Origin of the sequence: Demequina sp. (assembly GCF_016278775.1) — a bacterium.
GTDB lineage: Bacteria > Actinomycetota > Actinomycetes > Actinomycetales > Demequinaceae > Demequina.
This window is the reverse complement of record NZ_JADQBF010000036.1, coordinates 1-46074: the sequence shown is the minus strand read 5'-3', so window position 1 is coordinate 46074 and position 46074 is coordinate 1. Positions and strand designations below refer to the sequence as shown.

Annotated in this window: 53 protein-coding genes; 23 read left to right on the top strand and 30 right to left on the bottom strand. The window is 66.1% G+C overall.

Annotation, left to right across the window (positions count from 1 at the left end; translation table 11 throughout):
* From QZZ33_RS05560 to QZZ33_RS05525, 8 genes are all read right to left on the bottom strand, one after another.
* The coding region (locus tag QZZ33_RS05560; RefSeq protein WP_291378763.1) for a transketolase C-terminal domain-containing protein at positions 1 to 788 on the bottom strand (788 nt) is incomplete at its 3' end.
* On the bottom strand, positions 785 to 1756 hold the full coding sequence (locus tag QZZ33_RS05555; protein ID WP_291378762.1) for a transketolase: 972 nt from the start codon (positions 1754 to 1756) through the stop codon (positions 785 to 787). The genes QZZ33_RS05560 and QZZ33_RS05555, both read right to left, overlap by 4 nt.
* A 5-nt stretch (positions 1757 to 1761) precedes the next feature.
* Entirely contained in the window at positions 1762 to 2751 is a 990-nt protein-coding gene (locus QZZ33_RS05550) for a TIM barrel protein (RefSeq protein ID WP_291378761.1), read from the bottom strand.
* A 105-nt stretch (positions 2752 to 2856) separates the two neighbouring features.
* Entirely contained in the window at positions 2857 to 3864 is a 1008-nt protein-coding gene (locus QZZ33_RS05545) for a D-ribose ABC transporter substrate-binding protein (RefSeq protein WP_291378760.1), read from the bottom strand.
* Positions 3865 to 3894: 30 nt separating this feature from the next.
* A complete protein-coding gene (locus QZZ33_RS05540) occupies positions 3895 to 5031 on the bottom strand; it encodes an ABC transporter permease (protein ID WP_291378759.1) in 1137 nt (378 codons plus the stop codon).
* 1 nt (position 5032) lies between these two features.
* The gene (locus QZZ33_RS05535; protein ID WP_291378758.1) at positions 5033 to 6601 is read right to left on the bottom strand and encodes a sugar ABC transporter ATP-binding protein; all 1569 of its coding nucleotides are present in this window, start codon (positions 6599 to 6601) and stop codon (positions 5033 to 5035) included.
* Positions 6598 to 7266, bottom strand: coding sequence for a DUF2291 family protein (locus QZZ33_RS05530; protein ID WP_291378757.1), 669 nt, complete (start codon positions 7264 to 7266; stop codon positions 6598 to 6600). The genes QZZ33_RS05535 and QZZ33_RS05530 overlap by 4 nt, the downstream gene beginning before the upstream one ends.
* Positions 7263 to 8750, bottom strand: a complete 1488-nt coding sequence (locus QZZ33_RS05525; protein ID WP_291378756.1) for an FGGY family carbohydrate kinase — start codon at positions 8748 to 8750, stop codon at positions 7263 to 7265. The genes QZZ33_RS05530 and QZZ33_RS05525 overlap by 4 nt, the downstream gene beginning before the upstream one ends.
* Positions 8751 to 8859: 109 nt before the next feature.
* On the opposite strand from QZZ33_RS05525, the gene QZZ33_RS05520 reads away from it, so the two are divergent.
* The 3 genes from QZZ33_RS05520 (at position 8860) to ribB (ending at position 10944) form a co-directional block, all read left to right on the top strand.
* The gene (locus tag QZZ33_RS05520) at positions 8860 to 9792 is read left to right on the top strand and encodes a ribokinase (protein ID WP_291378755.1); all 933 of its coding nucleotides are present in this window, start codon (positions 8860 to 8862) and stop codon (positions 9790 to 9792) included.
* Positions 9789 to 10181 carry a D-ribose pyranase gene (gene rbsD, locus QZZ33_RS05515; RefSeq protein WP_291378753.1) on the top strand — a complete coding sequence of 131 codons (393 nt, stop codon included), beginning with the start codon at positions 9789 to 9791 and terminating at the stop codon, positions 10179 to 10181. Before QZZ33_RS05520 ends, rbsD begins: the two co-directional genes overlap by 4 nt.
* Before the next feature lie 103 nt (positions 10182 to 10284).
* Entirely contained in the window at positions 10285 to 10944 is a 660-nt protein-coding gene (gene ribB, locus QZZ33_RS05510; RefSeq protein ID WP_291378752.1) for a 3,4-dihydroxy-2-butanone-4-phosphate synthase, read from the top strand.
* On the opposite strand, the gene QZZ33_RS05505 is transcribed toward ribB, so the two are convergent.
* A complete protein-coding gene (locus tag QZZ33_RS05505) occupies positions 10941 to 11942 on the bottom strand; it encodes a magnesium and cobalt transport protein CorA (protein WP_291378750.1) in 1002 nt (333 codons plus the stop codon). The genes ribB and QZZ33_RS05505 overlap by 4 nt on opposite strands.
* Positions 11943 to 12117: 175 nt before the next feature.
* On the opposite strand from QZZ33_RS05505, the gene QZZ33_RS05500 reads away from it, so the two are divergent.
* From QZZ33_RS05500 to QZZ33_RS05475, 6 genes are all read left to right on the top strand, one after another.
* Positions 12118 to 12420 (top strand): PadR family transcriptional regulator, encoded by a 303-nt coding sequence (locus tag QZZ33_RS05500; protein WP_291378748.1) that lies wholly within the window; start codon positions 12118 to 12120, stop codon positions 12418 to 12420.
* Complete coding sequence (locus QZZ33_RS05495) at positions 12417 to 12944, top strand: DUF2812 domain-containing protein (RefSeq protein WP_291378747.1); 528 nt, start codon at positions 12417 to 12419, stop codon at positions 12942 to 12944. The genes QZZ33_RS05500 and QZZ33_RS05495 overlap by 4 nt, the downstream gene beginning before the upstream one ends.
* A gap of 74 nt (positions 12945 to 13018) precedes the next feature.
* On the top strand, positions 13019 to 13684 hold the full coding sequence (locus tag QZZ33_RS05490) for a helix-turn-helix domain-containing protein (RefSeq protein WP_291378745.1): 666 nt from the start codon (positions 13019 to 13021) through the stop codon (positions 13682 to 13684).
* 4 nt (positions 13685 to 13688) lie between these two features.
* Complete coding sequence (locus QZZ33_RS05485) at positions 13689 to 14369, top strand: arsenate reductase ArsC (RefSeq protein WP_291378743.1); 681 nt, start codon at positions 13689 to 13691, stop codon at positions 14367 to 14369.
* A gap of 90 nt (positions 14370 to 14459) precedes the next feature.
* Positions 14460 to 17186, top strand: a complete 2727-nt coding sequence (locus QZZ33_RS05480) for a cation-transporting P-type ATPase (RefSeq protein ID WP_291378742.1) — start codon at positions 14460 to 14462, stop codon at positions 17184 to 17186.
* A 9-nt stretch (positions 17187 to 17195) separates the two neighbouring features.
* Positions 17196 to 18245 (top strand): aminoglycoside phosphotransferase family protein, encoded by a 1050-nt coding sequence (locus QZZ33_RS05475; RefSeq protein ID WP_291378740.1) that lies wholly within the window; start codon positions 17196 to 17198, stop codon positions 18243 to 18245.
* A gap of 6 nt (positions 18246 to 18251) precedes the next feature.
* Here QZZ33_RS05475 and QZZ33_RS05470 read toward each other — a convergent pair whose 3' ends face one another.
* From QZZ33_RS05470 to QZZ33_RS05460, 3 genes are all read right to left on the bottom strand, one after another.
* Positions 18252 to 19328, bottom strand: a complete 1077-nt coding sequence (locus QZZ33_RS05470; protein ID WP_291378738.1) for an Rv2578c family radical SAM protein — start codon at positions 19326 to 19328, stop codon at positions 18252 to 18254.
* 55 nt (positions 19329 to 19383) lie between these two features.
* Positions 19384 to 19626, bottom strand: a complete 243-nt coding sequence (locus QZZ33_RS05465) for a hypothetical protein (RefSeq protein WP_291378737.1) — start codon at positions 19624 to 19626, stop codon at positions 19384 to 19386.
* Positions 19627 to 19702: 76 nt separating this feature from the next.
* Positions 19703 to 20422: a GNAT family N-acetyltransferase gene (locus QZZ33_RS05460; protein ID WP_291378735.1), complete on the bottom strand. Its 720-nt coding sequence runs from the start codon at positions 20420 to 20422 to the stop codon at positions 19703 to 19705.
* Between the two features lie 95 nt (positions 20423 to 20517).
* Between QZZ33_RS05460 and QZZ33_RS05455 the strand changes: the two genes are divergently transcribed.
* Both QZZ33_RS05455 and QZZ33_RS05450 read left to right on the top strand, forming a co-directional pair.
* The gene (locus QZZ33_RS05455; protein WP_291378733.1) at positions 20518 to 20865 is read left to right on the top strand and encodes a metalloregulator ArsR/SmtB family transcription factor; all 348 of its coding nucleotides are present in this window, start codon (positions 20518 to 20520) and stop codon (positions 20863 to 20865) included.
* Positions 20862 to 21776 carry a cation diffusion facilitator family transporter gene (locus QZZ33_RS05450; RefSeq protein WP_291378731.1) on the top strand — a complete coding sequence of 305 codons (915 nt, stop codon included), beginning with the start codon at positions 20862 to 20864 and terminating at the stop codon, positions 21774 to 21776. The genes QZZ33_RS05455 and QZZ33_RS05450 overlap by 4 nt, the downstream gene beginning before the upstream one ends.
* Positions 21777 to 21821: 45 nt before the next feature.
* Here QZZ33_RS05450 and QZZ33_RS05445 read toward each other — a convergent pair whose 3' ends face one another.
* On the bottom strand, positions 21822 to 22352 hold the full coding sequence (locus QZZ33_RS05445; protein WP_291378729.1) for a TetR/AcrR family transcriptional regulator: 531 nt from the start codon (positions 22350 to 22352) through the stop codon (positions 21822 to 21824).
* Positions 22353 to 22565: 213 nt separating this feature from the next.
* Here QZZ33_RS05445 and QZZ33_RS05440 point away from each other — a divergent pair, with 213 nt between their 5' ends.
* The 7 genes from QZZ33_RS05440 to QZZ33_RS05410 all read left to right on the top strand — a co-directional run bounded on the left by QZZ33_RS05440 (position 22566) and on the right by QZZ33_RS05410 (position 28890).
* Positions 22566 to 23264 (top strand): ABC transporter ATP-binding protein, encoded by a 699-nt coding sequence (locus QZZ33_RS05440; protein WP_291378728.1) that lies wholly within the window; start codon positions 22566 to 22568, stop codon positions 23262 to 23264.
* A complete protein-coding gene (locus tag QZZ33_RS05435; RefSeq protein WP_291378727.1) occupies positions 23261 to 25585 on the top strand; it encodes an FtsX-like permease family protein in 2325 nt (774 codons plus the stop codon). The genes QZZ33_RS05440 and QZZ33_RS05435 overlap by 4 nt, the downstream gene beginning before the upstream one ends.
* Positions 25586 to 25715: 130 nt before the next feature.
* A complete protein-coding gene (locus QZZ33_RS05430) occupies positions 25716 to 25922 on the top strand; it encodes a hypothetical protein (RefSeq protein ID WP_291378725.1) in 207 nt (68 codons plus the stop codon).
* 78 nt (positions 25923 to 26000) lie between these two features.
* Positions 26001 to 26612: a sugar O-acetyltransferase gene (locus QZZ33_RS05425; RefSeq protein ID WP_291378723.1), complete on the top strand. Its 612-nt coding sequence runs from the start codon at positions 26001 to 26003 to the stop codon at positions 26610 to 26612.
* Positions 26613 to 26736: 124 nt separating this feature from the next.
* Complete coding sequence (locus QZZ33_RS05420; RefSeq protein ID WP_291378721.1) at positions 26737 to 27399, top strand: hypothetical protein; 663 nt, start codon at positions 26737 to 26739, stop codon at positions 27397 to 27399.
* 58 nt (positions 27400 to 27457) lie between these two features.
* Positions 27458 to 27958 (top strand): sigma-70 family RNA polymerase sigma factor, encoded by a 501-nt coding sequence (locus tag QZZ33_RS05415; RefSeq protein WP_291378719.1) that lies wholly within the window; start codon positions 27458 to 27460, stop codon positions 27956 to 27958.
* The gene (locus QZZ33_RS05410; RefSeq protein WP_291378718.1) at positions 27955 to 28890 is read left to right on the top strand and encodes a hypothetical protein; all 936 of its coding nucleotides are present in this window, start codon (positions 27955 to 27957) and stop codon (positions 28888 to 28890) included. The genes QZZ33_RS05415 and QZZ33_RS05410 overlap by 4 nt, the downstream gene beginning before the upstream one ends.
* Here the strand turns inward: QZZ33_RS05410 and QZZ33_RS05405 are convergent.
* The 10 genes from QZZ33_RS05405 to QZZ33_RS05360 form a co-directional block, all read right to left on the bottom strand.
* Positions 28872 to 29456 carry a DUF5317 domain-containing protein gene (locus QZZ33_RS05405; protein WP_291378716.1) on the bottom strand — a complete coding sequence of 195 codons (585 nt, stop codon included), beginning with the start codon at positions 29454 to 29456 and terminating at the stop codon, positions 28872 to 28874. The two genes, QZZ33_RS05410 and QZZ33_RS05405, sit on opposite strands and share 19 nt — an antisense overlap.
* A gap of 2 nt (positions 29457 to 29458) precedes the next feature.
* Positions 29459 to 31420, bottom strand: a complete 1962-nt coding sequence (locus tag QZZ33_RS05400; RefSeq protein WP_291378714.1) for a bifunctional diguanylate cyclase/phosphodiesterase — start codon at positions 31418 to 31420, stop codon at positions 29459 to 29461.
* 701 nt (positions 31421 to 32121) lie between these two features.
* Positions 32122 to 33726, bottom strand: a complete 1605-nt coding sequence (locus QZZ33_RS05395) for a peptide chain release factor 3 (RefSeq protein WP_291378712.1) — start codon at positions 33724 to 33726, stop codon at positions 32122 to 32124.
* A 160-nt stretch (positions 33727 to 33886) separates the two neighbouring features.
* The gene (locus QZZ33_RS05390) at positions 33887 to 34957 is read right to left on the bottom strand and encodes an alpha/beta hydrolase-fold protein (protein ID WP_291378711.1); all 1071 of its coding nucleotides are present in this window, start codon (positions 34955 to 34957) and stop codon (positions 33887 to 33889) included.
* A gap of 44 nt (positions 34958 to 35001) precedes the next feature.
* Positions 35002 to 35313 (bottom strand): Dabb family protein, encoded by a 312-nt coding sequence (locus QZZ33_RS05385; RefSeq protein WP_291378710.1) that lies wholly within the window; start codon positions 35311 to 35313, stop codon positions 35002 to 35004.
* A 48-nt stretch (positions 35314 to 35361) separates the two neighbouring features.
* Complete coding sequence (locus tag QZZ33_RS05380; protein WP_291378709.1) at positions 35362 to 36081, bottom strand: hypothetical protein; 720 nt, start codon at positions 36079 to 36081, stop codon at positions 35362 to 35364.
* A gap of 215 nt (positions 36082 to 36296) precedes the next feature.
* Positions 36297 to 36452 carry a DUF6131 family protein gene (locus QZZ33_RS05375; RefSeq protein WP_291378708.1) on the bottom strand — a complete coding sequence of 52 codons (156 nt, stop codon included), beginning with the start codon at positions 36450 to 36452 and terminating at the stop codon, positions 36297 to 36299.
* A gap of 114 nt (positions 36453 to 36566) precedes the next feature.
* On the bottom strand, positions 36567 to 36806 hold the full coding sequence (locus QZZ33_RS05370) for a hypothetical protein (protein WP_291378707.1): 240 nt from the start codon (positions 36804 to 36806) through the stop codon (positions 36567 to 36569).
* A gap of 82 nt (positions 36807 to 36888) precedes the next feature.
* Positions 36889 to 37641 carry a GAF and ANTAR domain-containing protein gene (locus tag QZZ33_RS05365; protein ID WP_291378706.1) on the bottom strand — a complete coding sequence of 251 codons (753 nt, stop codon included), beginning with the start codon at positions 37639 to 37641 and terminating at the stop codon, positions 36889 to 36891.
* Between the two features lie 2 nt (positions 37642 to 37643).
* Positions 37644 to 38354, bottom strand: coding sequence for a GAF and ANTAR domain-containing protein (locus QZZ33_RS05360; RefSeq protein ID WP_291378705.1), 711 nt, complete (start codon positions 38352 to 38354; stop codon positions 37644 to 37646).
* Between the two features lie 201 nt (positions 38355 to 38555).
* Here QZZ33_RS05360 and QZZ33_RS05355 point away from each other — a divergent pair, with 201 nt between their 5' ends.
* From QZZ33_RS05355 to QZZ33_RS05340, 4 genes are all read left to right on the top strand, one after another.
* Positions 38556 to 39161, top strand: coding sequence for a hypothetical protein (locus QZZ33_RS05355; protein WP_291378704.1), 606 nt, complete (start codon positions 38556 to 38558; stop codon positions 39159 to 39161).
* Positions 39162 to 39437: 276 nt separating this feature from the next.
* Positions 39438 to 39635 (top strand): hypothetical protein, encoded by a 198-nt coding sequence (locus tag QZZ33_RS05350; protein ID WP_291378703.1) that lies wholly within the window; start codon positions 39438 to 39440, stop codon positions 39633 to 39635.
* A gap of 75 nt (positions 39636 to 39710) precedes the next feature.
* A complete protein-coding gene (locus QZZ33_RS05345) occupies positions 39711 to 40130 on the top strand; it encodes a hypothetical protein (protein ID WP_291378702.1) in 420 nt (139 codons plus the stop codon).
* A complete protein-coding gene (locus QZZ33_RS05340) occupies positions 40127 to 40360 on the top strand; it encodes a hypothetical protein (RefSeq protein WP_291378701.1) in 234 nt (77 codons plus the stop codon). The genes QZZ33_RS05345 and QZZ33_RS05340 overlap by 4 nt, the downstream gene beginning before the upstream one ends.
* Positions 40361 to 40370: 10 nt before the next feature.
* Here the strand turns inward: QZZ33_RS05340 and QZZ33_RS05335 are convergent, their stop codons facing one another.
* The 3 genes from QZZ33_RS05335 to QZZ33_RS05325 all read right to left on the bottom strand — a co-directional run bounded on the left by QZZ33_RS05335 (position 40371) and on the right by QZZ33_RS05325 (position 42693).
* Positions 40371 to 41006 carry a response regulator transcription factor gene (locus tag QZZ33_RS05335; protein ID WP_291378700.1) on the bottom strand — a complete coding sequence of 212 codons (636 nt, stop codon included), beginning with the start codon at positions 41004 to 41006 and terminating at the stop codon, positions 40371 to 40373.
* Complete coding sequence (locus QZZ33_RS05330) at positions 41003 to 42124, bottom strand: ATP-binding protein (protein ID WP_291378699.1); 1122 nt, start codon at positions 42122 to 42124, stop codon at positions 41003 to 41005. Before QZZ33_RS05330 ends, QZZ33_RS05335 begins: the two co-directional genes overlap by 4 nt.
* A gap of 146 nt (positions 42125 to 42270) precedes the next feature.
* Positions 42271 to 42693 carry a polynucleotide kinase gene (locus tag QZZ33_RS05325; protein ID WP_291378698.1) on the bottom strand — a complete coding sequence of 141 codons (423 nt, stop codon included), beginning with the start codon at positions 42691 to 42693 and terminating at the stop codon, positions 42271 to 42273.
* A 111-nt stretch (positions 42694 to 42804) separates the two neighbouring features.
* Here QZZ33_RS05325 and QZZ33_RS05320 point away from each other — a divergent pair, with 111 nt between their 5' ends.
* The gene (locus QZZ33_RS05320) at positions 42805 to 43188 is read left to right on the top strand and encodes a GNAT family N-acetyltransferase (protein WP_291378697.1); all 384 of its coding nucleotides are present in this window, start codon (positions 42805 to 42807) and stop codon (positions 43186 to 43188) included.
* 23 nt (positions 43189 to 43211) lie between these two features.
* On the opposite strand, the gene QZZ33_RS05315 is transcribed toward QZZ33_RS05320, so the two are convergent.
* The 4 genes from QZZ33_RS05315 to QZZ33_RS05300 all read right to left on the bottom strand — a co-directional run.
* Positions 43212 to 44180 (bottom strand): nucleotidyl transferase AbiEii/AbiGii toxin family protein, encoded by a 969-nt coding sequence (locus QZZ33_RS05315; RefSeq protein ID WP_291378696.1) that lies wholly within the window; start codon positions 44178 to 44180, stop codon positions 43212 to 43214.
* Positions 44177 to 44800 (bottom strand): hypothetical protein, encoded by a 624-nt coding sequence (locus QZZ33_RS05310; RefSeq protein WP_291378695.1) that lies wholly within the window; start codon positions 44798 to 44800, stop codon positions 44177 to 44179. Before QZZ33_RS05310 ends, QZZ33_RS05315 begins: the two co-directional genes overlap by 4 nt.
* Before the next feature lie 103 nt (positions 44801 to 44903).
* On the bottom strand, positions 44904 to 45386 hold the full coding sequence (locus tag QZZ33_RS05305; protein WP_291378694.1) for a nucleotidyltransferase family protein: 483 nt from the start codon (positions 45384 to 45386) through the stop codon (positions 44904 to 44906).
* 164 nt (positions 45387 to 45550) lie between these two features.
* A partial coding sequence (locus QZZ33_RS05300) for a hypothetical protein (RefSeq protein WP_291378693.1) occupies positions 45551 to 46074 on the bottom strand: 524 nt, incomplete at its 5' end.

Genomic DNA, 46074 nt, shown 5'->3' with positions numbered 1-46074 from the left:
GCACCTCCGAGTCCCGTGACGAGTGCCTCCTCGACGGTGACTATTCCCTTCGTCTGACGCGCAGCGTCGACGACGGCCTCGACGTCGAGCGGCTTGATGGTCGGCATGGACAGGACGCGCGCGCTGATGCCTTCGCCCGCGAGGACTTCGGCAGCGGCGAGCGTACGGTGCACGGTAGTGCCCGTTCCGATCAGGGTCACGTCATCGCCCTCACGCAGGGTGACCGCCTTGCCGGGGACAAACTGGTAGTCCTCCGGATATACGGCAGGCACTCCCATGCGAGAAACGCGAATGTAGACCGGAATCGAGGCGGACGCTGCCCACCTCACCACCTGGGTCGTCTCCATCGGATCTGCGGGCGCCACAATTGTCATTCCCGGGATCGCGCGCAACCACGTGAAGTCTTCGATCGAATGGTGGGTAGGGCCCAGATCGCCGTAGGCGACGCCGGGCGACTGCCCCACCAGGATCACGGGGTAACGCGAGTACGCGACATCCACCTTGATCTGCTCAAGGGCCCTTGCCACCAGGAAGCAGCCGGCCGCTGAGACGAACGGAATCCTTCCACCGTTGGCAAGGCCAGCACCCACGCCGACCATGTCTTGCTCTGCGATGCCGACGTTGATGGTGCGGCCAGGGAATTGCTCTTGGAAGGCGACCAACTTTGACGATCCCACCGAGTCATTGACCACGGCGACAACGCGCTCGTCTGCCGCGGCCACCTCTGCAAGAGCGGTGGCCCACGCGTCTCGACAGTCGAAGAGCGCGGTCTCGGTTGTTGCGGTCACTGAGCGGTCTCCTTGGAGTTCATGAGGGCATCCAGCTCCTCTAGCGCTTGGGTCACCTGCTCTGGCGTAGGCACCTTGTGGTGCCATGCGACGTTGTCTCGCATGTAGCTGACCGGGTGGCCCTTGTCCGTGTGGGCGATGATGAACGTCGGCTTTCCCGAAGCGGCAGGGGCTGACTCGAACGCATCCAGCAATGCTCCGTGGTCATGCCCGTCGACCTCAAGCACCTCCCAGCCGAAGGCGCGCAACTTGTCTGCCAGGGGTTCGAGGTCGTTGGTATCGGCGACGGCGGCACCCTGCTGAAGCCGGTTGCGGTCCACGAGTGCGACGAGGCGTGACAAGTGTCTCGATCCCGCCGTCATGAGTGCCTCCCAGTTTGACCCCTCTTGCAGCTCGCCATCGCCAAGGAGCACGAACGTGCGGCGATCTGAGCCGTCAAGCTCGCCAGCGATCGCCATTCCGACGGCGATGGGTAGCCCGTGCCCGAGTGGTCCCGTGTTCGCCTCGACAGCCTTGACCTTGTTGCGGGCCGGGTGGCCGTTGAGCATCGACTCCGGCTGCAAGAAGGTGCGCAGGGCCTGCGGCGAGATGAAACCCGCAGCGGCAAGCACTGTGTAGAGCGCATTGGCGGCATGCCCCTTACTCAGGACGAGACGGTCGCGATCTGGATCGCCTGCCTCCACCTGCTCCGGGCTCACATTGAGCACAGCGAGATAGAGAGTCACGAGCGCGTCGGAGATGGAGAACTCTCCTCCGATGTGACCCGCCTTGGCTGCTCCCACGGTCTGAATGCCCCGGCGTCTTACCTCGAGCGATGCTCGCCGAAGCGTCTCCAGGACCTCCTCGCGACTGGCATCGGGTGAGACACGGGAGAACACCTCAATCTCGCGGTCCGGCGCCGCGAGCAGGGTGGTATCCACCGGGTGGACGAGCCCCGCGTTGGCGTCCATCGGAACGACGGAAGCCATCGCCATTAGTCGTCCTTTCGCATGCACGACAACAGCGCGTCCTGGACCAGCATGTTCGCGGTGATCGCATCTTGGCGTGCTTGGGCTTCGCGCAGGGCGTCGATGTCGAGCTCGTCGAGGGCGCGGTTCAGCGCGCGCAAGAACCGAAGCGAGGCGCGCGCCGTCTGCACGGTGTCCTCGCGGAAGGGGAACTGGTCGAGCTGCCAGACGCCCTCCCAATTGTTGATCTTGAGGGTGTAGAAGAACTCGAACACCTCGGTCAGGTGGACCGTGCCGACCATGAGGTCGTCGTCCCAACTGCGGAGGTTGTCGTTGACGTCCATGCCCCACAGCAGATCGTGATCGATCAGCATCTGTGCGGAGTCTGCTGGCGACTCGCCGCCATAGAGCGCGTGGCCAAAGTCGAGCAGGACGCCGATGTTGTCGAGGCCAATTTCTTGAATGCCGAGAATTGACCGAGCGGCGGAGTCCCACAGCATCTTCACGCGCGGCTCACGCGGCTTGTACTCGATCACAAACTTGAGATCTGGGTGCGCGGAGGCAATCTCACGCATGCCGTCCTTGGCAAGTTTCCAGACGTCGTGGTGATTGACCTGGAAGGGGTAGTCCCAGCCGTCTTGACCGGGCCATACCTTGACGTACCTGGCTCCGAGCGTCCGCACGGCCTCGGCGGCCTCGTGAAGGAGGTCGATCGCCTGCGCGCGCACTGCGGGGTCGGGGTTGGTGAACGCGCCCTTGCCAAAGCGGCGCATGTAGATGTCCGGCGTGACGCCGATCGCCTTGAGGTTGGCGGTGTCAAGCGCGGCCTGCACGTCTTCGATGGTCGCGCCGTGGGAGAACGGGAAGTTGAGATCAACAAAGGACAATCCACCCACTTCACCTGCCAAGCGAATCTGCTCGAGCGTCGAAACGGGCTCTGCGTACCCGTCGGTGGCGTAGCGATCAACGTAACTCGCGAAGTTCCACAACCCCGCACCAAAGACTGGATCTGACATTTCTATTCAACTCCGATTCTGTATAACCCCATACTACCGCATGAGTGGAGGCTTGGGGGCGGTGGCCCGAGAGGAATCGCCCTCTCGGACCACCGCAGCGCCGCACTAGCCTTCGAGTGCGAACACCGTGTAGCGATCGACGTTCGATGCGTCGATGAGGATGCAGTCGACCGTCTGCTTCTCAGGCAGATCCGTCGAACCCGTGCGGATGTACTGGTCCGCCTGCTGAACAGCCATCTGCGCGATCTGCACGGCCGGCTGGAGGCCCGTTGCGAGCATCTTGCCGTCCTTGATCGCCTGCGCGGCGTCAGGGCTACCGTCAAAACCGGCAACGATGACTTCGCCGGTCAGGCCAGCAGCGTCGACCGCCGCGACGGCGCCGAGCGCCATCGTGTCGTTACCGGCGATGATGCCCTTGACGTCCGGGTTGGCCTCAAGAAGCGTCTGCATCTTGGTGAAGGCCTCCTGCTGGTCCCAGTTGGCGGTCTCTTGAGCGACCATCTCCATGTCTTCGTACTGGTCGATCACGGCGTGGTATGCGTCGGAACGCACGGCCGCGTTGGTGTCCGTCTCGCGACCCAAGAGCTCGATGTACTGACCCGAACCCTCCATGGCCTCGACGAATGCCTCGCCGACCAGTCCAGCACCTTGCGAGTTGTTGGCCACGATCTGGGCTGTCGCCAGCCCGGTCTCGTTGATCTCGCGGTCGATCAGGAACACGGGGATGCCCGCATCCACTGCCTTCTGGACGGCACCCACGGTGACGTCGGCACCTGCGTTGTCCAAGATGATGGCGACGGCGCCGTTGGAGATGGCGGCGTCAATCAACTCGGACTGCTTGTTCGGGTCGTCGTCGTGAGAGTCGGACTGAGTGGTGTACCCGAGTTCCTCTGCGGCGGCGACGGCTCCATCGGCCTCCGCCTTGAAGAAGACGTTCGAGTGTGACGGGGTGATCACGGCGATAAGGCCGCCGGCCTCTGCAGTGGTCTCGCTTCCCCCGGAGGTCGCCGGCGAATCCGACGCCTCCGTGGACGAGCCACCCGAGCAGGCGCTCAGCGCCATCACCGATACGGCGCCGACAATCACTGCGCCTTTGCGGAAATTGCGTAGCATCTGGTATTCCTCCTGGTTATGTAGGGGTTGTCAAGCCTTGGCGGATGCCTCGGCATGACGGGCATCAAGCTCACGCCTGACGCTTTGTGCAGCTTGGGCAGCAGCCCTCGCCTTCTTGAGGCGCTCCTGGCCTTGATCGAGGATCACCGCGAGAACAATCACGAGTCCCTTGATTACTGTCTGCCAGAAGCTTGAGACTCCAACGAGCACAAGCCCGTCGGAGAGGAAGCCGATCACGAACGCGCCAATCAGCGCGCCCTTCACGGTTCCGCGTCCACCCGAGAGGGACGCACCGCCAATCACGACGGCGGCGATCGCGTTGAGCTCGAACGTCTGCCCCGTCTGAGGGGCGGCGGACGTGAGTTCGGACGCGATGATGAGGCCAGCCATGCCTGCGCACACACCAGAGATGATGTAGACGCGCATCTTCACGGAGGCCACTGGGACGCCTGAGAGCCCGGCGGCTCGTTCGTTGCCGCCGGTCGCGTACAACCAGCGACCGAAGCGGGTCCGCGTCACGAGCAAGGCGATCAGCATGGCAAAGATCACCATGATCCAGATCGCGGTCGGGATCCCGAGCGGCCGCTCCACGCCGATGAACGAGAAACCGGTGTTGCCGAGTTCCGCCTCACCTTGGAGCCGTGGGAACGTCGCACCATCGGAGATGAGCAGCGCCGCACCGCGCGCCATGTACAGCGTTCCGAGCGTCGCAATGAACGGCGCCACATTGAATCTCGTGATCATCCACCCATTGAGCGCACCCACCAGGCCGCCCACGGCAAGCGAGATGATGACCACGACCCATACGGCGGGGTAGGCCGTCGTGTCGAACACCGACAGTTCCCATCCCTGCAACATCACGCCGGCGACGATGCCGGACAGGCCCACGGTGGATCCCACAGACAAGTCGATGCCGCCCGTGACGATGACGAGCAGCATGCCGAGCGCAAGGATGGCGTTGTAGGCGACGTGCTTGGTCATGAGGATCATGTTCGTGGGCGTCAAGAACGCATCCGAGAGCAGCGAGAACACGATCACCAGCACAATGAGCGCGACAAATGCTCGCTGGTCCATCAGGAACTCGCCTGCGGTGCGGTCACCGAGGATTCCCTTGCGAAGTCGATCGGCAAACGTCGGTTCCGCCGCCGCTGTGGCTGTCTGGGCCATCTCACTCCTCATTCTTTGTGGGCGTCGACGAGGTGTCGGCGAGCGCCATCAGCTCTTCTCGGGTGGTCTTGCGAGGGTCAAGTTCTGCGACCACCACGCCGCGCGCCATCACCAGAATTCGGTCGCTTGCGTGGAGGACCTCGCCCGCCTCGCTCGTGGCAAAGAGCACCGTGCATCCGACGCGGGCCTGCTTGGCCATCAGCGAGAAGATGTCGGCCTTCGCTCCCACGTCGATTCCGCGGGTTGGCTCGTCGAGCACAAGCACCCGCGGGTGGGTCAGCAGGGCCTTGCTAATGACGACCTTCTGCTGGTTTCCCCCTGACAGGGAGCCAATCGGGGCATCGAGCCCGGAGGCCTTGACTCGCACTTGCGCGCCGATCTCGGTCACAGCCTCGCGCTCTCGTGCCTTCGAGACGAAGAATCTGCTGACGAAGTCATTGATGGCCGCGAGCGCGGTGTTGGCTCCGACGCTCAGCGACGACACAAGCCCGTCTCGCTGCCGATCCTCAGGGACCAGAATCAGTCCGCGCGCGATGCGCTCAGAGACCGCCATGTTGCTCAGGTCCTCGTCGTCGAGCAGCACCTGGCCGGACAGCACCTTGTTCCGGCCCGCGAGCGCTTCCAGCAGCTCTGTGCGGCCAGCGCCCATCAGGCCAAAGACACCCACCACTTCGCGCTCGTGCAGGTCAAGGCTGACGCCGTTGACCGCGAGCCGGCCGGGGCTGTCGGGATCGGCCACCACCAGGTCGCGGATCGACAGCACGGTGTCGCCAGCATCAAACGCCATCGGCGAATACAGTGCGCCTTCTTCGCGACCCACCATGTTGGTCACGATCCAGGACAGGTCCACGTCCTTCATCGCTGCGCTCGCCACCACGAGGCCGTCCCGTAGCACGATGCCCGTGTCCGCAATCTCCAGGCACTCGTCGAGGTGATGCGAGATGTAGACGATGGCCACTCCTCGCGATGCGAGATCGCGCACGACCCTGAAGAGGATCTGCACCTCGTGGTGAGACAACGCCGATGTGGGCTCGTCCATGATGAGCACCCGCGCCTCTTCGCCCAACGCCTTGGCAATCTCCACCAACTGTTGTTGACCAAGACGCAGGTCTCCGACGAGCGTCTTGGGGTTGAGGGGTTCTTCGAGACGTTCAAGGAAGCGCGCGGCCTCGGTCTCCTGGGCGGAGAAGTCGACCATCCCACCGCGGGTGCGCTCCCTGGCCAGGAAGATGTTGTCCGCGATCGAGAGGTTCTGGCACAGGTTGAGTTCCTGGTGAATGATCGCGACGCCCCGTTCGCGCGCCTCGGAAGAGTCGGAGAAGCTCACGGGCTCTCCGTCGAGGTAGACGGTTCCCGCGCTCGCCTGTTCCACGCCCGACAGGATCTTCATGAGCGTTGACTTTCCAGCACCGTTCTCACCGATCAGGGCGGTCACTTCACCCGCCTTGACGTCGAAGTCGACGCCCCGTAGCGCATGGGTGCCGCCGTACACCTTGGCGACCTGCTCCGCGCGCAGTACCACCTCGCCACGGGTGATCGACTGTGACACCGGCTCTGCGACCGCGGTCATGAGCCCTCCTCTATCGAGACGGGCATGATCGACACGTGGGTGACCTCACCGCCCGTTTCAGAGGACCAGGTGAACGCTCCGACAACGGTGATTTGCTCGCCCATCATCGTGGTGAGATCGAGGTCAGCGAAGACGCCCTCGGCCGCCAAGTTGTTGATTTCGACGGCGACCCGCTGGTACTCCGTCTGATTCACGAAGTCACCAAACGTCAACTCGGTGCCCGCGTCTCGCAAGCCTGGCGCGGAGCCGAGGGGCGGAATGGAGACACCCACCGTGATCCCGCCTGGCATACCGTCGACGTCGAGCCCCACCTCGCCAAACGGGCCCTCCGTGACAACCCCAGTGGCGGCCACGGCATAGCTGAAAGGCTTCCCATCATCTTCGCGTCGTCCGAACTCTTCGCCCGCTGCCTGCGGGTCGGCCAGGATGTCCGCGACGAGTTCCTGGACGGGCCTGGCACGCTCTACGAGCCCTGGCACGATGAACTCTTCATAGTTGAGCTTCGCGTACTCCACCGCAGTGTCTGCGGGCACGTCGCCGTCACCGCTGTCGAACGTGGTGTCCACAAACATCAGGACCACGAGGAACGCCAACGCGGCGGTGAGGACAGCACGAGAAGTACGCCACCACGGCGTCTTGGTGCGTGCGGACATGGGCGACGTCATCCTTGCTCCTTCCAGTCCGAAACGGACTGTCCTCGCGATCGCGCTACCGCGAGTCGCCACTGGTGGCGCGCTTCGCGCCGTCGTTCGTCAGACATCTCAGGCGCAATGGTGCGCGTCGAGTAGCGATTGCTCGAGGCGTGCTCAGCGACACCCTCGGCGTGCATGGCAAGCAGAGCGGCGCCCAGCGCCGATGCCTCTGGCACGTCGGACACCCGCAGAGGCTTGCCCAACAGGTCGGCCTGCAACTGCATGAGTAGCGGTGAGGCCGTCGCTCCCCCGTCGGCGCTCAAGCCCGCAATCTCGGTCACGCCGTCGTTCTCGATCGCCTCAACTACGTCCGCCACCTGGTGGGCGACCGCTTCAAACGCTGCTCGTGCGATCTGCGCACCGGTGGTGGCCCCCGTGAGGCCCGTGAGCACACCGACGGCGTCCCTGTCGAAGTACGGAGCGCCAAGGCCAGAGAAGGCTGGCACCAGGCTCACAGCACTCGCCGTGGTTTCAGAGGCCAAGGCTCCGAGCGCGGCGACGTCTCCTTGCGTCAGAAGTTCCGCCGCCCACGCGAGAGCGGCGCCAGAGGCGAGCACATTGCCCTCCTTGGCATAACTGGGCGACTCGACGAGCCAGGCAAGCGTGGTGGCGATGCCTGTGGCCTCCGTCCCCACGCGCGGGCTGTTGACCATGACGGAGGATCCCGTGCCATAGGTGGCTTTGCCCTCCCCCAGGCGTCCGCGTGAATGAAGGTAGAGGGCCGCGTGCGAGTCCGCCATGACAGACACCACCGGGATTCCCGCGGGAATGGCGCCTTCCCCGCGAGTGACCCCAAAGCCCGCATCGGAGCGAGCGATGGGCGCAAGGCCGCCGACGGGCACGCCGAAGATTTCCGCGAGCTCCCCGTTCCAGTCGAGAGAATCCAGGTCGAACAGCATCGTGCGGGAAGCATTGCCTGCCTCGGCAAGGTACTCGCCTGTCAACCTGCTTACGAGGAAAGTGTCGATCGTGCCAAAGCGCGCGGGTTGAGCAGAATCGACATTGTCAAGTAACCACCGCATCTTGGGCGCGGAGAACATCGCGTCGAGACCGAGTCCCGTGTGCTTGGCCACCTGGGGTGCGTGGGCGGACAAACCCGCACACACTGCGGAGGTGCGCGCGTCTTGCCAACCGAGCACCGGGCCGAGCGCGGCACCCGTCGCTGCGTCCCAGATCGCGACGGACTCGCGCTGGTTGGAAATCGAGATTGCCATGATGGGCACGCCCTGGTGATCCGCCAGGCACTCCGCCACTGCACCGAGCACGGAATTCCAGATGTCATCGGCGTTCTGCTCGACCCATCCTGCAGCGGGGTAAGAGATGTCAACACGGTGAGCACCGGAAGCCACGATCGCGTGCGTCGACGCGTCGACGAGCAAGGCCTTCGTGTTCGTCGTACCCTGATCGAGCGCGAGGACGAACGGCCCTTCCGGTACAGCCACCTTTGCCTCCACCATGAGATCAACGTTGATCAATGCGATTTCAGAATTTTTATTCTATACTGAATGCGTTGTCGATCAATCTAGGCCGCCCTATCGTGGATGTCAACCCAGGCAGGAGTGTTTCGTGAAAGACAGCGTCGTCGTCGTCGGTTCCATCAACGTGGACCAAGTGCTGCAGATCGACCGCCATCCGTCGCCAGGCGAAACGATCGCTGCTGGCGATCCCGCGTACCTCCCTGGAGGCAAAGGCGCGAATCAAGCGGTCGCCGCCGCCCGCCGAGGCGCGGCAGTCTCCCTTGTGGGCGCCGTGGGCCAGGACGACGCCGCTGTCGCGCTCTCCGCGCTCGGCGCGTCGGGAGTCAACCTGGACCACGTGCGGCAACTCCCCGGATCGACGGGGCTCGCGGTCATCATGGTGGCCGCTTCTGGTGAGAACACCGTCACCGTTAGTCCGGGTGCGAATGCCCGCGTCGATGCGCACCTCGTGGACGCCGCGAGAGATGCCATTGGCGCCTCCAAAGTGTGCGTCCTTCAAGGCGAGATTCCGATGGAAGCCACCGATCGTGCCTCATCTATTGCGGCGTCTCACGGTGCGCGCGTGGTGCTCAACGCCGCTCCCAGCGGCGACTTCTCCCCCATGACGCTCCGCGCCGCTGACCCCCTCGTGGTCAATGAGCATGAGGCGGCCGCAGCGCTCGACTTGCTAGGCGGCGATGCTCCGGCCGGAGATGACGACGCCGACATCGTGGCCACTGCGCGCGCCATCACGGCGGCCCTTCTCGACCGCGGAGTGCCGTCGGTGCTGACCACGTTGGGCGCGGCGGGCGTGATCGGTGGGGAGTCGGCGGACGGTCTGTGGCACGAGCCTGCGCGGCGCGTGACCCCCGTTGACACGACAGGTGCTGGCGACGCGTTCATCGGCGCCCTCGCGGCGGAGCTCGCCTCGGGATCGGGTCTGCGCGACGCCGCCAAGGTCGCCAACCGGGTCGCGGCATTTTCTGTTCAACGGCACGGCACACAAGGGTCGTACCCGGATCTGACGGAGGAACTCCCATGAAGCGCACCGGCATCATCAACGCACCGCTATCGGGCGCGCTCGCGCGGCTCGGGCACACCGACACCGTCGTCGTTGCCGACGCCGGGCTTCCTGTGCCCGCCCACGTCCCGGTCGTCGACCTGGCGCTTGTGTACGGTTCGCCTCGGTTCACCGACGTCCTCGATGCGCTGCTAGGCGACATCGTGGTCGAGGCAGCATGGGTCTCACAGCAAGCGGACGATTGGCCCGCTGGCGAGTGGATCGACACGCGCCTGGACGCCCCGGCGGAGCGGATCGACCACGCGGAGTTCAAGCGCAGGGTGAGCGACGCTCGCCTCGTGATCCGCACGGGAGAGGACACGGCCTTCTCCAACGTCATCCTGCAGTGCGGGGTGCCTTTCGCTGTGTAGTTGCGTGCCGCGATGGCGACTGCCGTCGGCGCCGGCACCCGGCCAGATCGATCGCAGCGCTCACATACACTTGTGGCCGCGTTCTTCGACGAGAGGAGTCCCGATGTTCGGGTCCACAGCAGGTGTCGCGCTCGTCAAGGATACGGACACGACGGCAAGCGTTGAGGCTGCCATTGCCGCCATCGCAGCGGGAAGGCCAGTGGTGGTGACCGACCACCCCGAACGCGAGAACGAGGGCGATCTGGTCATCGCGGCAGAGGATGCCACCGCCGCCGTCATCGCCTTCATGATGACTGAGTGTCGGGGGCTCATCTGCGTCCCAGTGACGGCGGCCCGCGCCCAAACCCTCGAACTGCCGCCGATGGTCGTGCGCAATAGTGAAGCACTCCGCACCGCCTTCACGGTGTCAGTTGATGCCGCGCGCGGCGTCACCACAGGAATCTCGGCCACCGACCGCGCCGTTGCCGTGGGGGTGCTCGCGGACCCCGCTTCCGGCCCGGCGGACTTGGTGCGGCCGGGACACCTCTTCCCCCTCATCGCCGCTCCCGGCGGCGTGCTGGAACGGGCGGGCCACACCGAGGCTGCGATTGATTTGGCTGTGCTTGCGGGAAGGCGACCCGCTGGCGTGATCTGTGAAATTGCGGGCGAGGACGGCGAGATGCTCCGCGGCGAGTCGCTTCGAGCTTTCTCCCGCGCCCACGGCTTGGTGCAGATTTCGATCGCGGAGTTGGTCCGCTATCGTCAGGCGGGCGTCACCGCCTAGATCCACCTCGCCTTCTTGAACACGGCAAAGAGCGTGACGCTGAGACCCACCATCAGGCCCAGCGCGAGCGGGTAGCCGTACACCCAGTGGAGTTCCGGCATGTGGGCAAAGTTCATCCCGTAGACGGTGCCCACGAGTGACGGCGCAAACAGGATGGCCGCCCACGCGGAGATCATCTTGGTCTGCTCGTTCTGGGCGAGGCTCGCCTCGGTCTGACGATGCGCAACAAGTGCCAGGTGGGTGCTGAGCGCGTTGTCGAGCAGGGAGCGGAAGTTCTCGATCCGGTCCGCCACTCTGATGACGTGGTCGTGGACGTCGCGGAAGTGGCGCCGCAATTCGATGTCCGCCTCGTCTGACGCCGCGATGGCTCGGAGCTCTTCCAGCATGCCACCGAGCGGCTCGACGGCCCGTTGAAAGCCAATGACCTCCCGGTGCAACGCGTAAATGCGCCGCGACACCGAGGGGGCAACCTGCTCGGCAAAGATCTGGTCTTCGACCTCGTCGATGTCGTTCTCAAGCCCCGCCACAACGGGAGCGTAGGAATCGACCACCTGGTCAAGAAGTGCATACAGCACGGCGTTGGGCCCGTGCGCAAGCAGCGGTTGCTCGTTCTCGAGCCTCACGCGCACGTCGGACAGGTCGGGCTCGTCGGCGAGGCGGATCGACACCACAGCGGCTGGCGTGACGAACAGGTGGATGTCGCCAAAACCCACGGTCTCCGTCGTCTCGTCGTAGTGCGCCGCACGCACCACGAGCGCCAGGTTCTCGCCGTAGCGCTCCAGCTTGGAGCGCTGGTGGCCCTTTCTCGCATCCTCGACCGCGAGGGCGTGGACCCCGAAGGCCTCGGCCACGGTGTCCAGTTCCTCTTCGCTCGGCCGCAACAGCCCCACCCACGCGAAGCCCTTGGAGCGCTTGGCGCGCGCTACCGCCTCTTCCACACTGACGGTCTCGTGTGCACGCGCGCCCTCGACGTAGACAGCGCAATCGACGATGGCCATGACGCTCCTGAAGGTGTCGCTGAGGCGCCTTGCGCCCGTACGGGACCCACCCTAGCGACCGGAGGTGAGCGACTCTGTGATCCGTGCCGGCTCCTGGGCACTCCCACTCGCTGCGCGCTACATCCAGGCACGCTCTATCGTTGCACGCTGTATCGCGGTGTGATATAGTTCAGCTATGGCCGATCTGAAGGAAGAACTCAGCGAAACGATGTACTGCATCCTGCTCTCGCTCCAAGAGGAACGACACGGCTACGGCATCATCCAGCACGTGACCGACTTCACCGCCGGCTACGTCCAGTTGGGCGCCGGCACCGTCTACACGAGCCTCAAAAAGCTCGAGCGGGCTGGGTGGATCGACCGCACTCGCACCGAGGATCGCCGTCACTATTACGTGCTCACCGAGCGCGGAACTCAAGCACTCGACGACCAGACGCGCCGCATCGCACGCCTCCATGCCTACGGAAAGGGCATCGCATGACCACCAAGACCGCCTGGCTCGCGCCGTTCACCCACCCCACTCCCGAGCGACTCGAGGCGTGGTTCGAGCGGGAGGCCGCGGCCGGCTGGCAACCGGACGAGCTCGGCGACATGAGCGCGATTCGCCTGCGCATGCGCAAGACCAAGGCAAGCCAGGTGCGCTACGTCGTGGACCCGCAGCAAAGGGTTGACGAGGACTACATCGCGACCTATCAAGATGCGGGTTGGCAGTACGTGGGCGAGCTCTCGAGCCTGCACGTGTGGCGACGCCGCTACCGGGACGAGCGACCGGAGGCCTTCACCGACAGCGCGAGCCGACGCGCGAGGAACCGTCGCCTCGCATGGGTGACGGGCGCCGTGGGCGCGCTGGCGCTAGTGGGCATGGTGATCCGCGTGGGGCTCGGCGTCGCGGGCATCGGCGCCTCCTCAGAAGACTGGGTGCTCGAGGCGGGGGTGCTCGCACTGATCGGCCTCCCCTTGGTGGCCGTGACGGCGGTGCTCTTGCGGCGCCGAGACGCGGCGTAGGCCCCGCGCCGTCGGGCCCCGGGCCCTGACGCCCGCCCTTGCACCACGCACACCCGCCTGATATTGTCTCAATCATGGTTGAGGTAAATCGCGCCGCGGTGCACGCCGCACTGTCCGAGCCCCATCGGCTCGCCATCGTCGATGCCCTCGCCCTCGAGGACCTCTCCCCCAGCGAGCTCGGCGAACGCACGGGGCAGCCCTCCAACCTGCTCGCCCACCACCTGGGAGTCCTCGCGTCCGCAGACGTCTTGCGCAGGCGTCGCTCCGACGCAGACGGACGACGTTCCTACCTCACGCTTGCGTGGGACAACCCCGTGGTTGCGGCGACCGCGCTCGCGGGACCCGCGCCAGAAGGTCGCCGCGTGGTCTTCGTGTGTTCAGCCAACTCTGCGAGGTCCCAGTTCGCCGCGAGCCTGATGGCCCGGCACGAGATCGCCCATGTGGCATCGGCCGGCACCTCCCCCGCCGCTGAGATTCACCCGCTCGCCATCGCCGAACTGGCGTCTCACGGGCTCGCCCCCCTGTCTCCCACGCCCACGTCGACCGGCGAGGTACTACGCCCCCAAGACATCGTCGTCGCAGTGTGCGACAACGCCTTCGAGTGTCTTGGCCGCGACCGCGTGGACCTGCACTGGTCGATCCCCGACCCGGCAACGGGAACCGCGGCCGAATTTCGCAACGCCTTTGACGACCTCACCCCCCGCGTCGGCCGCCTGGCCGAGGCCCTCACCCACGGATAGGACCATGAGCGACAACCTTCACAGGGAACAGACCCTCACCATCGACCAGACGCTCGCGCTCGAGGTCACAGCGGCCCGGCTGGAGGCCGAGTTCACAGGGGTGTTCGGAAGAGAGACGATTGAACACTTCCTCACCAGCTCGTACGACCAGTTCGCCTCCAAGGCAACCGTGACCACGTTCCTGCCGTTGCTCGCAGAGCGCTTCGCGCGTCAGCGGCTCCAGGCCTTCAGCCGCGTCGAGGGCTTCGTTGCTGACGGGAAGCCAGTGGTGCTCTTCCTGTGCGTGCACAACGCTGGCAAGTCACAGATGGCGCTCGGGATCTTCGACAAGCTCGCTGGCGACAAGGCGGTCGCATGGTCGGGCGGTTCCGAACCCGGCACGTCGCTCAACCGCTACTCCATCGAGGCGATGGCCGAGATCGGCATCGACATCACGCAAGAGTTCCCCAAGCCGTGGACTGACGAGACCCTTGGTGCCGCCGATGTGATCGTCACCATGGGTTGCGGGGACTCGTGCCCCGTCTATCCAGGCAAGCGCTACCTCGACTGGACGTTCGACGCGCCTCCAGGCGACTCGCTGGAGAACGTGCGCCCGGTACGCGACGCGATCGAGGTCAAGGTGCGCGCGCTGCTTGAGGAACTGGGCATCGAGGTAGAAGACCAACTCGGGGCAGTGCGGCCATAACGACGGCACCCGGGCCAGCGCGTCGTACGCACGCCCCGCCCCCGGACCCAGGTCCCCCGCCAGGGGCCATATGCCCGGAGACCATCGAATATGGCACTTGTCACCACCGACCTCGACGTTTCCTTGCAGACCGCCGACGAGGTGGAACAGTTGGCGCGCGCCGACGCCGAGGCAGGCCTCACCTCCCAGGAGGCGGCCGAGCGACTCGCGTCTGACGGCCCCAACTCGCTCACGGCCCGCAAGACCGTGTCGTGGCAGCGCCGCCTGCTCAACCAATTCGCGGATCCGCTCGTCTACCTGCTGATCGCCGCCTTCGCCGTCACCCTCACGGCGTGGCTGGTCGAGGGACGCCACGGGGTGCCATACGACTCCATCGTCATCGCCCTGGTGGTGCTCGCCAACGCCGCCCTCGGCCTGGTGCAGGAACGCCGCTCAGAGTCCGCCGTCGCCGCCCTCCAACGGATGAGCGCCGCCACAGCACTGGTGATGAGAGACGGCCACCCACAGCGGATTCCCGCGTCCAAGGTAGTACTGGGCGACCTCCTCATGCTGGCAGAAGGCGATGCCGTCGCGGCCGACGCCCGCCTGGTGACCTCCGAGTTGAGGGTGGCAGAGGCGGTGCTCACCGGCGAAAGCGTGCCGGTTCAAAAGGGCACGGCCCCGCTGGAGGCACCCGCCGACGTCGGAGACCGCACCTGCATGGTGTTCGCGGGTACTGCCGTGACGCGCGGCACCGGCCGCGCCATCGTCACGTCGACAGGCATGGACACCGAGACCGGGCGCATCGCTCGCATGCTGGGCGAGACGGAGGCCGACCCCACTCCCCTGCAACGCGAGATCTCTCACCTGAGCCGGACGCTCGGCATCGCGGTGCTCGCCATTGCGACCGTCGTGATCGCCACCGTGTGGCTCACGTCAGACGTCACGACGTTCGCACAGGCGGTAGAGGTCCTGCTGCTGGGCGTCGCCCTTGCCGTGGCGGCGGTGCCGGAGGGCCTGCCCGCGATCCTGTCGGTGGTGCTCGCGCTGGGTGTGCGACGCATGGCGGACCACCAGGCGATCGTGCGGGATCTGTCCTCGGTCGAAACCCTGGGTTCCGCGTCGATCATCTGCACCGACAAGACCGGCACCCTCACCCTCAACCGCATGACGCTCGCGGCGGTGGAAACCACCCACAACGCGGCAGACTTCGACGGCACTCCACCCACCGACCCTGCCGCCGCCGCTGAACTCGACGCGCTCATCGCATCGGCCTGCTTGGCGAACGACGCCGTCACCAGCGCCGACCAGGACGACATCAACGGTGACCCCACGGACGTCGCCTTTCTCGAGGCCGAACGGCTCATGGGCCGACGAGAGACCGGCAGCGCCACCGCAAACCGAGTGGCTGCGGTGCCCTTCAGCGCGCAGCGGGCACGGATGTCCGTGGTGACCGAGGACGCCGACGGCGTGCGGACCCTTCACGTCAAGGGCGCACCAGAGGCCGTATTGGGCCTCTGCAGCGGCAAGCTCGAGGGAGAGTCCGTCACGCCGCTCGACGACGACGCACGGCGAGGAGCGCTCGCCGCCACCTCGGCCCTCGCGAGTCGCGGAATGCGCACACTCGCGGTCGCTACGCGTCGCCTGGACGAGGGCGAGGCGGCGGGCGAGGACGCCGAGCACGACCTCACCTACGTGGGAGTGGCCGGCCTGGTCGACCCCTCGCGGCCAGAAGCCCGCGACGCTGTCGCCGACGCTCAAGGCGCCGGAGTGCGCGTCGTCATGATCACGGGCGACCACCCCGTCACCGCGTCGGCCATCGCTCAAGACTTGAGGATTGCCGCCGACGACACCGTGCTCACGGGCGCCCAGGTCGCCGCCATGGCCGAGGACGCCCTGTACGACGCGGTGGTCGATTGCGCCGTGTTCGCGCGCGTGGCTCCCGAACACAAGTTGCGGATCGTCGACGCGCTCCAGGCGCACGGCAACGTGGTCGCCATGACTGGCGATGGCGTGAACGACGCGCCCGCGCTGCGTAGCGCCGACATCGGCGTGGCCATGGGGTTGGGCGGCACCGAGGTGGCGCGCGAGGCGTCGAGCATGATCCTGGCCGACGACAACTTCGCGACCATCGTGACGGCGGTGCGCGAGGGGCGCGGCATCCTCGACAACATCAAGCGGTTCTTGCGCTACCTCCTCGCATCGAACATGGGCGAGGTACTCGCCGTCTTCCTCGGCGTCGTCGGCGCGGGTGTGCTGGGACTGACCGGGCACGGCGAGGTCATCGCGGTGCCGCTGCTGGCCACCCAGATTCTGTGGATCAACCTGCTGACGGACCTGGGGCCCGCGCTCGCGATTGGCGCGGAGCCGTATGCCGACGATCTGATGGCGCGCAAGCCCCGCAAGATGACGGACCGGCTCATCGACGCTCGCATGTGGCGAGGCGTGGCCTTCACCGGCATCGTCATGGCGGTGGTGACGCTCGCGACACTCGACGCCATGCTCCCAGGGGGCATGATCGAGGGTTCCGAGTCCCTCGACACGGCGCGCACCGGCGCGTTCACCGTGCTGGTGCTCTCGCACCTGACCAACGCGTTCAGCGCCCGTTCGGAGACGGTCAGCGTGGTGCGGCACCTGGCGACCAACCGGTGGCTGTGGGGCGCCGTCGCTCTGTCCGCACTGCTCCAGGTGGCCGTGGTGCACGTGCCGCTGCTCAATGAGGCGTTCTCCACGGCACCGCTCAGCCTCAGCCAGTGGGGCATGTGCGTAGCGCTGGCCGCGATCGTGCCGCTGGCCATCGAGGCCCGCAAGTGGGTGCTGCGGCGGATGGACGCGTAGCCTCTGCACATGGTGAGCGACCAACCGACGATGCTGCGTACCCAGAGGCCCCTCAGCGCACCCGAGATCGCGCAGGTGCTCGCGCCACTCGGCACCGTCATCGGACATCGCATCCTGTCCGGTGGGACGTTCAGCGCGGTGCAGGCCGCCGACCTAGACAACGGCACCACCGTGGTGCTCAAGACATCCGTTCCAGAGTCGGTGCTTGCCGACGGCCGCACGCCGCTGCTCACGTATGAGCGCGACATGCTCGCCACCGAGCGCGACATGTTGATGGCGCTCGCGGACGTGGCCGGCGTGCCGAGCCCCCGCGTGATCCTCAGCGACTTCACGCGCTCCGTCGCCAACGTTGACATCCTGGTCACGGAACACGTGTCAGGAGTGCCGTGGGACACCGTCGAGGGGTCGATGTCCGCCAAGGCGAACGCCCATGCCTGGGAGCAAGTGGGTGCGATCATGGCGGCGATCCAGTCCGTCAAGGGCGCGGTGTTCGGATACCCGGCGCAGGGGTTCGCCTTGGGCGCGGCCACGTGGCCCGGCTTTGTCGCGTCACTGATCGATGCCGCGATCCACGATGCCGAACAGTGGGGCGTCGACATCGAGCCCGACCGGCTCATCGATGCGCTCGCGGTGAGCGCCCAGGCCCTGGCAGCCGTGACGGTGCCCACCTTGGTGCACAACGACCTGTGGCCAGGCAACGTGCTGCTCAACCCTGAATCTGGAAGCGTGCACGGCGTCGTCGACTTTGAGAGGGCCTTGTTTGGCGACCCCCTGCAGGACTTCTGCGGGGCGCTGTCGATGACCACCGGGGCCATCGCTGAACCGCTACTGACCGGATACCAGCGTGCCGGTGGCACCGTTCCCCTGGACGCGAAGGCCGCCACCGCGACGGGGCTGGACGAGGCAGCGGATGCGCGTCTCACGCTGTATCGGCTCTGGAGCATGTCGGTGCAATTGACCGAGATCGTGCCGCGCGGCTTTCGCGGCGCCTGGGTGGCTGACCACCGGACCACCATCAATGCCAACCGCAAGGCGCTATTTGCCCAACTGGGCGTGTAATTCCCCTCAGAACAGCGCTGGCTGCGGCTCCGGCATCCTAACCCCCGGTGCCGCCACCCCTGTACGCCACTCGCCGTCGGCGTCGCGCGCCTCCGCCCGAGTGGTCGCGCTCCCCGTGCCCTCATCCGTGGCGGCCTTCGCGAGCCCGTGCGCGTCCATGAGCGGCCTGATGGTCTCCGCGAGGCGCCGCCTGTAGGACTTGGGAGCGTAGGCGCCGTCGCCATACAGGGCGCGGTAACGCGGCACTAGGTCGGGACGATGCCGGTGCAGCCACGCGGCATACCACTCCTTCACGCCGGGCCGCAGGTGCAGGCTGGTGTAGCTCACTTGGGTGGCTCCCGATTGCTTGATGCGCTCGAGCGCCGCGTCTAGGTGATCGGCGCTATCGGTGAGGAACGGCAGGATCGGCATCATGAACACGGCCACGTCAAAGCCAGCCTCCACCGCGGCAGAGACCGTTGCGAGCCGCGCCGCCGTGGTGGGCGTGCCTGGCTCCATGGTCGACTGGAGCTCGTCGTCAAAGATCGCGATCGACATGGCGAGCTGCACCTCGACCGATTGAGCGGCCTCGGCCAGCAGCGGGAGGTCTCGCCTCATCAGGGTGCCCTTGGTGAGAATCGAGAAGGGCGTGCGCGCCTCGGCAAGGGCGTTGATGATGCCCGGCATGAGCCGGTACTTGCCCTCCGCCCGCTGATACGGATCGGTGTTGGTGCCGAGCGCCACGTGCTCGCGGGCCCACGTGGGGCGCGCGAGATCGTGCCTCAACGCCTGGGCCACATTGACCTTGACGATCACCTGTGAGTCGAAGTCGTTGCCAGCGTCCAGTTCGAGGTAGCGATGGCTGGGCCGCGCGAAGCAGTACACGCACGCGTGCGAGCAGCCGCGATACGGGTTGATGGTCCACGCGAACGGCACGGCGCTGCCGGGCCCCACCCGGTTGAGGGCGCTCTTGGCCGCCACCTCGTGAAACGTGACGCCAGCGAATTCCGGGGTCTGAACCGAGCGGATCAGGTTGCTGATTTTCGCGAGTCCAGGGAGCGCGTCGGCAGCGTCAGACTCGAGTTTCTGCCCCTGCCACCGCATGCCTCATTCGAACACGTGTTCGATGCGAGGTCAAGCGCGCCGCGCGAGCGAAACGCTACGGCTTGTGCGAGCCGTCTGCGTCGTCGGCGCCCTCCCCGACGGCTTCGTCGGCCTCGACCGTGCCTGCGTCGTCGGCTGACTCCACCTGCGTCGGCTCCTCTTGCTGGGGCGCGTCACGCCCCGCACGGCCGACGCCGAACAGTTGCCGCCCGAAGTACACGACGGCGAGGGCTGCGGCCAAGAACAGGAAGACGCCTGTGGGCGTGAGGTCGATGGTTCCAAGAATCGGCAGGTCCATGCACCGATTGTGTCATCGTCGACGCGCGGCCGTGTCGCGCCTATGGCCGAGCCGCCTCCCGCCTCCACGCACGCGGCTACTGGTCCTCCGCGGACTCGACGGTCTGCCAGGTGCAGTACTCCGCCATGCCGGCAGAGCGCGCCGTTGCCTGCGACACCGCGTTGGCGTCCCCGCATCGATACAGGGGTTCGTGTTCTTGTGCGTAGACGTGTGCCGCAATGGCGCGCACCACTGCCCGGCCATAGCCCTTGCCCCGCGCCGACGGTGTGGTCAGCACGCCGATGTCGGCCAGTGCGGCCTCCCGCCACGGATAGGCGCTGGCGACGGAGACGAGCTGGTCGCCCTCGAACTGGCCGAACACGGCCCAGTGGTCGAGTTCGACGAAGGCCTCGTCGCGATCGGCCTCCGAGTTGGCGGCGTGGAAAGCGGCGAACGCCTCTGCGTCGTCGTCTGTGAGAGCGCGCAGGCCTGGTGGTAGCGGCTCAGCCTCGACGGCGGCGCGCTCGGCAACCGGGTAGTACCACACGTGCTCGAGCTCCGCTAGGACGATGCCCTCGCGGTCGAGCGCGGCGCGCAGGCCGGACTCGTCGGCGTCGGGGCCAAGCGCCACGGCGGCGGCCGCTGCGGGATGCAGGGCCGCCTCGACGGTGCCGTCTGGCAGCGTGCGGATCACGACGCGGCGGTCGTCGGCGAGGCCGGGGTTGAGGGTGAGGCGGAATCCTGGTCGTTTGGCCAGGGACCGGCCGGCCAAGAAGCCCTGCCAGAAGTCCTCCACGACGGGCGCGAACGTGAGCATCGCCCCAGGTTATCCGCCCGATGCTCGTTGAGGGTCGCGAATGGTCCCAGTTCGAAGTAATATGGGATCATCTGCTCATATATTCAGGAATGGTCATGACGGAACCGCACCTCCACTCCCCCTTGCCGCACGGCATCGACGCCGCGCAGGCCGAGCGCCTATCCGCCCCCTTTGCCTTGCTCTCCGACCCCTCGCGTCTCCGCATCGTCTACGCGCTAGTAGAAGGCGGCCCCATGTGCGTCTCCGACGTGGCGGCCGCTGCCGGTAGCGCGCACTCCGCCACCAGCCACCAACTCGCCAAGCTCAAGGCGGCAGGCGTGGTGCGTTCCGAGCGCAAGGGGCGCGAAATCTGGTACCAGGTCGCCGACGCTCACATTCGTGTGCTGCTCGACGTCGCCGCCGAGCACTACTTGGCCGAACGCGGGGACGGACCCGCCTCGTGAGCGGTCGCGGCTCCCCCCGCTCAGGCGGTTCTCGCCCCGCCGCCTCCCAAGGAGGCAAGCACCGGCGCGCCCTCGCCTGGGTGCTCGCGCTCGTCTTGGCGTTTGTGGGCGTCGAGGTGGTCGCGGGTCTACTCACCCAGTCCCTGACGCTCTTGGCCGACGCCGGGCACATGGCGACCGACGCGCTCGGCGTCGGCATGGCGCTCGCCGCCGTCACGGCCGCGCGCCGCGCGGCCCGCAACCCCAAGCAGACCTTCGGCCACTACCGCTGGGAAGTACTCGCCGCGCTTGCGAACGCCGCGTTGTTGTTGGGCGTCGCCGCGTACGTCGCCATGGAAGGCATCGGCCGCTTGCGCGACCCAGTGGAGGTGGACGCCTGGCCGGTGCTCGTGGTCGCCATCGCGGGCCTCGCCGTCAATGTGGCGAGCTTTCGGCTACTCCACGCCGGGGCCAAGGAGAGTCTCAACGTGCGCGGCGCCTACCTGGAGGTGATGGCCGACGCGGTCGGCTCCGTGGGGGTGATCGTCTCCGCGATCGTCATTCTCACCACCGGCTGGCCGTACACCGATGCCGTGGTGGCGCTCGCGCTTGCCGCCTTCATCGTGCCGCGCGCCATCTCTCTCGGGAGGGAGGCAGTGCGCATGTTGGTGCAGGCCGCGCCCACGTCCCTCGACGTTGAGGCCCTGACGCAGCAGCTAGGGGCACTCCCCTCCGTCACGGACGTCCACGACGTGCACGTGTGGACCCTCACGTCCGGCATGGACGTGGCCAGCGTCCACCTGGTGAGCGAGCAGTCGCAGACGGCCGACGTGGTGCGCGCCGCGCAAGAGGTGTTGCGTGGGCACGGCCTGGCTCACGCGACCGTGCAAGTGGAAGACGATTCAGGGGAGAGGTGCGGCTCCGACTGGTAGCCGTCACCACCAAGCAAAGGCGTGCACTGGCCGTGGCGCCTCGCGTCAGGCGGCGGCCACCAGCGCGGCGAAGGTGTGCGCGGCGCCGTCGGGACCCATCGGGAAACCTGCATCGAGCCACCACCCCACAAACGTCATGAGTGAACCGGCCAGAAACGCTGCGCGCGTCTCGGCGTCCACCGGATGCCGGATTCCAGCCGCCTCGCGTTCCCTGATGGTGTGCAGAGCGCGTTCGGCGAGCATGTCCCGCGCGGCTCGGGTGACCAGGTCGATGCCGCTGGTCCCAAACAGCGCGCGGAACACCGGCTGCTGCTCGGCCACGTGATGGAACAGCCCTCGCACGGGCAGCACTGGCCCCTCGAGCCCCGACTCCTCCTCCAGGAACCTGTCGATGTCCGCAGTGAGCCGCTCCAGCGATGACAACAAGAGGTCGTCCTTGGTATCGAAGTGCGCGTAGAAGGTGGAGCGCCCCACGTTCGCGCGGTCGATGATGTCCTGCACCGTCACCTTGTCGTAGCGCTTGACCTGGATGAGGCCGAACAGTGCTTCCTGGAGCGCGCTCTGCGTCCGCGCCACGCGTCTATCGTGCGCCCGAGCCATCAGCGCCTCCCTCGTTCTCTCGCGTCGCCACTCGCCCTCGTTCCGTTACCGGGCAATTCGGCGGATCTGTTCGGTAGCGGACAACGCGGCGTGATTGTCGATTGAATCCCTGGCCTCGGTGGGCTTTCCTGGAGTCACGACAACCGAACAACGTGTTCGGTAGTGAACTCACTGTAAGGGAAACGATCCATGACTGTCACCACCACCGACACGACCGTGGTCGCTCTCGATGGGGCCGAGCGCCGCTATCCGACACCCGACGGAAGCCTCGCGGGAATCGCCGACGCGACCCTCACCATTGAGCCAGGGCAGTTTGTGGGCGTCGTGGGTGCCTCGGGCTCCGGGAAGTCGACCCTGCTTAACCTGGTCACCGGCATTGACCGGCCCACGTCCGGGCGGGTGTCGGTCGCCGGTCGCGACGTGACCTCTCTTGATGAGGACGAGTTGGCCAGGTGGCGCGGCGAACACGTTGGCGTGGTGTTCCAATTCCCCCAACTGATCCCCACCCTCACCGTGGCGGAAAACGTCATGCTGCCCATGGACTTCTTGGGTGCTATCCCCCGCCAGGACCGGCTAGCCAACGCCCGGGACCTGCTCGCCTCCGTCGGCCTGGCGGACCAGATCGACAAGGCGCCCGGTGCCTTGTCCGGCGGGCAGCAACAGCGGGTCGCGGTCGCCAGGGCGCTCGCCAATCGACCAGCACTCATCGCCGCCGACGAGCCGACCGGCAACCTCGACAGTCACACCGGCGAGATGATCCTGCAGTTGCTCAAGGACCTCACGGATACCGGCACCGCGGTGCTGATGGTCACGCACGAGCGAGGGCTGTCCGCGCTGCTGGACCGTGTGGTCACCATCGCCGACGGACGCATTGCGAGCGACGCATGACCGCGCGCACGGCGCTCGTGAAGGGCGTCCTTCGCTCCAATGCCGGGCGCACGCGACTCATGATCGCGGCCATCGCGGTGGGCGTGGGCGCCGTGGGCGCGATCCTGGGCTCCCACACGGTAATCGAGAGGACCATCGAGGACAGCTACGCGTCGACGCAGCCAGCCGACGCGACGCTCACCCTCACCGGCGACGCCGTCGCTGCGGAGGCGATCGCGCGCGACGTCACGGGCGTGACCCAAGCCGAGGCACGCCGCGAGGTCACGGTGCGCATGGCGTCGGCCGAAGGCTGGCAACCCCTCACGCTCATCGCCGTCGCGGACTTCGCCGCGTGGGACATCGGCATCGCGTTCGCGGAAAGCGGCAACTGGCCGCCCCAAGATGGCGAGATCGTGCTCGAGCGCGCGTCGCTCCAAGAGGTCGACGTAGCGGTGGGCGACAGCATCACGGCGCAATCACCAGGCGGCGAGGCCGAACTCTCCGTGGTGGGGCTGGCGCATGATCCCGGCCGCACTCCCGCATGGATGACAGGGCAGGTCATCGGCTTGGTGAGTCCCGGCACGCTGGCGGACATCGGCGTGGGCGGCAACCTCACCGCTCTTGCGTTGCGCACCGCGCCAGGGTTCGACAGGGACACGAACAGCGACATCGCCGACGCTACGGCCAGCGCGCTGACGGCCGAAGGCTTCACGGTCACCCATGTCGCCGTGCCCGAACCCGGCGAACACCCGGCGGCGGGGGTCATGGGCACCCTGCTGTACTTGCTGCAGGCCTTCGGCGTGGTCGCGTTCGTCGCAGCGGTGGCGCTGGTGTCCACCCTGGTGGTGGCGGAAGTCAAGCGTTCGACGGGCATGATCGCCGTGATGAAGACCGGCGGCGCCACGTCCGGGCAGGTGGCTCGTGTGTATGTGACTGCCCTCGCTGCGGTGGCGACGGCGGGTTTGGTGTTCGGCATCGGCGGGGCCATGGCGGGCACGTGGGCCCTCAGCAGTTTCGCCTTCACGCTGCTCAACCTCGACGCCACCTCAATGCTGGCCGCGTGGTGGGTGTTTCCCGTTCAAGCGGCCGTGGCGCTGGTGGTTCCGCTGGCCGCCGTGGGGCTACCGGTGCGCAGGCTCAGCCGAATCCCCGTGCGGGAGTCGATCGTCACGGGCTCCACTGCCCCGGCTCGAGCGCCACGAAGAACCGTCGTGGGACCGCGATGGGGGCGCGCCGTGTCGATGGGCGGACGCAATGCGTGGCGGCAGCCCGGTCGCCTCGTGCTGACGGGAGTCTCGCTGGGCGTGGGGGCTGCGGCCGTCATCACCGCGCTCAACACGGGCGCGGCGTGGGACCGCATCGTCGCGGACGAGTTTCGCGCTCAGGACTTTGACGTGCAGGCACGGTTGACCGAGCCCATCCCGCGCGAATCCCTTGACGCATCGGCCGCTCGCGAGGGCCTCGCGCGACTCGAGTACTGGAACACGGCCGTGGCCACGGTGACTGGGCCTGACGGACAGGTGGGGGACGTTGCCGCAGTGCTGTCGCCTCCTGCCGACTCGACGAGCGCCACCTTTCCCTTGGTGGACGGCCGGCAACTGAGTGCGGACGACGACCACGCAGTGGTGGTCTCACAATCGCTCGCTGATCCCGAACTGAGTGTGGGCGACACCCTCACCTTGGAGGGCGACGATGCGACGTGGACCGTAGTGGGCGTGGTGCGTCAGCTCAGCGGCGGTCTGGACGGCACGGTGTGGGTATCCGAGCCGCTCTCGTCGATGAACCCGTCCTCCGCCACGGTGCTGAGGGTCACCGGCGAAGGGGAGGATGCTTCACTCGCGGCGCTGGAGCGCGTCATGGAGGGCTCGGACGCGAGCATCGAGATCGCTGGCACCGCGACGGACGCGAAGCAGTCGCTCGATGACCACCTCTACATCATCACGGGGCTCTTGCTCGTGATGTCGATCGGCTTGGGTGCCGTAGGGCTCTTGGCGCTCGTGGAGGCGATGTCCACCGCCGTGGCGGAAAGGCGAGGAGAGATCGGCCTCATGAAGTCGGCGGGCGCGCAGTCCCGCGCGGTGATCCGCATGGTGGTGATCGAGGCTCTCGTGGTCGTGGGACTCGCCCTCTTGGCAGGCGTCGCGTTGGCCACCGTGCTGACGGGAGTCGTGGAGAGCGCCGTGGGCGCGATCTTCACGGGCGCGGCGCTGCCGTACACGTGGTGGTGGCCGGGCGTAGCCCTCACGGCGCTCGTCATGACGGCGGCGGCCGCCGCATCCAGCATCGTCCCGGCTTACGAGGCCGCGGACATGCCCATTCGCGAAGCTCTCGCACAGGCCTAAACAACAAGAAAGGGATGACAACCATGACAGAACGGACACAGCGCGCCAGGCGAGCGATGAGCATCACGATCACGGTGCTGATCTCGATCGCAGTAATGGCCCTCGGGGCGCTCGCGGTAGTGATGCACACATGACGCGCACGGCGATAAGGAACCACGTGCTGGTGGTGGGTGGGGTGCTTCTGGTGCTGGCGCTGCTCGGCACACACCTGGGCCTCAACAATGGGACCTGGTGGCTACTGGTTGCGGTCGCAGTGGTGGCGCACCTCGGCGTGTTCGCCGCGCTCATTGCGTGGATCATCGCGAGGGTGCGTGGGGAACGCCGACGCTCGGGCTAGCCCTCCGGGACCGGCGCCGTTCGCCTCAGCTAGGCGCGTAGGCGAGGATGGAGGCAGAGACCACGAGAAAGGCTTGCCATGACCGACGCCGCCTGGCGCGAGCGAAAGAACGAACGCCCGCAAGACGACCCGTCCCGCACCTCGCTGGACAGGCTGCGCGACGACGATTGGTTCAAGTACCGCGCTGGGCCGGAGTTGCCGGAGCTGCAGCGCGAGACGCTCGAGGTGTGTCGCGAGGTCAGCGCCAGATACTTCGAGGACCGAGACGCGATGACGGCCGCCTTCGCTGCCGCTATCGACTCCTGTGGACCGGGCCTGGATATCCGGCCGCCCATCTCCGTCGAATACGGCGAGCGCATGTCGATCGGCTCGAACGTGTTCATCAACAGCGACTTGTTGGTGATCGGTTCTGGGCGAATCACCATCGGCAACAACGTCCTGATTGGGCCCGGCACGCGTCTGTACACACCGAACCACTCACTCGACGTGAAACTGCGTCGGGAGGGCTGGGAGATCGGGCTGCCCATCACGATCGAGGACGACGCCTGGCTGGGCGGCTCCGTGGTGGTGTGCCCCGGCGTGACGATCGGCGCGCGCGCCGTGGTGGGCGCTGGCTCCGTCGTCACCAAGGATGTACCGCCCGACGTGGTGGTCGCAGGCAACCCGGCACGCGTGGTCAAACGGTTGTAACGAGGCCCCGCTTGTGGGAACGCTACAAATCCGTGTCAACCATTCATACCTTTCGCGCATCTTCATTGTGGAGTGACTCCTAGGTAGCAACCGCAATGAAGCAATGCACGAAAGGAGCAGGATCATGTCCCCCATGTCCCCCATTTCCCGCGCCAACGACCCGCAACGCCGCATCACCACCGTCGGCGTCTCGTCGGCGGCCGTAGGTGCACTTCTGGCCGTCATCGCCACCTGGGCGATTGGCGGAAGCGCCGCGGCCGAGTCAGATGATCTTGTCGAGGTCGATGCCGCCGTCTCCGCCGGTCACGACGGATCGGCACTGGATGCAGGCGCCGCAGTGTCGATCGGTGGCGGTGCGTCGGCGACCTCGACCACCGACCTGCCCACGTGTCTCCCAGCGGACGGGTCCGGCGACGGGTCAGGTTCCGGCGACGGCTCTGGTTCCGGCGACGGCTCTGGTTCCGGCGACGGCTCTGGTTCCGGTGACGGGTCAGGTTCCGGCGACGGCTCTGGTTCCGGCGACGGCTCTGGTTCCGGGTCAGGTTCCGGCACCGGTTCGGGCGGCTCCCTGATCGACGCGGACGTCGACCTCGACGTCGCAGACCCCGTCGGCAACCTTGGCGGAGGCGCACTAATCGACCTGGACGCTGTCACCGAAGTGGGAGGAGTGGCCGGCGGTGGCTCTCTTCTCGACGGTGTCATCGGAGCCACCGTGGGCAATGACCACGGATCGTCGAGTCCGCTGATTGACATCGACGCGGCCGCACTCATTGACCGCGACAACTAGCCATCCGGCTGCTTATGGTGGTGGCGAGCACCCCATGTCCCCAGGAGGGTACGCACACATGACCGCCACGGCGGCCACGCGGGATCGCGTGGCCGCCTTCCTGGACTCCGACTATTCGCGAGTCGTCGGAGCAGTGGCCTTCGCCACGGGTGACCGTGAACGGGCCGAGGATGCCGTCCAGGACGCGCTCGTGAAGACGCTCAGCGAGGACCGCGAGCCGGATAACCTGTCCGCCTGGATCACGGTGGTGGCCATCAATTACGTGAAACAGTCGTGGCGTCGTGCTGACGCCCAACACCGCGCATATGTGCGGGCAGTGGACTACGCCGACGGCGAGGATGACGAGTCGGACCGCTCCGTCGACATCATCGCTGTGCACGACGCCATGCAGCATCTGCCGGAGCGACAGCGGGTCACTCTCGCGTTGCACTACTTCGAGGGACTCACGGTGAGCCAGATAGGCGACACCCTCGGAGTGTCGGTTGGCACGGTCAAGACGCAATTGAGTCGCGGACGCCACGCGCTTGCGAGCGCCCTCGGGACGGAGGTGGCCTCATGAGCGAACTCGACGACGTGATGCGGGCGGTGGTGGCCCGTGCGGAATCGACGCAACTTGCCCGCCGCGACGCCCTGCTCGATGAACTGACTGAACGGGTCCAAGCAGGCGGCGCTGACGTCGCAGACGCGCCCGCGGCAACTCCATTGATGGTCGCCGCCTCGCAGACCGAGGTGGTGCATCTCGGCTCACGAGCCAGGCGGACCATTCGCATCGCCGGGTTCGGCGTCACGGGATGGGCGGCGCTCGCGGTCGGAACGGCAGCCGCCGCGGCGGCCACGGCCGGAGTGTGGTGGCTCTTCGATCCGGATCCTTCTCCGGGACCCACTCCGGAGCCCACCTCGCTCGAGGAGCCGATTGTGCGGGCCGTCGCCGAACCGACGACCGACGACGACCTGCCAGGCGGGTCGACCGCGCGGACGGCACTCGCGGATCCGCCAGGTGACGAGGTCACAGGCACTCACGCACCGACCCCGCAAGCGGCACCCGAGGGGGTGCCGACACAGGGCTCCGGGCAAGCCACCGTGCCAGACGTGGTCGAGGGAATCAACAACACCGTGACGGACCTGCTGCCCGAAGGACCGGTGGCCGACACCGTGGCGCCGATCATCGACGGGGTCAACGTGAGCGGACTGACAGCGTGGTTGCTCGACAGCCTGTGGTGTGGGGCCCCGGCTCCCGTGGAGGTAGTGGTCACTGACAACGTAGCGGTCACGAGCGTCGGGTTGCGAGTCACCGCCGTCGGCGGACTCGACGCGTCGATGGCCCTCACCGACGCGGGCGGCGGCACATGGACCGGAGCGCTCTCCCCGCTATCGGTCGTCGAGCTCGGACTCCTCAACGATGTGGTGCATGTAAGAGTCGAGGCGCGCGATGCTGCGGGCAATGTCGCGACCGCGACACATGACGTGTCAGTTCAGGTCGGGTCCTGCTGACGGCTCGAGTCCCCTTCCGGCGAGTGTGGGGCATCGGCCGGTATGAGTGGCTTGCCGATGCGGCGCGTCCCGCTCCACGCCGCGACCCAGACGCCGAGCACGATCAAGACGTCGCCGACGCTGAAGGTGTTGGCCAGCGGAAGCGGCTCCGGCCAGGCGAAGACGTCCCCCAGCCACGGCAGCACCGGGTTCTCGAGCACGGCCGAGTTGGCGAACTCGTCCCCGCTGTCGATCCCTGCTGCCTCGCTCGCCGCGCGACTGGCGGGCAGCGTGCCTCCGTTCAGAGCGATCACGATCCCGTTCAGCGCGGCGCCCGCGGCGACGAACCACACGCCAGCCGCGCGTCGATTCAGCCACAGGAACCCGACCGCTACCGCGTACGTGAGGATGTGAAGGGCGGACGCCAGCACGTGAGGCATGGGGACTTCGAGCGCCACCAGTTGCAGCGCAAGGGCAATCCAGATGAGCGCGGGCCATGTCCAGCGACGCAGCAGCAGGCCCGCTGGCCAGCGCCATGCGATCAGCGGTGACACCACCGCGAGCGCGCATAGGATCAGAACGAGCACGCTCAGCCGATCGCCGGCTTGCCGGACGCCGCGATGCTTCGGTCAGCGCGTAGCCGCGCCCCCATCTCTTCAGCCGAGTTCGGATACCCGAAGTAGTACCCCTGGCCGATGACACGGCCCATCGCGCGCAAGGTCTCGGTGGTGGCCTCGTCCTCAATTCCCTCGGCGACCACGCGTAGCCCGAGCGCGAGCGCAAGTTCGATCGTGGAGCGCACAATGATCAGGTCGTGGGCGTCGCTACCGATATCGCATACAAAGGAGCGGTCGATCTTGAGTTCGTCGATCTCGAGGCGCTTGAGGTAGCTGAGCGATGCGTTACCGGTGCCGTAGTCGTCAATCGAGATCTCGACGCCACGGCTACGCAAGGTGCGAATGACAACATCCGCGCGGACGGGGTCGGAAAGAATGCCGGTCTCCGTCACCTCGAGCACCAGAGCGCTGAGGGGAACCCCGTGGAGTTTGGCTGCGGCGGTGATCTGCTCGGGCAGCGCGAGGTCCGACAGGTGCCGCGCGGAGAGGTTGACCGCGAGGCGTAGGTCGTGGCCCGAGGCGCGCCACGAGGCGAGCTGACCAAGCGCGGTGTCGAGCACGAACGCGGTGAGGGGAAAGATCAGGCCGGAATTCTCCGCCAAGGGGATGAACTCGTCCGGGCCAACGAGTCCGAGGCGCGGGTGGTACCAGCGGACCAGGGCCTCGACGCCCACGATGCGGTGGTTGATGAGGTCCACCTGCGGTTGATAGGCGATGTGAAGTTGCCGTGTGTCGAGCGCGGTACGGAGGTCTGCCAGGAGTTGGAGGCGCTCGACGGTGTTGACGTCGAGGTCCGGCGAATAGGTGCTGATGCGATCGCGTTCTAGCTTGGCGTGATACAACGCGATGTCCGCGTTCTTCATGAGTGTCTCGCCGTTGCGGCCGTGCTCTGGGGCGACCGCGACTCCGACGCTCGCGCGCACCAGGAGTTCGAGTTGACCCACCGGGACTGCGTTGTCGAACGAGGCGAGCAACTCGCGCGCCATCTGGCGTGCCCCAGCGAGTCCGCCGCGATAGACGACCGCGAACTCGTCGCCACCCAGCCTGTGTACTGAGGCGTTCTCCGGTGCGGAGGCCTCCAGTTTTCGCGCCACGTGGCGCAGAATCTGGTCGCCGACGGGGTGGCCGAGGGTGTCGTTGATGTCCTTGAAGTGGTCGAGGTCGAACAGGACGAGGCTGGGACCGACCGTGTCGGACGGGTTGGAAGCTTCGGAAGCGTCAAACGCACGAGCAAGGTCGCGCTGCAGTTGGCCGCGGTTGCCAAGGCCCGTGAGCGAATCGTGTGTGGCGTCGTGTGCATGACGAGCTGACACCGACAACAGCAGATGCGCGGCCACCACCGGCGCGCCAACGAGCGCCACCGCGACGGCGCCGTCGTCCGCGACGATCGCCGCGATTCCGCCGACGCAGAGCAAGACGATATTGGTGACCAGGAAGTCCCGGAAGTCGGCGCCGAGCACCGCACGCAAGGGCTGGCGAGCCGAGATCGAGATCACGCCTGCCACGATGAGCCAGTTCGCGGCAATCATCCCGAGGCCAGCAACCAAGAGCGGGCCGATGCGGCTTCCATCGACGACGGTCGCTACGCCCCAGAACGGGGTTTGAGTCAACAATGAGTAGATCGCGGCCCCCACCAGGACGCTCACCGCATATTGCGACGTGTTGAACAGCGACTTGCTCATTTCGCGACGGTTCAGGACGTCGTCCGCAATACTCGCTATCGCCTGCACCACCATGGCGACCCCGACGCCAGCGACGGCAATGAGCGCGAGCACAAACGGGGTAGAAATCGAGAGGGTTCTGCCCTCCGCGTCGACCTGGGGTAGACGTATCGGCTTCAATTCACCGGCAATGGCAAGAAACGCCAAGAGGAGGATCGCCCACAGGTGAGTCTCGTTGAAGACGGCTTCCCACGGCGTAAGGAACCCTGCCAATGCAAAGCTGCCTAGACCGAGCGCTGCCACCAGCACCAAGTAGGCAGGGAGACGTAGGGGTGGCGGCAAAGGGTTTCTGCCGCCACCCCTACGCGGGGTAGGTTCTACCAGCCCCACTTAAATCCTGCGCCGACGGTCGCGGCAACCGCGATGAGGGTGCCCGCGCTGACGCCAATCTGCGCGACCTTGCTGTCCTTGATGATCTTCCACTTGTCCATGAGAACTCCTCTTGCATCGAGACGCGGCCTGCGATCATTTCCGGACCTGGCGCACTGAGGGCGTCAGGACGATCCGGAGACTTCTCGCACAACCGTCGTCCCCTTTCTTATCGGCCGCCGGATGGAGACCGTAACTCATCTTGTCGCAATTTCGGTAACGATGTCCTGCGCGAAACGCATCGAAATCACTTTCGATAGCGTATTCCGGAAACGCGCGTGAGTTGCGGAGCGAAACTCACGAAAACAGCCGTTTTACCAGGTACTTTGCCAGCGCCCCCCACTCTGGGGGCACCTAAGTGGGTGTGCACGCGTTTCTTAGGCGCTCGGCTAGCCGAGCCCTTCCGCATCGCCGACGCCACGGACGGCCGGGCGTGTCGAGTCGCCGATAACCACCGGAATCGGCGGCACAGCGTCGTCACTCAGCGGCGTCGGTTCGCGCGCCACCAGCGGTTGCGGGGGAAAGACAGGGGGTGCTCCTGGTGGTTAGTCGTCGCTCGCGTCGAGCGCAATGAGTTCGATGTCCTTGTGGGCGCGCTCGAAGGAGCGCAGGTGCCAGATGTCGCGCAAGAGCGCGAGCCAGGCGCCGTCGCGTCGGCGAGCGATCTCGATTCCAGAGGCGGAGCCCACCGTCGCAAGATCGGCGGGCTGCACCATCCTCGCAAGCGAAAACCCGAGACGATCGAGGCGGATCGGCGCGGAAAACTCGTGCTCCATGCGGAACTCTGCGACCTCAAACTGAAGCGGCCCGACGGCGGCGAGGATCGGGTTGGCGTCGCCACGGCTCTCGGAGATGAGCACCTGCACTACCCCCTCTTGCTCGAGTTGCGCGATGGCCTTACGGAACTGCTTGGACCGCCCAGGGTCTCGCACGGATGCCACCGCAAAGTGCTCTGGCGCGAAGGCAGGCATGGCGGGGAAACGCACGCTCGCGCCCCCTGGATCAAAGATGGTGTCGCCGACGGTGAGGTTGCTGGCGTTCACCAGGCCGACGACGTCGCCGGGGAAGGCCTCTTCCATGGTGTCGCGCTCGCGGCCAAACACCGACAACGCGTACTTGGTCGCGAACGGGCGCCCGGTGCGCTCATGGGTGACGACCATTCCGCGCTCGAACCGTCCCGAGCAGACCCGCACGTAGGCCAGGTGATCCCGGTGTTGGGGGTCCATGCCTGCCTGAATCTTGAACACGAATCCGCTGAAGGGCTCGTCGACCTCCCGGGATTCCTCGGTGTCGGACGGCCGGGCGCGCGGGGGCGGCGCCAACGCGATCACGGCGTCGAGCAACTGACGCACGCCGATGTTGGCCAACGCCGCCCCGAACAGCATCGGCGTGGTCTTGCCTTGCAGGAATGACTCGCGGTCTACCGGCTCGAGCAGGTGGGCCTCTTCGTAGGCGACGTCGTAGACCTCGCCCAACTGCCCAGCGGCATCCGCTGGAGCGAGAAGGTCCTCCTCCGCCACATCCGCCCCGCCAGGCGTCTTGCGATACGTGCGCGCGCTCGCGTTGCTGCGGTCCAGGAGCCCCTCAAAACGGCCCGCCTCGCCGATGGGCCAGGTGATGGGCGTGGGGCGCAGCCCGATGCGCTGCTCCAGTTCGTCGCACAGGTCCAAGACGGCGCGGCCGGGCCTGTCCCACTTGTTGACGAACGTGATGACCGGCACCCCTCGCCTGCGGCAGACGTCGAACAGTTTGAGCGTCTGCGGCTCGAGCCCCTTCGCCGAGTCCAGCAGCATGATCGCGCAGTCCACCGCGGTGAGCACGCGGTAGGTGTCTTCAGAGAAGTCCGCGTGGCCCGGCGTGTCGAGCAGGTTGATGATGTGGTTGCCGTAAGCGAACTGCAGAGCGGCCGACGTGATGGAGATGCCGCGCTTGCGTTCCACCTCCAGCCAGTCGGACACGGTGCCGGCGCGCCCGCCCTTGCCGTGCACGGCCCCGGCGCGGTCGATCGCGTGAGCGTGGAGGGCGAGCGCCTCTGTGAGGGTCGACTTTCCGGCGTCAGGGTGAGAGATCACGGCAATACTGCGCCGACGCGCGGCCTCCTTGGTGACGGCCGTGCCGCCCAGCGCGGGGCGGGGTGATGCGTCAGTCACTTCATCTCCCGTGTCGCGGCTCTCGAATACGGCCGGCGGTGCGGCAGAGGTTTCGCTTCTACCCTACCTTCGCTTCGCCGACGGTCGTCCGCGCTCCGCACTTCGGCGGGGTCGGGACCACACCGCGCGCAATCCGGCGGTGGCGGGCGGGCGGGGAGGACTAGGGTTCCTCGTGCTTCCCGAACACCTCCGCGAAGAACGGCAGCATCACATCCGTCATTCTTTGCGCGAAGCGGTTGGTGTGAGTGCCGTTGTGCACCGTGTAGACGTGCGGCACGCCCTGTGCGGTGAGTTCCGCATCGACAAAGTCGCAGCCCTCGAAAATCCACTGATACTCGTCGTTCCTCCCGCAATCGAGGCCCAGCGCCTCGAGGGACGCCAGCGCCTCGCGGTGCTGGGCAATCTCGGCGTCGACCTCCCCAAATCCCGCCTGCCACAGTGCCCACACGGCGTCGTCGCGCACCACGCCGCCGTCGACCTTGGCATACGGATATCTGAAGTAGGGCGGCTCTGGCGAGGGAGCGAAAGCCGTGCCGTACGAGAACTCGTAGCTCGCCCCAGACGACGACATGGCGTCGAGCAGTGCCTCGCCCTCCAGCCCGTCCAGAGCCTCCAACGCCGAAAGCACTCGCCACGCACCCGACTCCGACCCAAAGAGTTCCGGAGCGCCGATGCCGCGCGCCCCCGCCACCGCCGGCGACATCGCGAAGACCGAGCCAAACACGTCGGCGTGCTTCATTCCGATGGTGAGCGCACCGTAGCCACCCATCGAGTGGCCGGCGAGACCGCGCGCCGCAGGCGACTCGATCGTTCGATAGTGGTCGTCGATGTACGGGACGATCTCCGTGACCAGCGCCTGCTCCCAGTTGCCGGTCGCGGTCGAGTCGGTGTACCAGCCGCCCCCGAGTTCGTTCGCGCCCGTGACGGTCACGACGATCATGGGCTCCGTTGCGTTGAGTGCCTCACCGAGGACGTCTGGCATGTCGGCGGCAGTGTCGTATGCGGTGTAGCCGGGGAGAAAGTACAGCACGGGAAACCGATCGTCAGACGAGAAGTAGGCGTTCGGCACCAACACACCGACCGTGATCCGAGGCGAGACGCCCAAGTCGTTGTCAGCCAACTGTTCTGACTCAAACTGGAACACCGTGTTGACGTCGGGCGGCGGCGTTACCGCGCCATCCGTGGTGGTCGACGTGCAACCGACGACTATCAGCGTCGTGACGACTGCCATGACGATCGACGACGCGCCCTGCGCCCCTCGAGGCCTTCTCAACATCACGCGTCCAGGTCGAAGACCACCAAGCGCTCGGCCCACTCCCCGATCACTGCCGCCACCGGTTTGTGCGCGGGGTGAGGGAGGTAGCCGTCGCGAGCGGCCGCGCTTTCGAAGGTCACCACCAGGGCCCAGTCGTATCCGGCCTCGAGCCCCTCCGTGCTGACGCTTGCCCCCTCGACCACGCTCACGACGCCGGGAATCTCGGCTGGGAAGCGCCGCGCAAGCTCCCGCATCTGCGCGAGCGCCTCGGCTGGCGCATCGGCGCGCCACTCGGTCAGGACGACGTGGACGATGTTTCCGGATGTACTCATGCATCGATCCTGGCACGCGGGGCCATGGTGCGATAGTCAGCAGAGCCGTCAGGGGTGCTGTATGTCGATCACCACGCGGGTTGGGTCCTCCAGGCTGAACACCCGGAACGGCTCGTCGGAGCTCAGGCCCACCCAGATCTCCGCTTGGCCCTCAAACACCGATCCGTAGCGCACGTCCTTGACCACGCCGCCGGTCTCGGGGGCAAAGCTACGGGCGCCTACGAAGGGCTGTGCGCCGTCTTCCGTCGGATACACCACTCCCTTCACCAAGATCAGCAGATAGTCGTCGCCCAGCAGGTAGACGGGCTCGCCCGCGGCCTGCTGCGTGGGGTCCTCGACGTACTCTCCGAGCCACCCGGGCGTGCCCTCTCCGACCAGGTCAAGAACAATCCGGTCGTAGCCGTCGTGAACCCCAAAGCGCAGGTTGACGGGGCTGAGGAATGCGTCGGAACTGGCGTTGGCGGTATCGGGCTCACGATCCGCCGGGAAGGGGGCCGCGTCGGCTGGTGGGTCCGCGTCTGGCAGCGGCTCCTCCGAGGCTGGCGGCGAGGGCGTCGGCGTCGGCGAAGGCGTGGTGACCTCCGGCGTCGCAGGCGGCGTGGAGACGGTCGCGGTGACGGTCGGTAGAGGGTCGGTGGTGCAGCCGGCCATCAGCAGGGCGCTGGCGGCCGCCAACGCGAGAACTCGGGCCAGGTCAGGTCTTTGCATCGTGTCGCTCCAGTACAAGGCGGCCGACGTCGGGGAGCCGACGTTGGCGTGCCATACCATTCTCGTCCCCGGCTGCAGGAGCATGCAAGCGGCATTGCGGGGGCCTCTGGCTGACGCGTCGGGACGTGCCGTGGGGTGTTGTGGTAGCCCACCAGACGCCCGAAGGCCCCGGCATCATGGGGGGTTGATGCCAGGGCCTACGGGTGTTGCGGAGAAAAGTCAGAGGGTGTTTGGTACGGTCACGCACCGCCGCCAGCGGAGGTGCGCCGCAACGATTACCAGTAGTGGCGGCGGCCACCAATGCCGCGGCCAGCTGCGCCGAGAATGGCAAGAATGATGCCGACCACGACGAGAATGATGCCGATCGTTTGAAGGATCGAAATCGAGGCAAGCAGCCCGATGACGAACAGAATCACGCCTAACAGAATCATGGTGAATCCAATCTGTAGTGGCCCCACACGGGTCCGGTACGGTCAAAAGTTGGGGAAAGTGGTGTGCGTTTCCAGGGGGCCACGTCTAGGTCCCTGAGGGGGCAGGGCCTGCGGTCACTCCTGACCGAGCCCGTTGGCAGCTGCGTCGTGCGCATCTGAGAAGACGACGCCGAAGATATCGGAGTTCTTGGCGGAGGGTCCAAACGGTGGGTTGGTGCGACCGAGCTCCATGGCCACTTCGGCGGCCTCAAGCCGTGCGCGTCGAATGCGGCGGGACTCCAGGGGCCGGTACGCGACAGTGCGTTCAGGCCCGGCTGTACTCAAGGGGAAGTTTCCAGCGCTTGATTCGCTCATGATGCTCCTCGATTCCACGCCAAAATGGCCGGTCACCGAGGTCTGGAGCAACCAGTTCGACTGTAGCACTGTTTCCCGGTGTCTACCTGGGGGAAGTGCGGCCCGCCACTACGGCAACGTCTTGTGCCTTGAGTTCCCGGCTGACCACGCTCTCCGCTACTGCACGAATCGTGAGGTTCCGGTCACGCGAGTACTTCCTCAGCAGCGCGAAGGCATCGTCCATGGACATCTCGAGAGAACTGGCGATCACTCCCTTCGCTTGCTCGATCATGACTCGGCTATCCAGTGCCCTGTGGAGCTGCTCTTCAATGAGGTGACCCTCGCGGATCACGCGCTCCTGAAGGAGGCCAATCGTGGCCACATCGGCCAGGGCCTGGGCGACGGCTGCATCTCTTGGATTGACGTGTCCCGGCTCCCCGCCAAACAGGTTCATGGTGCCGATGACCTTGCCGCGTAGCTTCATAGGCGTGGCCAGCGCCGAGCGAATGCCCTGCGCCAGCGCTACCCGAGTGAAATCTGGCCAGCGGGACTCCTCTTCTTCGATGTTGCTCACAGAGACCGCAGCACCGCGCGTGAAGCATTCGACGCAAGGGCCGGAGTCAGCAGCGAGTTGCATGACCTCAACAAACTCCGCAGCCTCACTGGTGGAGGTCATGAGTTGAAGTTCGCCAGCGCTGTCGGCAAGCATGAGCCCACCGGCCTTCATCTCGAGAACCTCCACACAGTCCCTGACGAGCGTGTGGAGCAGATCCACCGCGTCAAAATCCGTCACCAAGGTGTCGGCTACGGCGACAAATGCGGCGCTTATGCGTGTCTCACGTAGTGCACCGTCCATGATCAACCTCCTTCTGGGGTGTAGTGGTCGTCAGGCAAGTTGGCAAAGTCGAGTCGTCCCGTCACAACCTCATGGGCGATGTCATCGATGGGCTGGCTGGTGACAAACGCGTGTCCCTGAAGACGCGCGAACGCGGCGGTAGCGGAGATATTCAATTGTGCGATGATCATGCCAGTTGCCTGGTGGACTTCCCGCCGTAGGGCTGGCGCCATGGGTGACTCTTCTGACTCGGAATCCGTGGCAGAGTGCAACGCCCGCTGCACCGCGCCCATTGCCACTCGGCCCGCGTGCAAGGACGCCTTCGCGATGAACTCGTTGTCCACGCTGCGAGGCGTCAGCGAATAGAGGTCAACCACACCCACCAGTGCGGCACCCATGAGCATCGGGAAGGCGAAGATCGATTGAATTCCCAACCCACGGATGCCGTCGACCAGCATGGGCCAGCGGTGCTCCGTTGCAGCGTTCAGATCCGTGGCAATGACAGGAGCCCTGGACGACAGGGCGTCCCAGTGCGGGCCCTCCCCCAGTTCGAACTGCAAGGCCTCGGCGCGTGCCATCGTGGTGTCACTCGAGCAGACGGTCGACTGCCTACCGCCGTAGCTCACCACCGAGATGGACGCGCCATCAACGCCCAGATCGTCAACAAACGCCGCGCACAGGGAGCCGGACGAGGGCATCGGACGCCCATCGGGAGGATCCTCGACTCGGAACATGGGAGACCTTCGACCGGCAGTTGATCCATCACGGGACGGCGCGACGACGCGAGTCCAGGCGGGATTGGCGCCGTAACACGACTGTACCGCTGTGGGGTAGTGCGACGTGTAGAACGACGAGCGGGGGTCGGCGCGGGCCGGGCGAGGTAGCGTTGTAGTGCGTCCCGCCGCTTGGTGGACGTGGTGACGGAAGGAGCCGCCGTGAGCGTTCTTGGTCGGATTTCCTTGGTGGTGCTGAGCCTCCTGGTGGGCGCGTCCGTCGCTCTATGGGCCGCGAACGCCTTCCCCCAACTCACGCCATTTGGCTCGGATTCCACGCAGCAGGACACCCAAGTAATCAACGCGGTCACCCGCATCGAGCAAGTCGCACTGGTCAGCTTGGCCATCGAGGGGATCACGGAGAATCGCAACAAGAGTGAGCTGTTCGGCGTCGATGTGCCGTGGAGCGAGAGAATCTCGTTCATCCGCTACTCGTTCGACGCAAAGTTGGGCCTCAACGGCGAGGACGTGACCGTCACTCAAACCGACGAGCACAGCTTCGAGATTGAACTGCCCGAGTTCATCTTCATCGGACATGACGAGGTCAAATTCGCCCTGGCGGCAGAGAACAACGGCGTGCTCAGTTGGGTCACGGCCGACATCGACCCGCTCGACATTGTCAATGATGTGCTGGACGAGGACGCCCAGGCCGAGTACCTGCAACGGAACGCGGATCTACTCGAGGAACAGGCCGAATCGTTCTACAGGTCCCTGGTGCTCAGCGTCGATCCAGAGGCGGACGTGACGTTCGCGTTTGCTGGCGAGTAGTGGTGGCCTGGGAGTGCACTGAGCCCGCGCGCGCGTCGGTCGTTTAGGGGACTGTCGCTTGCCAGCTCGCTGCGATGGGATGTTTCTGCACCACTAAGCAGAACTCTCGCTCACTGATTCGGGGGGAATCCCATGCTCCATGGCACATCAGGAGTCGCTCACGCGACACAGCGCCTCCCGTTCCGCATCGCGGGACTTGCCCTCACTGGCATACTCGTCGCCTCGTTGTCGGCCTGCAGCTCAGATTCGGTCCCGACCTGCTCTGAGTACGCCCGCATGAGTCCGGATACGGGCTTCTTCGCCCCACTCTCCTCAGATCAAGAGGACGCACTGGCGGCGAGTCTGCGAAGCGCAGGCTACGACGACGGTGCCTTCAATATGGCCATCGCCACAGGCGAGGTGCTGTCCTACTGCAACATCGTTTCCGGCGTAGCCAACGCCAACCAGGACCAGTTGATCTCGAACGCGCACTGAGCGGAATGTCGCGATTCCCCACCGAAACCGCGCTGGCGTGATCCACCCGTCCGGCACTCAACAAAGGAGGCTCTCATGGCCGCAAAGCACAAGTATCAACACGCCCACGTGACGGCGTCATCCAAGACACTCCAGCCAGAAGCGCTCCTCAAGCTTGCACGGGATGTCATCGGCGAGATCAAGGAGGCCCAAGTCGACGAGACGCTCGATGGCGGGCTTTCTGTCTTAGTTCGGAGTTGGGCAAAGGTCAAGTTGATGCACTTTGCCGTGTTGGCCAGCGAGTCCAACGGGGTCAGTCAGGTTACCTCCGAGATCCTCGAGTTCCGTACGAACCAGGCCACGTTGCTCTACTTCATCCCGATCGGCCCCAAGGAGTTGTTGGGGTACAAGCCGTACAAGAACTTCATGGAGCTGTACGCCAAGGCGATCAAGACTGTAGATCCCGCCGCCACCGTGAGGGTTGTCGAGCTTGCTCCCGCCGGGGTGAACAAATGAACGCGGGTCCGAGTCTCGCGAATCGCTACGCCTTCATCGGGGCACCTTTCCTGCTTGGGGCGATGATCTGGCTGGCCGTGGGTGTGCCCTACAACATGGTGTGGCTGCTCGTTCTCATGCTCGCCGTGGGTGGGTTCTTCGCCTGGCGCGCCAAGAAACTGCAAGAGCAAGAGACGCGCGAACGCGGCGACGCCTATCTCAAGAGGCTCAAGGAAGACCCCCCAAAGTAGGTCGCTCGGCCTACTCAAGCCCGTTGAGTTCCATCCGGTCTTCCCGCATTCTCTCTGCGAGGTCGCTCTTGGTGTAAGCGGGCCGATCGACCTCTTGGTACTTCTGCTTCACTCGCGCCAGGTACTCGCGAGCAGTACCGGGCCGAATACCGAGCTTCCTCGCCACCGAATCCAGCGTCATGCCGCGGCCATAGTGCCACAGCACGTCACGCTCGCGGGGCGACAGTTGGGGACGCCGCAAGCGGCGGTCAGCGCTCAGGAGGAACGCCATCTGAGGCGTGACCGTACCCGTGCCGTCGGCCACGTCCTGCAGACTGCGAGCGAGGGTGTCGAGGTCCCTGTCCTTGGTGATATACCCCGCAGCACCAGCCTCGAGTGCTTCGATCACGTACTCCTTGTCGGGAACCGTCGAGACCACGAGCACCTTGTGGCCGGCGGCAATCAGTCGCTTCACGTTGGTCGACACCGAAGTGCCGTCACGAAGGTTGAGATCGAGAATCACCACGTCTACCTCGGGTGCCAACGCGAGGAACTCGTTGACATCACGTGCCGTGGCGACGAGCGACAGCGTAGAGTCCCGCCCCATCCAAGCGCCGAGACCCTCGAGCAGCATGGCGTCGTCGTCGATGGCCCCCACGGCGATCACGGAGCCCACACCACTTCTACCGTGGTGCCTGCACCTGGCGCGCTATCGATGGAAATGCGTCCGCCAATGTCATCGACACGACCGCGCAGGGACTCGGTGATCCCTATTCCGGCGGTGACCGTGGCGGGATCAAATCCGACGCCACTGTCGGCGATCGTCAAGGTGACGACGCCGTCGTCGTCGCCGGTGGCGCTCAGCCACGCTTCAGAAACCTTGGCGTGCTTCGCCACGTTGTTGAGCCCTTCTCTCGCGACGTTCTTGAGCGTTTCCACGATGGAATCCGGAAGACCCTCGGGCAGGTTGTCGAACTGCTGGTGCACGCGGAGGCCGAAGGCTGCCGGTTCGTGACCCACCGTGGCCAATGCAGTACCCAAACTGGTGGGCATGAGGTCCCTGCTGCCATTGACCATCCCGCGCAAAAAGTCCGCCTCCGACGCGCATCGCTCTTGGACTTCAGTGGTGCGGTGGTCGAGTCCACCGCGCGCTATCAGGCTCAAGGTGGACAGCACGGTGTCGTGAAGAATGCGGTACTGGGTGGTTCGCTCCTCAAGCCGGGCCTTGGTGGCGGCCTCGACCTGTCGGGCCATCGAGGCCTCGTGGGCGAGCTCATCCGTCCGCGCTGCCGTCTCGCGAAGCATCCGTGTCACGAGTCTTGCCACGAACGCGAAGACCACGAGGCTGCCGAGGTTGCCTACCAGCGTGGCCAGGCCGTCGGGCTGGCCCACATCGGACCACACGCTGCTCCCGTATGCGCAGGCCAGCATCGCGATCGAAAACCACGTCTGCGCGCGGCTGCGGAACGAAGCCACCATCATGCCCGCGCCGATCATCGGCGCCACGGCCCAATTGGTCCAGCCCTGCGCATGCCCAGGAGCGCTGAGCATCCCGACCGCCCAGGTGGCAGCGGCGATAACTGCGACGTCCGCCAACGCCACGCGGGCGCTGTAGACCGCCCGCCTCAACACCACCACGACTATCGCGACCACCCAGAGCGCCACGAGCGCGTAGAGGCCGATGACCGCACCGGGTTGGCTATAGGACGCCGGTGCTCCGGAGAACATCACGGGGATGAACAGCACCACCTGGGAGACGCGAATCGCTGCGAGGGAGCGGAGCACCGCCATTTCATTCGCTCTGCTCGCCGACTCCCCCATGGCGAAAGAATGGCCTGCCTCGTGGCGTGCGGTCAATGTGGCTCGCCACGCAGAACAGCGGATGAGGGGATCGACGCCCGACGCTCGTGGCGAGGGTTCTACGCGCCGCTTCAGAAGTCTCCCGGCGCCACTTGCAGACAGGTCAGGCCCAGCGCACGCCACATCCACACCACCTGATCGCGATCGTCAAGCACGCAAAGCACCTGGTAGAACGGCTCGATATGGGTGGCGTAAAGCTCGCGCTTGATGACCGCGTCCTTTCTGTCATCACCCTCGACGCGCATGAACGGTCCGTCGAATGGCACGCCCAGGTGGCGCGCGAGCCACAGCTCGGTGTCTTCGCGAGCGAGTTCACTGCGACCCGACACGATCACCAGCCTGTGCCCGGCCGACGCGAGGGCGCGGGCGACCTCGATCACCGGGCCGTTGGGCTTGTCCTTGAGCACACCGTGGTGAGAGTACGGGTTGCGGTCGGTGATGAGCGCGAGCGTGCCGTCGAGGTCGACGAGCACGGCGCTGGGCAGGCTAGGCACGGGACGATGCTACGGGGCGCAGTGCGCGAGGCGTAGCGGGTGAGGGCCGTCGACTCTCCCCCACGCGCCCAAGAGCAGGCACAGCTTCCCGTCGATAGCTACCCTGGCCGCATGAGCGAGGCCGCGGCCCCTCCCCTCAGCGTCCTAGAGGACCGCTTTCGCGCCATGCTTGGCGGACGCGACCTTCTCGCGCTGCTCGCAGGCGCGCCCGCAGTGGGCTTCGCGACCGTGTCTCTTCGCCCGTCCATCTACTTCGAGGGCCGCGTGGCGCTTCTCGAGGACCTGTACGTGACACCGGCGCGTCGCAACGAGGGCATCGGCGCCGCCCTCATCGACCGGCTACTGGTGATCGCGCAGGGCGAAGGGTGGGGTCAACTCGAGGTCCAGGTGGACGAGCCCGACGTGGACGCCATGAGGTTCTACGCACGGCACGGGTTCACCATGCGCGACCGGACCACCGGCGACCGCGCGCTGTTGTGGTGGTGCGAGCTCTAGCCCGGCCGGTCTGGCCGGTCTACCTAGAGGTGCTTCCTGTGGGCGTTCACTGTCTCCAGAACGAAGGAGAAGGGAGGCTTGTCTCCGTAGACGAGGCCGAGCGCCGCCTCATAGCCGCGAACAACGTCGGCGTGGCCTGGCGCACGCGCGTCGAATGCCGGGCTGTCCGCAAAGCCGCCGTCGGGCCTCGCGCTCCACGCAAACCCGGCGCTCTCGCTGTGGCGGTCAACGTCGGCGGCAAGCTCGCGCACGCCATGAGGACCGAGCGCGTCGAGCGCATCGGTCACCGTGGGCGATGAAAGCAATTGGGCGATGTCGTAGAAGTGGCGGCCCGCCTTGACCAATGCGTGCGCGTCGCCTGCGGACGCGGCCGCATGTACGGCGGCGAGCTTTTCGAGCAGGGTACGTTCCGGCGCCAGGACGTTCACGTCAAAGGGCGCGAACTCCTCCCACGCGGAATCGCCCTCGCCCAGAACCTCGCCGGCATAGATGGCGACCATGGACCTCAACGGGTGTAGCGAAGCGGGATGGGTGCCGCCGCGGCTACCCATCTCGAGAAGTACGCCTTCCCTAAGCCCACCTCCGGGGAACGATGGCGGATAGACATACGTGGTGTCTCGCTTGACACCGGTGGTGGACGCGCCGACGCCGCCGGGCACGCCCAGGTGCGCGGCGACCTCGGCGTCAATCTGCTTCAGTACCGCGTGCCTGGAGCCCAAACCTGGGCCGGACGGGAAGGCGACGAGGAGGTCGATGTCCTCCGAGAATCGGTCGATGAGTCCGAAAACGCGACTGAGACTCGTACCGCCCTTGAAGATGAACTCCGCCGAGAGGTCGGACCCTGCGATGACGCGTGGGCGCGAGGCGACGCGCAGTACCTCGGTCACCCAGAAGTCTTTCTCCACGTATGCGGGATTGACACCCTGATGCTGCGCTGCACGCGAGACCAGCGCGTTGAGCGCATCGGGATCGTCTCGCAGGCGACCAGTCATGCTGCCGCGTGCCCGGCGTGGGAGCGCGCGGCGAGGTCCGCGCGTAGACGGGCGGCGTTGGCACGCGTGGCCACGTCTCGCTCGCTCGCGGCAACGGCAAGCACCTTGCCGATGCGGATGGCGTGGGCGGACTCGGCGATCGCCACCAATTCCACAAGTGCCGGCCAGCCAGTCTCGACGTACACCTCGGGGTCGCGCAGCAACTCAACGAGCGCGACCTCCTTGAACGTGAGGTCGACGCGATCGAGGTTGCTGCGGATCGTGAGCGTGACGCCCGGGAGGTCCTTCGCTGGCTTCAACGCCGCAAGGTGAAGCGCCGGCGGGAGTTGAGTGGTCAGGGACCATTCACGCGCGGCCGAGAATCCAGCAGGCCCCACGCCCTTGCGCCCCAGGGCTTCGAACGCCACCTCCACGGCCGACGGACGCGTCATTCCGTAGCGAGTCTTGGCACCTCGGTAGTAGAGCCCGTGGCGCACCTTGATCAACTCGCCTTCCGCCACCGCCCGCGAGGCGGCCTTGCGACGAGCCGCATCCGCGCCCGGAAGGGTCTCAAGGCGCACGAACGAACGCGGGCGCGCCGAGCGGATGGCTGCGGCGGGGGTCGTCATCGATCTCGCCATAGTCGTCATCCTTCTGCTCGTCATGTTCTCCGTCATCGCGCCGATCCTGTCACGTAAGTCTATTGCGATTGTGACACGAGGACAAGGTTGTCACGATCCTTGGTCACAGCGGCACAGCCTCCGCGAGAATCTCTTCGCGCGAGTGAGGACGGAGGCCGCTGTCCGGGACAAGGTCCACGCGCGCCCCCAGTAAGGCGGCGAGTTCACTCTCCAGGGTGCCGATGTCGAACAGTGAGGCGCCGTCAGGCAGGGTCACCAAGAGATCGATGTCTGAATCGGGACCATCCTCACCGCGCGCCACGGAACCGAACACGCGCACATTGCGAAAGCCGTGCCGTGCCGCGAGGTCGATGACGTCGCGCCGACGCTTGGCGAGCGCACTCCCCCGCTCACTCGCAGGGAAGAAGCGCAGCAAACGCGCCACTTCAGGCTGGCTGCGGTTGACCGCGCGGGCGATCTCTCGCTGACTCATGCCCGCGGCGGCACCTCGCCTGACCGCACCCACCAGCTTGGCGCGCGCCTCGACGCGTAGTCGCTCGGCCTCGAGCGCGTCAGCGAACATCTGTTCCACAAGCGATTCCGACACTGCGCTACCTCCTGATAGGTGATGCTATCACCGGTCGTCAGGACGCCACGGCGAACCACGGCAGGGCTGGTTGCATTGTCTATTGGGCGGGAACAATGTCCACTCGAGCGCCCGTCGCGGCGGCAGTGCGCGAGGGCTCGCCCGGTGCAGATGGGCAGACATCGTCAGCCGGTGAGAACAACCTCGCGTGTTGACGAGCCGCCACTCGCGGCTCCAGTCAATCGACTCACGTACTCGTCGGCCGTCAGGGCCGAGTCCTCTGGCCCTGGCGATTGAACCCCTCTCGCCATCAGCGACGTGTCACGCGCGACGACGACGGCGAACGGCTCTCCCTCACGTTCGGCCTGGGCGAGGTCTCCGATGCGGTCACGTCCGAGCGCGACGATGAGCACCGAGTCGCCTAGCGTGTTGAGCAACCAACCGCTGCGAGCGTCGGCGCTCGCCACCAGTTCACGCTCGAGCGCCTCGGCGATCCGTGCACGCTCGTTGATGGCAAAGTCTTGACGGCATCGAATGGCGATCACCCGCCCGTCAGCCTCGACCAGACGTTCGACGAACACCACAAAACCGTCCACCGAGGCTCCGCTGTCACGAGCCAGCCCGAGCAAATGGGTGGGCGTCGCGTCGTCAAAGCTTGCGACTCCAGCGACGAGCCCCGGCAGTTGGGGGCTGGAGATGCCGACGCCGT

Coding starts and splice junctions, on each gene's coding strand:
- QZZ33_RS05555 (WP_291378762.1), bottom strand. CDS start 1,756: ATGGCTTCCGTCGTTCCGATGGACGCCAACGCGGGGCTCGTCCACCCG.
- QZZ33_RS05550 (WP_291378761.1), bottom strand. CDS start 2,751: ATGTCAGATCCAGTCTTTGGTGCGGGGTTGTGGAACTTCGCGAGTTAC.
- QZZ33_RS05545 (WP_291378760.1), bottom strand. CDS start 3,864: ATGCTACGCAATTTCCGCAAAGGCGCAGTGATTGTCGGCGCCGTATCG.
- QZZ33_RS05540 (WP_291378759.1), bottom strand. CDS start 5,031: ATGGCCCAGACAGCCACAGCGGCGGCGGAACCGACGTTTGCCGATCGA.
- QZZ33_RS05535 (WP_291378758.1), bottom strand. CDS start 6,601: ATGACCGCGGTCGCAGAGCCGGTGTCACAGTCGATCACCCGTGGCGAG.
- QZZ33_RS05530 (WP_291378757.1), bottom strand. CDS start 7,266: ATGACGTCGCCCATGTCCGCACGCACCAAGACGCCGTGGTGGCGTACT.
- QZZ33_RS05525 (WP_291378756.1), bottom strand. CDS start 8,750: ATGGTGGAGGCAAAGGTGGCTGTACCGGAAGGGCCGTTCGTCCTCGCG.
- rbsD (WP_291378753.1), top strand. CDS start 9,789: ATGAAGCGCACCGGCATCATCAACGCACCGCTATCGGGCGCGCTCGCG.
- ribB (WP_291378752.1), top strand. CDS start 10,285: ATGTTCGGGTCCACAGCAGGTGTCGCGCTCGTCAAGGATACGGACACG.
- QZZ33_RS05505 (WP_291378750.1), bottom strand. CDS start 11,942: ATGGCCATCGTCGATTGCGCTGTCTACGTCGAGGGCGCGCGTGCACAC.
- QZZ33_RS05500 (WP_291378748.1), top strand. CDS start 12,118: ATGGCCGATCTGAAGGAAGAACTCAGCGAAACGATGTACTGCATCCTG.
- QZZ33_RS05495 (WP_291378747.1), top strand. CDS start 12,417: ATGACCACCAAGACCGCCTGGCTCGCGCCGTTCACCCACCCCACTCCC.
- QZZ33_RS05490 (WP_291378745.1), top strand. CDS start 13,019: ATGGTTGAGGTAAATCGCGCCGCGGTGCACGCCGCACTGTCCGAGCCC.
- QZZ33_RS05485 (WP_291378743.1), top strand. CDS start 13,689: ATGAGCGACAACCTTCACAGGGAACAGACCCTCACCATCGACCAGACG.
- QZZ33_RS05480 (WP_291378742.1), top strand. CDS start 14,460: ATGGCACTTGTCACCACCGACCTCGACGTTTCCTTGCAGACCGCCGAC.
- QZZ33_RS05475 (WP_291378740.1), top strand. CDS start 17,196: ATGGTGAGCGACCAACCGACGATGCTGCGTACCCAGAGGCCCCTCAGC.
- QZZ33_RS05470 (WP_291378738.1), bottom strand. CDS start 19,328: ATGCGGTGGCAGGGGCAGAAACTCGAGTCTGACGCTGCCGACGCGCTC.
- QZZ33_RS05465 (WP_291378737.1), bottom strand. CDS start 19,626: ATGGACCTGCCGATTCTTGGAACCATCGACCTCACGCCCACAGGCGTC.
- QZZ33_RS05460 (WP_291378735.1), bottom strand. CDS start 20,422: ATGCTCACGTTCGCGCCCGTCGTGGAGGACTTCTGGCAGGGCTTCTTG.
- QZZ33_RS05455 (WP_291378733.1), top strand. CDS start 20,518: ATGACGGAACCGCACCTCCACTCCCCCTTGCCGCACGGCATCGACGCC.
- QZZ33_RS05440 (WP_291378728.1), top strand. CDS start 22,566: ATGACTGTCACCACCACCGACACGACCGTGGTCGCTCTCGATGGGGCC.
- QZZ33_RS05435 (WP_291378727.1), top strand. CDS start 23,261: ATGACCGCGCGCACGGCGCTCGTGAAGGGCGTCCTTCGCTCCAATGCC.
- QZZ33_RS05430 (WP_291378725.1), top strand. CDS start 25,716: ATGACGCGCACGGCGATAAGGAACCACGTGCTGGTGGTGGGTGGGGTG.
- QZZ33_RS05425 (WP_291378723.1), top strand. CDS start 26,001: ATGACCGACGCCGCCTGGCGCGAGCGAAAGAACGAACGCCCGCAAGAC.
- QZZ33_RS05420 (WP_291378721.1), top strand. CDS start 26,737: ATGTCCCCCATGTCCCCCATTTCCCGCGCCAACGACCCGCAACGCCGC.
- QZZ33_RS05415 (WP_291378719.1), top strand. CDS start 27,458: ATGACCGCCACGGCGGCCACGCGGGATCGCGTGGCCGCCTTCCTGGAC.
- QZZ33_RS05410 (WP_291378718.1), top strand. CDS start 27,955: ATGAGCGAACTCGACGACGTGATGCGGGCGGTGGTGGCCCGTGCGGAA.
- QZZ33_RS05390 (WP_291378711.1), bottom strand. CDS start 34,957: ATGGCAGTCGTCACGACGCTGATAGTCGTCGGTTGCACGTCGACCACC.
- QZZ33_RS05385 (WP_291378710.1), bottom strand. CDS start 35,313: ATGAGTACATCCGGAAACATCGTCCACGTCGTCCTGACCGAGTGGCGC.
- QZZ33_RS05380 (WP_291378709.1), bottom strand. CDS start 36,081: ATGGTATGGCACGCCAACGTCGGCTCCCCGACGTCGGCCGCCTTGTAC.
- QZZ33_RS05375 (WP_291378708.1), bottom strand. CDS start 36,452: ATGATTCTGTTAGGCGTGATTCTGTTCGTCATCGGGCTGCTTGCCTCG.
- QZZ33_RS05370 (WP_291378707.1), bottom strand. CDS start 36,806: ATGAGCGAATCAAGCGCTGGAAACTTCCCCTTGAGTACAGCCGGGCCT.
- QZZ33_RS05365 (WP_291378706.1), bottom strand. CDS start 37,641: ATGGACGGTGCACTACGTGAGACACGCATAAGCGCCGCATTTGTCGCC.
- QZZ33_RS05360 (WP_291378705.1), bottom strand. CDS start 38,354: ATGTTCCGAGTCGAGGATCCTCCCGATGGGCGTCCGATGCCCTCGTCC.
- QZZ33_RS05350 (WP_291378703.1), top strand. CDS start 39,438: ATGAGTCCGGATACGGGCTTCTTCGCCCCACTCTCCTCAGATCAAGAG.
- QZZ33_RS05345 (WP_291378702.1), top strand. CDS start 39,711: ATGGCCGCAAAGCACAAGTATCAACACGCCCACGTGACGGCGTCATCC.
- QZZ33_RS05340 (WP_291378701.1), top strand. CDS start 40,127: ATGAACGCGGGTCCGAGTCTCGCGAATCGCTACGCCTTCATCGGGGCA.
- QZZ33_RS05320 (WP_291378697.1), top strand. CDS start 42,805: ATGAGCGAGGCCGCGGCCCCTCCCCTCAGCGTCCTAGAGGACCGCTTT.
- QZZ33_RS05315 (WP_291378696.1), bottom strand. CDS start 44,180: ATGACTGGTCGCCTGCGAGACGATCCCGATGCGCTCAACGCGCTGGTC.
- QZZ33_RS05310 (WP_291378695.1), bottom strand. CDS start 44,800: ATGGCGAGATCGATGACGACCCCCGCCGCAGCCATCCGCTCGGCGCGC.